This window comes from Streptomyces sp. NPDC101165 (genome assembly GCF_044768135.1).
Lineage (GTDB): Bacteria > Actinomycetota > Actinomycetes > Streptomycetales > Streptomycetaceae > Streptomyces.
On sequence record NZ_JBIWPG010000015.1, the window covers coordinates 181,222 to 237,431 of the forward strand.

At 71.1% G+C, this 56,210-nt stretch carries 50 protein-coding genes and 2 tRNA genes (1 of these 52 running past the window's edge); 23 read left to right on the forward strand and 29 right to left on the reverse strand.

All coding sequences use genetic code 11. The features are described from left to right. Positions 1–23: 23 nt before the first annotated feature. The 3 genes from ACIRVH_RS30260 to ACIRVH_RS30270 form a co-directional block, all read right to left on the reverse strand. Positions 24–407 (reverse strand): hypothetical protein, encoded by a 384-nt coding sequence (locus ACIRVH_RS30260; protein ID WP_403959570.1) that lies wholly within the window; start codon positions 405–407, stop codon positions 24–26. A gap of 184 nt (positions 408–591) precedes the next feature. Next, on the reverse strand, positions 592–2,811 hold the full coding sequence (locus ACIRVH_RS30265) for an MMPL family transporter (RefSeq protein WP_403959574.1): 2,220 nt from the start codon (positions 2,809–2,811) through the stop codon (positions 592–594). 142 nt (positions 2,812–2,953) lie between these two features. Beyond that, positions 2,954–3,559: a TetR/AcrR family transcriptional regulator gene (locus ACIRVH_RS30270; protein WP_403959577.1), complete on the reverse strand. Its 606-nt coding sequence runs from the start codon at positions 3,557–3,559 to the stop codon at positions 2,954–2,956. A 167-nt stretch (positions 3,560–3,726) separates the two neighbouring features. Here ACIRVH_RS30270 and ACIRVH_RS30275 point away from each other — a divergent pair, with 167 nt between their 5' ends. Next, positions 3,727–7,041 carry a S41 family peptidase gene (locus ACIRVH_RS30275; RefSeq protein WP_403959580.1) on the forward strand — a complete coding sequence of 1,105 codons (3,315 nt, stop codon included), beginning with the start codon at positions 3,727–3,729 and terminating at the stop codon, positions 7,039–7,041. Between the two features lie 65 nt (positions 7,042–7,106). Here ACIRVH_RS30275 and ACIRVH_RS30280 read toward each other — a convergent pair whose 3' ends face one another. The 4 genes from ACIRVH_RS30280 to ACIRVH_RS30295 all read right to left on the reverse strand — a co-directional run bounded on the left by ACIRVH_RS30280 (position 7,107) and on the right by ACIRVH_RS30295 (position 10,863). Next, positions 7,107–7,322, reverse strand: coding sequence for a hypothetical protein (locus tag ACIRVH_RS30280; protein ID WP_403959583.1), 216 nt, complete (start codon positions 7,320–7,322; stop codon positions 7,107–7,109). Positions 7,323–7,415: 93 nt separating this feature from the next. Continuing rightward, on the reverse strand, positions 7,416–8,300 hold the full coding sequence (locus tag ACIRVH_RS30285) for an SDR family oxidoreductase (RefSeq protein WP_403959585.1): 885 nt from the start codon (positions 8,298–8,300) through the stop codon (positions 7,416–7,418). Beyond that, complete coding sequence (locus ACIRVH_RS30290) at positions 8,297–9,253, reverse strand: alpha/beta fold hydrolase (protein ID WP_403959588.1); 957 nt, start codon at positions 9,251–9,253, stop codon at positions 8,297–8,299. Before ACIRVH_RS30290 ends, ACIRVH_RS30285 begins: the two co-directional genes overlap by 4 nt. Beyond that, positions 9,250–10,863 carry a flavin-containing monooxygenase gene (locus tag ACIRVH_RS30295; protein ID WP_403959591.1) on the reverse strand — a complete coding sequence of 538 codons (1,614 nt, stop codon included), beginning with the start codon at positions 10,861–10,863 and terminating at the stop codon, positions 9,250–9,252. Before ACIRVH_RS30295 ends, ACIRVH_RS30290 begins: the two co-directional genes overlap by 4 nt. A gap of 201 nt (positions 10,864–11,064) precedes the next feature. Here ACIRVH_RS30295 and ACIRVH_RS30300 point away from each other — a divergent pair, with 201 nt between their 5' ends. After that, complete coding sequence (locus ACIRVH_RS30300) at positions 11,065–11,685, forward strand: MerR family transcriptional regulator (RefSeq protein WP_403959782.1); 621 nt, start codon at positions 11,065–11,067, stop codon at positions 11,683–11,685. A gap of 9 nt (positions 11,686–11,694) precedes the next feature. Here the strand turns inward: ACIRVH_RS30300 and ACIRVH_RS30305 are convergent, their stop codons facing one another. Next, on the reverse strand, positions 11,695–12,498 hold the full coding sequence (locus tag ACIRVH_RS30305) for an exodeoxyribonuclease III (RefSeq protein WP_403959594.1): 804 nt from the start codon (positions 12,496–12,498) through the stop codon (positions 11,695–11,697). A 71-nt stretch (positions 12,499–12,569) separates the two neighbouring features. Here ACIRVH_RS30305 and ACIRVH_RS30310 point away from each other — a divergent pair, with 71 nt between their 5' ends. Continuing rightward, positions 12,570–13,046 (forward strand): GNAT family N-acetyltransferase, encoded by a 477-nt coding sequence (locus ACIRVH_RS30310; RefSeq protein ID WP_403959596.1) that lies wholly within the window; start codon positions 12,570–12,572, stop codon positions 13,044–13,046. Positions 13,047–13,095: 49 nt separating this feature from the next. On the opposite strand, the gene ACIRVH_RS30315 is transcribed toward ACIRVH_RS30310, so the two are convergent. The 7 genes from ACIRVH_RS30315 to galU all read right to left on the reverse strand — a co-directional run bounded on the left by ACIRVH_RS30315 (position 13,096) and on the right by galU (position 18,644). Continuing rightward, positions 13,096–13,169: transfer RNA gene (locus ACIRVH_RS30315), tRNA-Ala, on the reverse strand. A gap of 93 nt (positions 13,170–13,262) precedes the next feature. Further along, positions 13,263–14,486, reverse strand: a complete 1,224-nt coding sequence (gene glpR / locus ACIRVH_RS30320; RefSeq protein WP_403959599.1) for a gephyrin-like molybdotransferase receptor GlpR — start codon at positions 14,484–14,486, stop codon at positions 13,263–13,265. 185 nt (positions 14,487–14,671) lie between these two features. Then, positions 14,672–15,304, reverse strand: coding sequence for a GNAT family N-acetyltransferase (locus ACIRVH_RS30325; protein WP_403959602.1), 633 nt, complete (start codon positions 15,302–15,304; stop codon positions 14,672–14,674). 20 nt (positions 15,305–15,324) lie between these two features. Beyond that, positions 15,325–15,825, reverse strand: a complete 501-nt coding sequence (locus tag ACIRVH_RS30330) for a molybdenum cofactor biosynthesis protein B (protein WP_403959605.1) — start codon at positions 15,823–15,825, stop codon at positions 15,325–15,327. Beyond that, positions 15,822–16,334: a cyclic pyranopterin monophosphate synthase MoaC gene (gene moaC / locus ACIRVH_RS30335; RefSeq protein WP_403959608.1), complete on the reverse strand. Its 513-nt coding sequence runs from the start codon at positions 16,332–16,334 to the stop codon at positions 15,822–15,824. Before moaC ends, ACIRVH_RS30330 begins: the two co-directional genes overlap by 4 nt. Before the next feature lie 79 nt (positions 16,335–16,413). Beyond that, positions 16,414–17,736, reverse strand: a complete 1,323-nt coding sequence (gene glp / locus ACIRVH_RS30340) for a gephyrin-like molybdotransferase Glp (protein WP_403959611.1) — start codon at positions 17,734–17,736, stop codon at positions 16,414–16,416. Continuing rightward, positions 17,733–18,644: a UTP--glucose-1-phosphate uridylyltransferase GalU gene (gene galU / locus ACIRVH_RS30345; protein WP_403959613.1), complete on the reverse strand. Its 912-nt coding sequence runs from the start codon at positions 18,642–18,644 to the stop codon at positions 17,733–17,735. Before galU ends, glp begins: the two co-directional genes overlap by 4 nt. Positions 18,645–18,778: 134 nt before the next feature. On the opposite strand from galU, the gene ACIRVH_RS30350 reads away from it, so the two are divergent. Then, positions 18,779–19,360: a 5-formyltetrahydrofolate cyclo-ligase gene (locus ACIRVH_RS30350; protein ID WP_403959785.1), complete on the forward strand. Its 582-nt coding sequence runs from the start codon at positions 18,779–18,781 to the stop codon at positions 19,358–19,360. Between the two features lie 87 nt (positions 19,361–19,447). Here ACIRVH_RS30350 and ACIRVH_RS30355 read toward each other — a convergent pair whose 3' ends face one another. Next, positions 19,448–22,207 (reverse strand): penicillin acylase family protein, encoded by a 2,760-nt coding sequence (locus tag ACIRVH_RS30355; RefSeq protein ID WP_403959616.1) that lies wholly within the window; start codon positions 22,205–22,207, stop codon positions 19,448–19,450. 223 nt (positions 22,208–22,430) lie between these two features. On the opposite strand from ACIRVH_RS30355, the gene ACIRVH_RS30360 reads away from it, so the two are divergent. The 6 genes from ACIRVH_RS30360 to mscL all read left to right on the forward strand — a co-directional run bounded on the left by ACIRVH_RS30360 (position 22,431) and on the right by mscL (position 28,224). After that, entirely contained in the window at positions 22,431–23,981 is a 1,551-nt protein-coding gene (locus ACIRVH_RS30360) for a potassium/proton antiporter (protein ID WP_403959619.1), read from the forward strand. 280 nt (positions 23,982–24,261) lie between these two features. Next, a complete protein-coding gene (locus ACIRVH_RS30365) occupies positions 24,262–25,560 on the forward strand; it encodes an MFS transporter (RefSeq protein WP_403959622.1) in 1,299 nt (432 codons plus the stop codon). Positions 25,561–25,627: 67 nt separating this feature from the next. Beyond that, positions 25,628–25,954 carry an FmdB family zinc ribbon protein gene (locus tag ACIRVH_RS30370; RefSeq protein ID WP_403959625.1) on the forward strand — a complete coding sequence of 109 codons (327 nt, stop codon included), beginning with the start codon at positions 25,628–25,630 and terminating at the stop codon, positions 25,952–25,954. A 100-nt stretch (positions 25,955–26,054) separates the two neighbouring features. Then, entirely contained in the window at positions 26,055–26,888 is an 834-nt protein-coding gene (locus ACIRVH_RS30375; RefSeq protein WP_403959628.1) for an S-methyl-5'-thioadenosine phosphorylase, read from the forward strand. 166 nt (positions 26,889–27,054) lie between these two features. Next, positions 27,055–27,627, forward strand: coding sequence for a hypothetical protein (locus ACIRVH_RS30380; protein WP_403959631.1), 573 nt, complete (start codon positions 27,055–27,057; stop codon positions 27,625–27,627). Positions 27,628–27,765: 138 nt separating this feature from the next. Then, a complete protein-coding gene (gene mscL, locus ACIRVH_RS30385; RefSeq protein ID WP_391334338.1) occupies positions 27,766–28,224 on the forward strand; it encodes a large conductance mechanosensitive channel protein MscL in 459 nt (152 codons plus the stop codon). A 19-nt stretch (positions 28,225–28,243) separates the two neighbouring features. On the opposite strand, the gene ACIRVH_RS30390 is transcribed toward mscL, so the two are convergent. Beyond that, a complete protein-coding gene (locus ACIRVH_RS30390) occupies positions 28,244–28,420 on the reverse strand; it encodes a hypothetical protein (RefSeq protein WP_145876429.1) in 177 nt (58 codons plus the stop codon). 136 nt (positions 28,421–28,556) lie between these two features. On the opposite strand from ACIRVH_RS30390, the gene ACIRVH_RS30395 reads away from it, so the two are divergent. The 4 genes from ACIRVH_RS30395 (at position 28,557) to ACIRVH_RS30410 (ending at position 33,140) form a co-directional block, all read left to right on the forward strand. Further along, the gene (locus tag ACIRVH_RS30395) at positions 28,557–29,786 is read left to right on the forward strand and encodes a low temperature requirement protein A (RefSeq protein ID WP_403959634.1); all 1,230 of its coding nucleotides are present in this window, start codon (positions 28,557–28,559) and stop codon (positions 29,784–29,786) included. Between the two features lie 40 nt (positions 29,787–29,826). Further along, on the forward strand, positions 29,827–30,855 hold the full coding sequence (locus ACIRVH_RS30400) for a P1 family peptidase (RefSeq protein WP_403959637.1): 1,029 nt from the start codon (positions 29,827–29,829) through the stop codon (positions 30,853–30,855). A gap of 160 nt (positions 30,856–31,015) precedes the next feature. Then, entirely contained in the window at positions 31,016–32,236 is a 1,221-nt protein-coding gene (locus ACIRVH_RS30405; RefSeq protein ID WP_403959639.1) for an Ig-like domain-containing protein, read from the forward strand. A 157-nt stretch (positions 32,237–32,393) separates the two neighbouring features. Further along, complete coding sequence (locus ACIRVH_RS30410; RefSeq protein WP_403959642.1) at positions 32,394–33,140, forward strand: DUF6227 family protein; 747 nt, start codon at positions 32,394–32,396, stop codon at positions 33,138–33,140. Positions 33,141–33,171: 31 nt separating this feature from the next. On the opposite strand, the gene ACIRVH_RS30415 is transcribed toward ACIRVH_RS30410, so the two are convergent. The 5 genes from ACIRVH_RS30415 to ACIRVH_RS30435 form a co-directional block, all read right to left on the reverse strand. After that, positions 33,172–33,402 carry a hypothetical protein gene (locus tag ACIRVH_RS30415; protein WP_393471883.1) on the reverse strand — a complete coding sequence of 77 codons (231 nt, stop codon included), beginning with the start codon at positions 33,400–33,402 and terminating at the stop codon, positions 33,172–33,174. A gap of 113 nt (positions 33,403–33,515) precedes the next feature. Continuing rightward, positions 33,516–35,642 carry a fructose-specific PTS transporter subunit EIIC gene (locus ACIRVH_RS30420; protein WP_403959645.1) on the reverse strand — a complete coding sequence of 709 codons (2,127 nt, stop codon included), beginning with the start codon at positions 35,640–35,642 and terminating at the stop codon, positions 33,516–33,518. A gap of 256 nt (positions 35,643–35,898) precedes the next feature. Further along, complete coding sequence (gene pfkB, locus ACIRVH_RS30425; RefSeq protein WP_403959648.1) at positions 35,899–36,846, reverse strand: 1-phosphofructokinase; 948 nt, start codon at positions 36,844–36,846, stop codon at positions 35,899–35,901. Beyond that, positions 36,843–37,604, reverse strand: coding sequence for a DeoR/GlpR family DNA-binding transcription regulator (locus ACIRVH_RS30430; RefSeq protein WP_389176155.1), 762 nt, complete (start codon positions 37,602–37,604; stop codon positions 36,843–36,845). The genes pfkB and ACIRVH_RS30430 overlap by 4 nt, the downstream gene beginning before the upstream one ends. 172 nt (positions 37,605–37,776) lie before the next feature. Continuing rightward, on the reverse strand, positions 37,777–39,288 hold the full coding sequence (locus ACIRVH_RS30435) for an MFS transporter (protein WP_403959651.1): 1,512 nt from the start codon (positions 39,286–39,288) through the stop codon (positions 37,777–37,779). Positions 39,289–39,350: 62 nt separating this feature from the next. Here ACIRVH_RS30435 and ACIRVH_RS30440 point away from each other — a divergent pair, with 62 nt between their 5' ends. Continuing rightward, complete coding sequence (locus ACIRVH_RS30440) at positions 39,351–40,331, forward strand: helix-turn-helix transcriptional regulator (protein ID WP_403959654.1); 981 nt, start codon at positions 39,351–39,353, stop codon at positions 40,329–40,331. 22 nt (positions 40,332–40,353) lie between these two features. On the opposite strand, the gene ACIRVH_RS30445 is transcribed toward ACIRVH_RS30440, so the two are convergent. After that, positions 40,354–41,034, reverse strand: a complete 681-nt coding sequence (locus ACIRVH_RS30445; RefSeq protein WP_403959788.1) for a TetR/AcrR family transcriptional regulator — start codon at positions 41,032–41,034, stop codon at positions 40,354–40,356. Between the two features lie 565 nt (positions 41,035–41,599). Next, the gene (locus ACIRVH_RS30450; RefSeq protein WP_403959657.1) at positions 41,600–42,598 is read right to left on the reverse strand and encodes an RNA polymerase sigma factor RpoD/SigA; all 999 of its coding nucleotides are present in this window, start codon (positions 42,596–42,598) and stop codon (positions 41,600–41,602) included. 188 nt (positions 42,599–42,786) lie between these two features. Here ACIRVH_RS30450 and ACIRVH_RS30455 point away from each other — a divergent pair, with 188 nt between their 5' ends. Continuing rightward, positions 42,787–43,308, forward strand: coding sequence for a GNAT family N-acetyltransferase (locus tag ACIRVH_RS30455; protein WP_403959660.1), 522 nt, complete (start codon positions 42,787–42,789; stop codon positions 43,306–43,308). 3 nt (positions 43,309–43,311) lie between these two features. On the opposite strand, the gene ACIRVH_RS30460 is transcribed toward ACIRVH_RS30455, so the two are convergent. Further along, on the reverse strand, positions 43,312–44,100 hold the full coding sequence (locus ACIRVH_RS30460) for a dioxygenase (RefSeq protein ID WP_403959663.1): 789 nt from the start codon (positions 44,098–44,100) through the stop codon (positions 43,312–43,314). Positions 44,101–44,246: 146 nt separating this feature from the next. Between ACIRVH_RS30460 and ACIRVH_RS30465 the strand changes: the two genes are divergently transcribed. Continuing rightward, a complete protein-coding gene (locus ACIRVH_RS30465) occupies positions 44,247–44,756 on the forward strand; it encodes a MarR family winged helix-turn-helix transcriptional regulator (RefSeq protein WP_403959666.1) in 510 nt (169 codons plus the stop codon). A 16-nt stretch (positions 44,757–44,772) separates the two neighbouring features. On the opposite strand, the gene ACIRVH_RS30470 is transcribed toward ACIRVH_RS30465, so the two are convergent. Beyond that, the gene (locus ACIRVH_RS30470; protein WP_403959669.1) at positions 44,773–46,311 is read right to left on the reverse strand and encodes an MFS transporter; all 1,539 of its coding nucleotides are present in this window, start codon (positions 46,309–46,311) and stop codon (positions 44,773–44,775) included. Between the two features lie 145 nt (positions 46,312–46,456). Continuing rightward, positions 46,457–47,098: a TetR/AcrR family transcriptional regulator gene (locus tag ACIRVH_RS30475; protein ID WP_403959672.1), complete on the reverse strand. Its 642-nt coding sequence runs from the start codon at positions 47,096–47,098 to the stop codon at positions 46,457–46,459. A 294-nt stretch (positions 47,099–47,392) separates the two neighbouring features. On the opposite strand from ACIRVH_RS30475, the gene ACIRVH_RS30480 reads away from it, so the two are divergent. The 4 genes from ACIRVH_RS30480 (at position 47,393) to ACIRVH_RS30495 (ending at position 52,325) form a co-directional block, all read left to right on the forward strand. Then, a complete protein-coding gene (locus ACIRVH_RS30480; protein WP_403959675.1) occupies positions 47,393–48,670 on the forward strand; it encodes a M6 family metalloprotease domain-containing protein in 1,278 nt (425 codons plus the stop codon). Between the two features lie 80 nt (positions 48,671–48,750). Beyond that, positions 48,751–50,364: an IclR family transcriptional regulator C-terminal domain-containing protein gene (locus ACIRVH_RS30485; RefSeq protein ID WP_403959678.1), complete on the forward strand. Its 1,614-nt coding sequence runs from the start codon at positions 48,751–48,753 to the stop codon at positions 50,362–50,364. A gap of 160 nt (positions 50,365–50,524) precedes the next feature. Then, the gene (locus ACIRVH_RS30490; protein WP_403959681.1) at positions 50,525–52,165 is read left to right on the forward strand and encodes a glutamate--tRNA ligase; all 1,641 of its coding nucleotides are present in this window, start codon (positions 50,525–50,527) and stop codon (positions 52,163–52,165) included. Between the two features lie 87 nt (positions 52,166–52,252). Beyond that, positions 52,253–52,325, forward strand: a tRNA-Arg gene (locus ACIRVH_RS30495). A gap of 47 nt (positions 52,326–52,372) precedes the next feature. On the opposite strand, the gene xerC is transcribed toward ACIRVH_RS30495, so the two are convergent. Together xerC and ACIRVH_RS30505 are read right to left on the reverse strand one after the other, a co-directional pair. Beyond that, positions 52,373–53,977: a tyrosine recombinase XerC gene (xerC, locus tag ACIRVH_RS30500; RefSeq protein ID WP_403959684.1), complete on the reverse strand. Its 1,605-nt coding sequence runs from the start codon at positions 53,975–53,977 to the stop codon at positions 52,373–52,375. Continuing rightward, complete coding sequence (locus ACIRVH_RS30505) at positions 53,974–54,639, reverse strand: helix-turn-helix domain-containing protein (protein WP_403959687.1); 666 nt, start codon at positions 54,637–54,639, stop codon at positions 53,974–53,976. The genes xerC and ACIRVH_RS30505 overlap by 4 nt, the downstream gene beginning before the upstream one ends. Positions 54,640–54,750: 111 nt before the next feature. Between ACIRVH_RS30505 and ACIRVH_RS30510 the strand changes: the two genes are divergently transcribed. Together ACIRVH_RS30510 and ACIRVH_RS30515 are read left to right on the forward strand one after the other, a co-directional pair. Continuing rightward, entirely contained in the window at positions 54,751–54,981 is a 231-nt protein-coding gene (locus ACIRVH_RS30510) for a hypothetical protein (protein ID WP_403959690.1), read from the forward strand. 227 nt (positions 54,982–55,208) lie between these two features. Beyond that, a protein-coding gene (locus ACIRVH_RS30515; RefSeq protein WP_403959693.1) for a DUF3631 domain-containing protein crosses the window boundary here: on the forward strand, positions 55,209–56,210 show its 5' portion. It continues 282 nt past the right edge of the window; the window shows 1,002 of its 1,284 coding nt (coding positions 1–1,002); the start codon lies at positions 55,209–55,211; its stop codon lies beyond the right edge, outside the window.

Below are 56,210 nucleotides of genomic sequence, written 5' to 3' on the forward strand. Positions count from 1 at the left end.
ACGGGGTTTTCCGTGCGGCCGCGTCAGCCGACCCGGCCCCACGTCCACAGGGCCAGGGCCGTCGGCACCGGGAAGGCGAGGGCGCCCAGCAGGAGCAGGCGGGTGAGCGGGGCGAGGCGGCGGACGCCGGGGGCGAAGGCCAGCGCGAACAGGGCCGCAGCGGCGCCGACGACGGTCAGGACGTACGGGAGGGCGATGGCCCGGGTCTGAGCCCAGGACGCGCCGTCCGCCAGGCTCCACAGGGCCACCATGCCCACGAGGAACGTCAGCCAGCCGACCGAGGCGAGGGTGAGGATCCAGAGCAGGACGGCCAGCAGACCCACCGCGGTCTCGCCCCGGCGCTGCCGCGGTGCCGGGGGCGCCGGCTGCGCGGGGCCGTACAGGTTCGCGTACGTCTGGGGATTCACCGGCGGTTCCTTTCGTGCCTCTGCGGACGACCACGATCTTCCGCCGGGAGCCGCCGGTGCGGCATGGGCGCGGGTACTCAGTGGGTACTCATCCGCCCCGCGCCCCGCCTGAGTCACGGAAGAAGCCGGTGAGGGCGCCCCGTCCCCACGGATCCCTCACCGGCGGTCCTTCATCGGCGGTACGTCAGACGCGTACCAACTCCCTTTCCCCGTCGGGGTCGGAGTCCCTGCGCTCCTCGGCCGTGCGCAGGCCCTCGCCCTCGACGTCGACGTTGGGCAGGGCGCGGTCCAGCCACTTCGGCAGCCACCAGGCCTTCTTGCCGAGCAGTGCGAGCACCGCCGGGACGATGGCCATGCGGACGATGAACGCGTCGAAGAAGACGGCGACGGCGAGTCCGAAGCCGATCATCCTGACCATCGACTCGCTGGAGCCGATGAAGCCGGAGAAGACGGCGATCATGATGATCGCGGCGGCCGTGACGACCCGTGCGCCGTGCTTGAAGCCGGTCACGACGGCCTGGGCGGGCTTCTCCCCGTGGACGTACGCCTCCCGCATGCGGGTCACGAGGAACACCTCGTAGTCCATGGCGAGACCGAAGACCACGCCGACCATGAAGATCGGCATCATCGACATGACCGGGCCGGTCTCCTCGACGTTCATCAGGCCCGACAGCCAGCCCCACTGGAAGACCGCGACCACGGCGCCGAGGGCCGCCATCACGCTGAGCAGGAAGCCGAGGGCCGCCTTCAGCGGGACGAGGATCGAGCGGAAGACCACGATCAGCAGCAGGAAGGCCAGGCCGACCACGAGGGCGAGGTACGGCAGCAGGGCGTCGTTCAGCCGCTGCGAGACGTCGATGTTCATCGCCGTGGAGCCGGTGACCAGTACCTTCGCGTCGGTCGCGGAGGTGATGTCCGCGCCCTTGCCGCGGATGGCGTGCACCAGGTCCTCGGTGGTGGTCGAGGACGGCTTGGAGTCCGGGATGACGGTGATCGTCGCAGTGTCGCCGGCCTTGTTGGGCGCGGCCGGGGTGACCGTGACGACGTCCTTCAGACCCTTGATCTCGTCGCCGACCTTGGTGAAGGCCGCCTTCGGGTCGTCACTGCCCTTGGCGTCGACCACGACCATCAGCGGGCCGTTGAAGCCCGGTCCGAAGCCGTCGGACAGGAGGTCGTAGGCGCGGCGCTGGGTGGTGGAGACCGGCTGGGAGCCGTCGTCCGGCAGGCCCAGTTCGAGGGAGGCGGCCGGGACCGCCGCCGCGCCGAGGCCGATCACCCCGAGCAGCAGGACGGCGACCGGGCGCCGCACGACGAAACTCGCCCAGCGGGTGCCCATGTTGGGGCGGTCCGCCTGCTTGGGCTTGCGACCGCCGCCGAGCAGCTTACTCTTCTCGCCGGCCGGCTTGATCCGGCGGCCCGCGTAGCCGAGCAGCGCCGGGATCAGGGTGAGGGCGATGAGGACCGCGATGGCGACCGTGCCGGCGGCCGCGACACCCATCTTGGTCAGCATCGGGATGTTGACCACGGACAGGCCCACGAGGGCGATGACGACGGTCAGGCCGGCGAAGACCACCGCCGAGCCCGCCGTACCGACGGCCCGTCCGGCCGCCTCCTCGCGCTCGCGGCCCTCGGCCAGTTCGGAGCGGTAGCGGGAGACGATGAAGAGGGCGTAGTCGATGCCGACGGCGAGGCCGATCATCGACGCCAGGGTGGAGGTGGTCGTGCCCAGGTCCAGGGCGTTCGCGAGCGCGGTGATCGTGGAGACGCCGATGCCGACGCCGATGATCGCGGTCAGCAGCGGGAATCCGGCGGCGAGCAGCGAGCCGAAGGTGATGACGAGGACGACCGCGGCGACCGCGAGGCCGATGACCTCGCTGGAGCCGGTCTCGGGCGTCGTCTGCAGCGCGTCACCGCCGACCTCGACCGTGAGCCCGGCGTCCCGCGCGTCCTGCGCGGCCTCCTTCAGCGCGTCGCGCGAGGAGTCCTCCAGCTCCATGCCGGAGACCTTGTACTTCACGGAGGCGTAGGCGATGGTGCCGTCCTTGCTGACGGCGTGCCCGACGTACGGGTCGGCGACGGTGACGACCTCGGAGCCGCTCCGCAGCTCCTTCACCGTCTTCTTGACGGCCGCCTTGTTGTCGGCGTCCGTCATCTTCTCGCCGTGCGGCGCCTTGAAGACGACCCGGGCGGTCGCGCCGTCGGCGCTCATCCCGGGGAAGCGCTGTTCCAGCAGGTCGAAGGCCTTCTGGGCCTCCGTACCGGGGATCGAGAAGGAGGAGTTGCCGGCGGCCGGCGCGGAGGCGGCGCCCACCCCGGCGAGGGTGAGCAGCGCGACCCATATGAGGGCGACGAAGTGCCGTCGCCTGAAGGCGAGTCGGCCGATTCTGTAGAGGAACGTGGCCACGGGGGCGTACTCCCGGTCAGGTCGTGGGGTTCATCTGGGCAGGGGTGATCAGCCCGACGACGTGAGCGGTGACGTCAGGTGCTGGGCATGCTGGGGAGAGGGTTCAGCCGGTGGGCCCGGCCGAGGGGCTCGGCCGACGGATTCAGCCGGCGGTGACGCCGAGGGCGGGGAGCACCACGGCGTCGATGTACGAAATGAGGAAGTCCTGCGTCGGCGGCTTCTCGTCGATCATCGTGCGGGCGGCGAACCCACCGATCATCATGTGCATCACGAACTCGATCGCCGGGTTGTCCGCACGGACCTCGCCCCGGTCGATCGCCCGCTGCAGCACATCGCGGAACTGCGCCATCTCCGGCTCGATCAGATGGTCCCGGAACGCCCGCAGGAGGTCCGGGTTGCCATGGATCGCCATGGCCAGACCCCGCATCAGCGCGGAGTTCTGTTCCATCTCGCAGTCGTCCGAACGCATCGTCAGGGCGTGCAGGTCGCCCTTGAGCGACCCGGTGTCGATCTCTTCGAGACCGAAGCCGCCCGGCTTGTTGTGCCGCACCGCCTTCGCCACCAGCTCGGCCTTGCCGCCCCACTGGCGGTAGAGCGTCGCCTTGCTGGACCGGGTGCGGGCGGCCACGGCGTCCATGGTGAGGGCGTCGTAGCCGACTTCGCGGAGCAGTTCGAGCACGGCCTCGTACAACTCGGCCTCGCGTTCGGGCGTGATCCGACTGCGACGCGCTGCGGCGACTTCAGTCATGTCTCTCACCTTCCCGACGCGGTTGCCCGCTCCGAACGACACGGTTTCGTACGTGACGAATGTACCGCAGCAACAAGCGAAACGAAACAGTTTCGTACGTGTGCTGGGTCACGCGTGTCGGATTTCCATAAGTTGCTGGGCCTGCGCCGACGGAAAAGCATTGGGAGGTGAGCTATCTGCGCCTTCCCCACCTCAACGGCGACCTGCTGTGCTTCGTGGCCGAGGACGACCTGTGGCTGGCCCCCCTCGACTCCCCCGGCCGTGCCTGGCGGCTCACCGTGGACCGCACCAAGGCCGGCCATCCCCGCTTCTCCCCCGACGGCCGCCAGATCGCCTACACGAGCTGGCGCAGCCTCATGCCCGAGATCCATCTCGTCGGCGTCGACGGCGGACCCGCGCGGCAGCTGACCTACTGGGGCAGCGTCGACACCCAGGTCTGCGGCTGGACGCCGCCCGACGCGGACGGCCACAGCGACATCCTCGCCGTCGCCTCCCACAGCCAGCCCTTCTCCTACTACACCTGGGCCTACAAGGTGCCCACGGACGGCGACCCCGGCCGCAAACTGCCCTGGGGCCCGGTCGCCGACATCCAGGTCGCCGACATCGACGACGTGCACATGAGCCTGCTGCTCACCGGCACCCCACCGCACGAACCCGCCTCCTGGAAGCGGTACCGGGGCGGCGCCATGGGCCGGCTGTGGCTGCACGGACAGCGCCTGCTGGAGGGGATCGGCGGACATCTGGCCTCCCCCATGTTCGTCGGCGGCCGGATCGCCTTCCTCTCCGACCACGAGGGCGTCGGAAACCTCTACTCCTGTGCCTACGACGGCTCCGACCTGCGCCGGCACACCGACCACGACGCCTTCTACGCCCGCAACGCCGCCAGCGACGGCACCCGGGTGGTCTACCAGTGCGCGGGCGACCTCTGGCTGGTGGACGACCTCGCCCCGAACGCCGTACCGCACAAGCTCGACATCCGGCTGAGCGGCCCGCGCGCGGGCCGCCGCAGGTACCAGGTGCCGGCCGCCCAGCACGTGGACGGCATCTCCGTGGACGAGACCGGGCGGGCCAGCGCCGTCGTCGTGCGCGGCAGCCTGCACTGGCTCACGCACCGGGACGGCCCCGCGCGCACGATCACGGACACGCCCGGCGTGCGGGTCCGGCTGCCGGAGATGCTCGGCTCGACCGGGCAGGTGGCGTACGTGACGGACGCCGAGGGCGAGGACGCCATCGAGATCGCCCACCTCCCCCGCGCCAGCGGCGACCGCGCCCCGCGCCGCCTGGCCTCGGGCGAGCTGGGCCGGGTGCTGGAGATGGCGTCCGATCCGCTGGGCGAGCGGCTGGCGATCGCGTCGCACGACGGGCGGTTGCTGCTGATCGACGTGGCGGAGGGCGCGGAGGGGGCAGCGGGAGCAGCGGAGGTGGCGGCGGCCGACGGCGATGTCGCCGAGGGCTCGGACGGGCAGGTCGCCGAGCTGATCCGGTCCGTCAACGGGCCCGTCCGCGACCTCGCCTTCTCCCCGGACGGATCCTGGCTCGCCTGGTCGCAGCCGGGCATCGGCCGCTCGCTGCGGCAGATCAAGCTGGCCCGCATCAAGGACCGGCTCATCGTGGACGTCACCAACGGCCGCTTCGAGGACGAGAACCCCGTCTTCACCCGCGACGGCCGCTACCTCGCCTTCCTCTCCTGGCGCGGCTTCGACCCGGTGTACGACGTCCACACCGGCGACCTGTCCTTCCCGCTGGGCTGCCGCCCGTACCTGGTCCCGCTGTCCTCCGCCACCCCGTCCCCGTTCGCCCTGAACCCCGAGGGCCGGCCGGCGGCGGGCGGGCTCGACCCCGTCGAGGACGAGGAGACCGGCGAGGCCGGCACGGTCACCGTGGAGGTGGAGGGCCTGGAGAACCGGGTGACGCCGTTCCCGGTCATCGCGTCCAAGTACTCGGCGCTGCACCCGGTCGCGGGCGGCGGCCTGGTCTGGCTGCGCTGGCCCATCTCCGGCGCGCTCGGCGAGACCTTCGTCAACCCGGCCGACATCAGCGGACGGCCGACGCTGGAGTACTTCAACATCACCAAGGCGAAGAAGTCCGAACTCGTGGACCATCTCGACTGGTTCGCGGTGAGCGGGGACGGGACCCGGCTCGTGGTGGTCGACGAGGGGGATCTGCGGGCGGTGCCGTCGACCGAGTCGGGCGACAGCGACACGACCGTGTGGATCGACCTGCGCCGCATCCTGCACGAGGTCGACCCGGCCGCCGAATGGCGCCAGTCCTACGAGGAGGCCGGCCGGCTCATCCGCTCCTACTTCTGGGACCCGGGCATGAGCGGCATCGACTGGGACGCCGTGCTCGCCCAGTACCGGCCGCTCGTCGAACGGGTCGCCTCCCCCGACGAGTTCGCCGACCTGCTGCGCGAGGTCCTGGGCGAGCTGGGCACGTCGCACGCCTATGTCACCGCCGCCCGGCGCAACGAGGGCCCGCCCCACTACCAGCGCTGGCAGGGCCTGCTCGGCGCCAACTTCGTGCGCCGGGACGGAGGCTGGACGGTCAGGCGGATCCTGCCCGGCGAATCGTCCGACTCCAAGGCCCGCTCGCCGCTGGCCGGGACCGGCATCCAGGAGGGCGCCGTCCTGACCCACGTGGACGGCCGCCCGGTCGATCCGGTGGCGGGACCGTACCCGCTGCTCGCGGGCTCGGGCGGCACGACCGTGGAGCTGACCTTCGCCCCGGCGGAGGGCGAGGCAGGTGTGGCCCGGCGGGTGGCCGCCGTCCCGCTCGTCGACGAACGGCCGCTGCGCTACCAGGACTGGGTCACCAAGCGCCGGGAGGTCGTACGGGAGTTGAGCGGCGGCAAGTGCGGCTACCTGCACATCCCGGACATGGGCGGCTCCGGCTGGGCCCAGTTCAACCGGGACCTGCGCATGGAGGTGTCCCGGCCCGCGCTGATCGTGGACGTACGCGGCAACGCCGGCGGGCACATCAGCGAACTCGTCATCGAGAAGCTCACCCGGACGATCCTGGGCTGGGACCTGACCCGGAACGCGCAGCCGGTGTCGTACACCTCGAACGCGCCCCGGGGCCCGGTGGTGGCCCTGGCGGACGAGGCGACCTCCTCCGACGGCGACATGATCACCGCCGCCTTCAAACTCCTGAAACTCGGACCGGTCGTGGGGCAGCGCACCTGGGGCGGAGTCGTCGGCATGACCGGCCGGCACCGCCTCGGCGACGGCACGGTGATCACGGTCCCGATGAACGCCGCCTGGTTCGACGCCTACGGCTGGTCCGTGGAGAACCACGGCGTCGCCCCCGACCTGGAGATCCTGCGCACCCCGCTGGACTGGGCCGAGGGCCGGCACGCCCAGCTCGACGACGCCGTGCAGCTGGCCGTGGAGCTGCTGGACACCAACCCCGCGGCGGTTCCCCCGGACTACAGCGACGTACCGGACCGGTCGAGGCCGAAGCTGCCGCCCCGGACCGGGCCCTGACGACGAGGCGGGGTGCCCGGCGATCACCGGGCACCCCGCCTCAGGGGTGAAGTCGAGGGTGACGACTAGGCGTCGTAGTCCTGGTCGAGCCGGTCCCTCATCTCCTGGTCCGTGTCCGGGATGTGGCGCTCGGACTGCTGGCCACGCTGCTGCTGGCCGCGCTGCGGCTGCTGACCGCGCTGCTGCTGGCCGCGCTGCGGCTGGCCCTGCTGCGGCTGGCCCTGCTGGCCGGCCTTCTCCTTGCCCTGACCGATCTTGTTGGACTTGTCCTTCATACCCATGTGGGTTCACTCCCGTGGTGGGTGTGGGTGGGGGGCGGCCCCTCGGAGGGGCCTCGACCAGATTCACACGGGTGGACACGGAACGCATGTCGATCAGTTACGGTGCGTAGTCCTCGCCTCTTCGTCAGCCGCGCCACCTGCGCCGACGAGCCCGGAACGCATCCCCTGCAAACGGGGCGCGAACCGCCGCATCTCGCGCTGGCCGACGGTGCCGATGAGCGCCGGCAGATACCCGCGCACGCCCTGCATGCCGCGCAGCCACCACTGGCCGTACACGTGCGCCGAGCGCCGCTCGATACCGGCGACGATCCGGTCCACCGCCGGGCCCAGCGGGTACGTCTTGTTCGACGGCCACGGCAGCCGCTGCCTCAGCTCCCGCATGACGTCGTCCTGGTCGGCCCCGCGCACCATGTCGGTGTCGGTCCAGGACAGGTACCCGACGCCGACGCGCACGCCCTGGTAGCCGACCTCGGCGCGCAGACTGTGCGCGTACGCCTCCACGCCCGACTTGGAGGCGCAGTACGCCGTCATCATCGGCGCCGGGGTCATCGCGGCGAGCGAGGCGATCTGCAGCAGGTAGCCGCGGCTCTCGGTGAGCACCGGCAGGAAGGCCCGGGCCGTCACCGCCGAACCGATCAGGTTCACCTCGATCACGCGCCGCCAGGCCTGCGGATCGGAGTCGGCGAAGGGCCCGCCGGTCGCCACACCGGCGTTGGCCACGACGATGTCGACCTTGCCGAACCGGTCCTTGGCCTCCTGCGCCACCCGGCTCATCGTCTCGTGGTCGGTGACGTCGGCGTACCAGTGCGCACTGTCGCTGTGCAGCCGCTCGGAGACCTCCTTGAGCGCCTCCTCCTCCAGTCCGACGAGCGCCACCTTGGCACCGCGCGCGGACAGCTTGCGCGCGAGCAACTCGCCGACGCCGCGCGCCGCTCCCGTGACGACGGCGACCTGCCCTTCGAGGCTGACCCTGCTCATGCGCCCTCCTTGATCTGCTGCGCGGGGGTGGGGTGGGACTCGGGGGCGTTCCCCGTGACGTACGTGGTGACGAGTTCCCGGATCTTGCCGGTCATCAACTCCGGGGCCTCGATCGGGGTCATGTGGCCGACGCCGGGGAGTTCGGTGAGGCCGATGCACCGGGGCAGCGCGGCCGCCAGCGCGCGGGCGTGCACGGGAGGCGTCAGCCGGTCGGATGCGCCGTGCACCACCTCGGTGGGCACGTGCAACTCCCGTACGCCGTGGTCGAGGTCGAGCGCCGCGAGTACGGCGGCCCAGGCGTGGCGCACGGCGCGCGGGCAGGCGTGCACGATCCGCGCGCACGCCTCCACCATGTGCGGGGCGGAACCGGCGCCCATGGTGGCGTACTTGAGGATGCGCTTCGCGACGGGCGTGACCGGGCCGAGAGGGGCGCGCGAACCGAGAATGTGCCCGGTGATCCAGGTGCGCACCCGCCCGGCGCGCAGCGGCACCACCCGCGACTCCGCGACCAGCCGCGAACTGCCGGTGCTGCACAGCAGTACGGCGGCGGCGTGTGCGCGGAAACGGGGGCGCGCGGAGGCAGCCATGACCGTCATCCCGCCCATGGAGTGGCCGACGACCACGGCCTTCTCCCCGGGCTCCAGCGTCTGTGCGAGCACCGCTTCGAGGTCGTCCGCCAGCACGTCGGTGGTGCACGCGGGGCTCGCGGGACTGCGCCCGTGCCCCCGCTGGTCGTACGCGATCACCCGGTGGTCGGCCGCCAACTCCCGTATCTGCGCCGCCCAGAACGCGGTCGAGCAGGTCCAGCCGTGGGAGAGGACGACGGGGGGCGCGTCCTCGGGTCCGTGGATCTCGACGTGCAGGCGTGCGCCGTCGGCGGAGACCACGGTGAGGGTGCGGGCGGGGGCGGGCGGGGCGTAGGGGCCGGAGGTCACGGAGGTCAGACGGCTCATGCGGCGGCCTCGCTCTTCTTCTCGGCCTTCTTGGGGGCCTTCTTCTCGGCGGGCGCCACCTTCGGCTGCTCCTGGGCCTTCGGCGTCTCTTCGGCCTTCGGCTTCTCCTCGGCCTTCCGGATCACCTCGTACTCCGCCAGGTCCACCCGCCGGGTCGCGCGCCGGAACTCGGACGTCGTACCGGGCCAGATGGTGGTGTTGCGGCCGCTCGCGTCGAGGTACCAGCTGGTGCAGCCGCCGGTGTTCCACACGGTCCGCTTCATGCGCTCCTGGACCTTGTGGTTCCAGTCGTCGACGGCCGCGGGCCGGGCGTCGAGGGCGGTGCGCCCTCCCCCAGTGCCTTGAGGGCCTGGGGGGACCCCCAGGACGTCGAGCTGACGCAGATAGTCGGCCATGTAGTTCAGCTGGGACTCGATCATGAGGATCATGGAGGAGTTCCCGAGCCCGGTGTTGGGCCCGATGATCGTCATCCAGTTCGGGAACCCGGCGGCCGAGGCGCCGCGCAGCGCCTGCATGCCGTTCTTCCAGGACTCCGCGAGCGTGCCGCCCGCCGCGCCGACCACGCGCTCGGCGATGGGCATGTCCGTGACGTGGAAGCCCGTACCGAAGATGATCACGTCGACCTCGGCCTCGGTGCCGTCGGCGGCGATCACGGTCGACCCTCGGATCTCGGTGAGCCCGCTCGCGACGACGTCCACATTCGGCCGGGCGAGCGCCGGGTAGTACTCGCTGGACAGCAGGATCCGCTTGCAGCCGATGCGGTAGTCCGGGGTGAGCTTGGCGCGCAGGGCCGGGTCCTTGATGGCGCGGGCCATGTTGCGCTTGGCGAGCTGCTCGACCAGGCCGAGTTCGTCGGGATGCTTGGTGAACGCCTGCACCTGCAGCTCCCGGAGCCCCCACAGCAGCCCGCGCCGCAGCCGGGTGGTGAAGGGCAGCGCCCGGTGCAGCCGGCGCTCGGCGCCGCTGATGGCGCGGTCCACGCGGGGCATCACCCAGGGCGGGGTGCGCTGGAAGAGGGTGAGCCGGCCCACCTGGCGCTGGATGGCGGGCACGATCTGGATGGCGGAGGCGCCGGTGCCGACCATGGCGACGCGCTTGCCGCGCAGGTCGTGGTCGTGGTCCCAGCGGGCCGAGTGGAACACCTTGCCCGGGAAGGAGTCGAGCCCCGGGATCTGTGGGATCTTCGGGTCGGACAGCGGCCCGGTGGCGGAGACGACGACGTCGGCGGTCAGCGTCCCCCGGGCCGTCTCGATCTCCCAGCACAGCCGCTCGCCGTCCCAGGTCATCAGCTTCACCTCGGAGCCGAAGCGGATGTGCGGGCGCAGCCCGAAGACGTCGGTGACGTGCTCCAGGTAGGCGCGGATGTGCTGCTGTCCGGAGAAGGTGCGCGGCCAGTCCGGGTTGGGCGCGAAGGAGAAGGAGTACAGGTGGGAGGGGACGTCGCAGGCGCACCCGGGGTAGCTGTTGTCCCGCCAGGTGCCGCCGACGCTGTCGGCCCGCTCCAGGACGACGAAGTCGGTGATCCCCTCGCGGCGCAGCCGCACCGCGGCTCCCAGTCCGCCGAACCCGGACCCGATCACCGCCACTCGTACATGCTCGTGCTCGGCCATCCCGAAGCCTCCACGCATCGCCTTGGACTCTGCCAGTGAACACTGGCGCAATGGGACTGTAGAGCAGCTCCGTACCGAGCGGTAGGGGGCGGAGAAAGGAAAGTTACCGGCGGTACAACATAGGCTTCGGACGTGGCAGACGACGGCGAACGCAAGGACGAGCAGGGCAGCGGCAAGGTCGGCGCACCGCGCGAGTACCGCATGGAGGAGCTGGCCCGCCTGGCCGGCATCACCGTGCGCACGCTGCGCTTCTACCGCGAGCGCAAGCTGATCCGGCCACCCCGCCGCGAGGGCCGTATCGCCTGGTACGACGACCACCACCTGGCCCGCCTGCGCACGATCTCGGCACTGCTGGAGCGCGGTCACACCCTCAACGGCATCGCGGAACTCGCGGAGGCCCTCGACCAGGGCCGCGACGTCGCCGACCTGCTCGGCGTCGGCACCCCCACCGAGGAGGAGCCGGTCCACCTCACCCCCGAGGAACTCGCCGCCCGCTTCGAGGGCGAGGTCACCCCCGAGAACCTCGCCGCCGCCATGGATCTGGGCTATCTCGGCACCGACGGCGACGAGATCGTCCACATCAGCCGCCGCCTGCTGGACGTCTCCTCGGCCCTGGTCCGCGAGGGCATACCCCTCGCGGAGGTGCTGGCGGCGGGAAAACGCGTCCGCGAACACGCCGACGCCCTCGCCGAACTCTTCCGCGACCTGATCCTGCGCCACGCCCCCGAGGAGGACCTGCACCGCCTGCGCCCACTCGCCCGGAGCGTCGTGGAGGCGGAACTGTCCCTTGCCCTGGACCGGCGGCTCAACAAGCGGGGCTGAGCGGCGCTCCTACAGGTCGTACACGACCGTCACCGGCGCATGGTCGGACCACCGCTCGGCGTGCGTGGCCGCGCGCTCCACGAGCCCCTTGACCGCCTTGGCCGCGAGCCCCGGGGTGGCCACGTGGTGGTCGATGCGCCATCCCGAGTCGTTGTCAAAAGCCCGCCCACGGTACGACCACCAGGTGTACGGTCCCTCGACGTCGGGGTGCAGGGCGCGTACGACGTCGACGTAGCCGCCGTCCTCCGCGGCGAGGACCCGGCCGAGCCACTCCCGCTCCTCGGGCAGGAAGCCCGAGTTCTTGGTGTTGCCGCGCCAGTTCTTGAGGTCGGTCTGCTGGTGGGCGATGTTCCAGTCGCCGCAGACGACCACCTGGCGCCCGTCGGCGGCGGCCCGCTCGCGCAGCTCCTTGAGGTGGACGAGGAACTCGCCCATGAAGCGGACCTTCTCGTCCTGGCGCTCGGTGCCGACCTCACCGGAGGGCAGGTAGAGCGAGGCGACGGTCACACCGGGCAGGTCGGCCTCGACGTAGCGCCCGCTGCCGTCGAACTCGGCCGACCCGAAGCCGACCCGGACACGGTCGGGCTCGCGCCGCGTGTACAGGGAGACGCCCGCGCGCCCCTTGGCGGCCGCCGGGGCGTGCACGACGTGCCAGCCGTCGGGCTGCCGGACCTCCTCCGGCAGCTGGTGCGGTTCGGCGCGCACCTCCTGCAGGCAGACGACATCCGCGGAGGCCTGGGCGAGCCACTCCACGAAGCCCTTCTTGGCGGCGGCCCGCAGCCCGTTCACGTTCACCGAGGTCACAGTCAGCACCAGGGCACGATACCGGCACACTGGTCGTGGTCCGCGCTTCCCACCCTCTGCATAGAAGTACGATACTTAGCATGAATATACGTCGTGTTCGTTTCGATCATCCCGACGCCGTCAAGCTCAACGACGAGGTCCAGGCCGAGTACCACGTGCGCTACGGCGACGGCGGCGACGCCACGGTCCTCGACACCGCCGACTTCGCCCCGCCCCGGGGCGCGTACCTGATCGCCTACGACGAGCACGACCGCCCGTTGGCCACCGGCGGCTGGCGCAGCCAGGACCTCAACGAGGAGGGCAACGAGGACGGCGACGCCGAGCTCAAGCGCATGTTCGTCGTCGACGCGATGCGCGGGCGGGGTCTCGCCCGCCGCATCCTCTCCGCCCTGGAGGAGGACGCCCGCGCGGCCGGCCGCGTCCGCATGGTCCTGGAGACCGGCACCAAGCAGCCGGAGGCCATCGCCCTGTACACCTCGAGCGGTTACGAGCCCTGCGCCAAGTTCGGCTACTACCGCCACTACGAGGAGAGCCTCTGCTACGCGAAGCAGCTGTAGACGCGATGAAGCCCCGGTCGGCTACTGCCGACCGGGGCTTCATGATGCGTGGACCTGAGGGGATTTGAACCCCTGGCCCCCTCGATGCGAACGAGGTGCGCTACCGGACTGCGCCACAGGCCCTTGCAACGAGTGAAACTCTAGCATCCCCGTCGGGGTGCTTGGAAATCCGTTCCCTGACTGGTCAGAGGCGGGCTTCCGGCTGCGTGACGGCGGTCACTCGTTGGCCGCGCGCGGCCGGTCCCCGTCCTCGTACTGGTCGAAGAGGGGGGTGCGTCCGCGCTCGCGCGAGCGGCGGGCGGAGGCCGCGCGGCGGGCGTCGCTCCGGCCGTCCGCCGACTTGTCCTCGGACTCGAGTGCCGCCTCGCCCTCCTCGGCCTCCGGCGCGCGACTCGCCTCCTGCTCCGGCACGACGGAGCTGGAACGCGCCGAACTCCATGTGTCGGGCGCCCCCAGGTCCACGTCGGAGGTGGCCCGCGGCGCGACCGGCGCGGTCACGTACGTCGGCAGGGGCACCGGCACCGGGTCCCAGCTGTCCCCGTGCCCGGGCCGCCGCTGGCGCTCCCGCTGCTGCTGGTCGACCCACTCGGCGTGGTCGGTCTGCTCCACGAGGGCGCGGCGGTCCGCGGCGAGCGCGGAGAGGCCGGTGTCGGTCTCGGTCTCTGGTCCCTCGTCCGGTTCGTCGGCGACGGGGCCCGTGTCGAGGGGCGCCCGCCGGCGCGGCTGGCGTTCGCGCAGCCGCTGGGCCGCGACCTCGGCGCGCCGGCGGTCCATCTGGTAGGCGAACCGGCGGTGCTCCTGGGAGCGCAGGTAGGCGATGTACGCGCTGAGCATGACGGCGGGTACGGCGGGCGCCCACAGGAAGGCGAGGCCTCCGACGGCGGCGACGATCGCGCCGAGCGTGAAGGCGACGAAGAGCATCACGGTGGTGCGTCGACGGCGCGCCAGCACCTTCGAGCGCCGGGCGCGCGCCGCGGACGCCTGTGCCGAGGGCGCGCGCCGCGCGGCCGGCACTCGCTTCTGCGCGGACGCGGAGGCGGAGGCGCCGGGCGAGTGATGCGCGGACGCGGAGGGGGACTTGGGTGCCGGGATGACGGGCTGGTCGCGTACCGGTTCCGTCCGCCCGGGCACCTCCGCCCCGGCCTCCGCGCGCGCCTGACGGCGGGTCGGAGGCATGGCGAAGGCCCGGACGTCCACCGAGTCGGTGGCGGCGTCCGGATCACTGGCGTCCGGCTCCCCCTCCTGGGCGGAGCGCGCCCGCAGGTCCCTGGCGTACCGACGCTCCATCCCCGCCCGTCCGGACAGCAGCCGGATGGCGGTGCTGAAGCGTTCCGTCGGACGGGCCTCGTTCAGCTCGTCCTGCCTACGGAGCCACATCGGCACCAAGTAGGCGGCCCAGGCCCCGACAATGACTGCGTAGATGAGGCCGCTGCTGCTCACGCCTCACACGGTAGAGGGGTTTGCGTGAGGCCATCCGCCAATTGGGCCGGTGTGTCGCACGATCTGGCTGATATTTCCAGCTTTTTTTGCGACCGATGCGATCAGCGGACCGTCCGAGCCGCCCAATTCAATGCACCGAGACGGTCATCGGCCGATCAATTTCGAACACGTATTCAATTTCGGGCCTAGGCGGGATTCCCGGGGGTGTTCTCCTGCGTGTGCCGCGTCTGCTGAGAGCGTGCCCGCTGCCAGCGCCCGAGCAACCCCTCCGGCACTTCTTCCGCCGTGAGCGCGAAGACGAGGTGGTCGCGCCAGGCTCCGTCGATGTGCAGATAACGCGGCCGCAGCCCCTCCTCGCGGAATCCGAGTTTCTCCACGACCCGGCGGCTGGGCCGGTTCTCGGGGCGAATGCAGACCTCGATGCGGTGCAGCCCGACGGTGCGGAAACAGTGGTCCACCACGAGCGCGACGGCCGTCGGCATCACCCCGTGCCCGGCCACCGCCTCGTCCACCCAGTAGCCGACGTGGCCCGAGCACATCGATCCCCAGGTGATCCCGGCGACCGTCAACTGCCCGACGAGCTGCCCCTGGTACTCGATGACGAACGGCAGCATCCGGCCCGCGTGGGCCTCGGACCGCAGATGCCGGACCATCTGGCGGTAGGTCGGCCGGTGCGTGATCGGCCCGCTCGGCGTGGGCGGCGGGATGGTCGCCTCCCAGGGGCGCAGCCAGTCCCTGTTGCGCCGGTTCACCTCACGCCAGGCCCGCTGGTCGCGCAGCTTTATCGGCCGGAGGACGACGTCTCCGTCCGCCAGCACGACGGGCCAGGAAGGGCTGTTCAGCTCGCACCCCCACTACTGGGTCTCGGGTGGTCGCCGCCGCGGATCTGGTCGACGGCGTGGACCAGCAGCGGCTCCAGGACGGCGAGGCCGTCCCGCACGCCGCCGGTGGAGCCCGGCAGATTGACGATCAGGGTCCGCCCGGCCACCCCGGCCAGGCCCCGGGACAGCGCCGCGGTCGGCACCTTCTGCCGTCCGAACGCCCGGATGGCCTCCAGGATGCCCGGCACCTCGTAGTCGATCACCGCGCGGGTCGCCTCGGGCGTGCGGTCGGTGGGCGAGACACCGGTGCCGCCGGTGGTGACGACGACGTCGTACCCGGCGTCGGCACCGGCGCGCAGGGCCGCCTCCACCGGGTCCCCGTCCGGGACGACCCGAGGGCCGTCGACCTCGAAGCCGAAGCCCCGCAGGCCGTCGGCGATCAGGGGGCCGCCCTTGTCCTCGTAGACCCCCGCGGCAGCCCGGTTGGAGGCGGTGACCACCAGCGCTCGGTACGTCATGACCGGCTCCAGTCGCCCGACTTGCCGCCCGTCTTCTCCTCCACCCGCACGTCCGTGATGACCGCTCCCTTGTCGACCGCCTTGACCATGTCGATCACGGTGAGCGCGGCGACCGTCACCGCGGTGAGGGCCTCCATCTCGACGCCCGTGCGGTCCGTCGTCTTCACGGTGGCCAGGATCTCCACGGCGTCGTCCGCGACCGACAGATCCAGTTTCACACCGGACACCGACAACGGGTGGCACAGCGGGATCAGGTCCGGGGTGCGCTTGGCGCCCATGATGCCCGCGATGCGCGCGGTCGCCAGGGCGTCCCCCTTGGGCACCCCCTCACCGCGCAGCAGCTCGACCACCCGCGGTGACACCAGGACCCGGCCGCTGGCGCGGGCGGTGCGCGCGGTCACGTCCTTCCCGGACACGTCGACCATGCGGGCCGCGCCCGCGTCGTCGATGTGGGTCAGTCGGTCCTGCACAGGGCGTCCGGGGGTCTCCCCCCGGGAAGGCACAGTCATGGTGTGTGGCGCTCCCGGTCAGGGCCCGTCGCAGTGCGGTGCACGGGCCTGTTGTGCGCGACACGGTACCGCCCGCTCGTCAGCCGAGCAGCACGACCTCCACGTCCGTACCGGGCTCGGCGGACTCCACGTCCTCGGGGACGACGATCAGGGCGTCGGCCTGCGCCAGCGCCGCGATCAGGTGGGAGCCCGAGCCGCCCACGGGGGTCACCTCGCCGTCGGCGTACTTGCCGCGCAGGAACTGCCGGCGCCCCTTGGGGGAGCCGAGCGCCTTGTCCGCCTTGAGGGTGGCCCGGGTGCGGGGCCGGTGGACGTCCTCGAGGCCCATCAGGGTGCGGATCGCGGGGCGGACGAACAGTTCGAAGGAGACGTACGACGACACGGGGTTGCCGGGCAGGGCCAGCAGGGGCGTGTGGTCGCGGCCGATGGAGCCGAAGCCCTGGGGCTTGCCGGGCTGCATGGCGATCTTGCGGAAGTCGATGCCGCCGCCCGCCTCGTCCTCGTCGCCGACGTGCGACAGCGCTTCCTTGACGACGTCGTACGCCCCGACGCTCACCCCGCCCGTGGTCACCAGCAGGTCGGCGCGGATGAGCTGGTCCTCGATGGTGGAGCGGAGGATGTCGGCGTCGTCGGCGACGGCGCCCACCCGGTAGGCGATGGCGCCCGCGTCACGGGCGGCCGCGGTGAGGGCGAAGCTGTTGGAGTCGTAGATCTGGCCGTTGCCCAGATCCTCGCCGGGCTGGACGAGTTCGCTGCCCGTGGACACGACGACCACGCGCGGGCGCGGGCGCACCCGAACCGTGCCCCGGCCGATCGCGGCGAGCAGCGCGATCTGCGGCGGGCCGAGGATCGTCCCGGCTTCCAGGGCCAGGTCTCCGGCCTTCACGTCGCTGCCCCTGGCGCGCACGTGCGCGCGTGCCTCCGCGGAGCGGTGCACGCGCACCTGCCCCTCGGCGCCCTCGGGGGCCAGGCTGCGGGCCCGCATCCCGCTCACGGGGCCCTCGCCGAGCCCGCCGTCGGTCCACTCGACGGGGACGACGGCCTCGGCGCCGGGCGGCAGCGGGGCGCCGGTCATGATGCGGGCGGCCTGGCCGGGCCCGACCCGGATCAGGTCGGCCGAGCCTGCCGCGACGTCCCCGACGACCTCGAGGACGGCCGGGAACTCCTCGGTGGCACCGGCCACGTCCGCGACCCGCACCGCGTACCCGTCCATGGAGCTGTTGTCGAACGGTGGCAGGGAGACCGGCACCGTGATGTCGTCGACCAGGACGCAGCCCTGGGCGTCGAGCAGCTGCAGCTCGATGGGTTCGAGGGGACGGACGGTGGTGAGGATGTCCTCCAGGTGCTCGTCCACCGACCAGAGGTGGTCCGGGCCGGCGGGGCTGGTCGCGGCGTTGCTCAACGTTGCTGCATCTCCTCGGCTACGAAACTGCGAAGCCAGGTCCGGAACTCCGGGCCCAGGTCTTCACGTTCGCACGCCAGTCTGACAATGGCACGCAGGTAGTCGCCACGGTCGCCGGTGTCATAGCGGCGGCCCTCGAAGACGACGCCGTGCACGGGGCCGCCGACCTTCTCGTCCTGGGCCAGCTGCTGGAGGGCGTCGGTCAGTTGGATCTCGCCGCCGCGACCGGGCTCGGTCTTGCGGAGTATGTCGAAGATGTGCGGGTCGAGGACGTAGCGGCCGATGATCGCGTAGTTCGACGGGGCGTCCGCCGGGTCCGGCTTCTCGACCATCCCGGTCACCTTGACCACGTCGCCCTCTGAGGTGGCCTCGACGGCCGCGCAGCCGTAGAGGTGGATCTGCTCGGGCGCGACCTCCATGAGCGCGATCACGCTGCCGCCGTGCTGCTCCTGGACCTCGATCATGCGCTGGAGCAGCGGGTCGCGCGGGTCGATCAGGTCGTCACCGAGGAGGACCGCGAAGGGCTCGTGTCCGACGTGCGGCGCGGCGCACAGGACGGCGTGGCCGAGGCCCCTGGGGTCGCCCTGGCGCACGTAGTGCATGGTGGCCAGGTCGCTGGACTCCTGGACCTTCGCGAGCCGCTCGGCGTCGCCCTTCTTCTCGAGCGCCGACTCCAGCTCGTAGTTGCGGTCGAAGTGGTCCTCCAGCGGACGCTTGTTGCGTCCGGTGATCATGAGGACGTCGTCGAGCCCCGCCGACACGGCCTCCTCGACCACGTACTGGATCGCCGGCTTGTCCACGACCGGCAGCATCTCCTTGGGAGTGGCCTTGGTGGCCGGCAGGAACCGGGTACCGAGGCCCGCTGCGGGAATGACAGCCTTGCTGATCCTGGGGTGCGACTGAGTCATGTCCGCAACCTTATCCGGTGCCTTTGGTAAGGAATCTGCGGCTCCGGTTAATTGGCCCTCATATGAGCGCATTAAGAAGGGTGCAAGAACGACCAGTGGTACACGACGGACGTATGAGCGAGCCTGACAAGCGAATGTTGCGACGGGAGTTCCTCGCGGTGAGGAACAGGTTGCCGGAGGATGTCGTACGGGAGGCGGGCGACACGCTGGCCGAGCGCGCCCTTGAACTGCCCGAACTGGCGCGTGCGCGCACGGTGGCGGCGTACGTCTCCGTCGGGAGCGAGCCCGGCACGCTCGCCCTGCTGGACGCGCTGCGCGCGCGGGGCGTGCGCGTCCTGCTCCCGGCGCTCCTGCCCGACAACGACCTGGACTGGGGCGAGTACGCCGGTCCGGGCTCCCTCGCGCGGATCCAACATGGCGGAAAAATGGCCCTGTTCGAGCCCTTCGGCGAGCGCCTCGGCCCGGACGCCGTGATCGCGGCGGACGTCGTTCTGCTGCCCGGGCTCGCGGTGGACGCGCGCGGGATGCGCCTGGGGCGCGGCGGAGGGTCGTACGACCGGGTGCTCGCACGTCTGGAGCGGGCGGGCGCGCGCCCCGCGCTCGTGGTGCTCCTGTACGACACGGAAGTCGTCGCACGCGTCCCGGAGGAGGCGCACGATCAGCCGGTGCACGCGGTGGTGACGCCGTCGGGTGTGCGCCGTTTCACGGGCGCCTGACCGGGCGAGGCCCTGGTCCGCATACGGGACGGGCCCCCTCCACGCGTGCGTGGAGGGGGCCCGTCCCGTCGGTCTGCCGTCAGCTGATCACGGCTTGAGGACCAGTGCGTCGCTCGTGCTCGCGTCGACCGCCTTGTCCGAGAACGACCAGGGCAGCAGCTCGCCCTTGACCCACTTGCCGGTCTGGTCGGTGTAGTGGGCGCTGTAGGCGTGTCCGGAGGCTCCGGTCAGGTTGATCCACTTGGACTTGTCGAGGTCCTTGAGGTTGACGACCATGCGCATCGACGGCACCCAGACGACGCCGTAGCCGCCGGCGGCGTTCCAGCCGGTCGCGTTGACGGTGGCCTCGCCGCCGCTGAGCTTCCAGGGACCGCGGTTGAGGACGTACTGGAGGAACTCGGGGCCCTCGGTGCCGAGCGTCTGGTTCTTCAGGAACAGGCGGTGCAGCCGGCCCCAGCTCCAGGTGTCGATGTCCTTGCCGAGCTTGGCGGTCAGCTCCCAGCGGGCGTCGATCATGGCGCGGGCGAACAGCTGGTCGCGGTTGTTCGCCTCCGGGCGGGTGCCCGACTTGGGCGTCTTCCACCAGTCGCTGTCCGGCTTGTCCATCAGCGTGCGCACGACCTCGAACCAGCGGTCGCCGCCGTCCGGCTGCGCCTGGTCGGCGTCGCGCTGGCCGCACTCGCGGACCTTCGTGTCGTCGTCCACCGGGCCGGTGCTGTCGATCTTGTCGACCCACAGGCACTGGCCCTTGACGCGCAGCTCCTTGGGGAGCTTGTTGCCGAAGGCGAGCTTGAGGATGTTGCGCCACACGGAGTTGAAGTAGGCGGCCGCCGCGGAGTCGGCGTCCTGGGTGTAGTCCCAGCCCTCCAGCAGCTTCTGCGCCTCCCGGACGTTCTTGTCGTCGAGGTTGATCTTCAGCAGCTTGGGCACCAGCAGCTTGGCGATCTCGCTGCTGTTGTCCAGCTGCATCTGGCGCATGTCGTCGGTGGAGATCTTGCCCGTGCCCTTGATCTTGGACTCGATCAGGTCGGTGATGCGCTGGCTGCGGGCGCCGTAGCCCCAGTCGGTGGTGAGCGTGTACGGGTACTTGTCCTTGTCGACCACGGCCTGGTTGGCGGTGACGATGTAGCCCCGCTCGGGGTCGTACTCGTAGGGCAGCTCGTTCTGCTTGATGAAGCCGGTCCAGCGGTACTTCGAGTCCCAGCCCGGCGCCGGGATGGAGCCGTCGTCCACCGAGGAGCGGGTGGGGATCCTGCCGGGCAGGGTGTAGCCGATGTGGTTGTCCGTGCTGGCGTAGACCAGGTTCTGCGAGGGCACGTCGAACAGGGCGGCGGCGGAGCGGAAGTCGCTCCAGCTGGCTGCCTTGTCGAGGGCGAACACGGCGTCCATGGAGGTGCCCGGGTCGAGCGCCGTCCACCTCAGGGCGATGCCGTAGCCGTCACCGCGGTCGGGCGCGGCCGTGTTGACGGCGGCCTTCCTGCCGACCTGGACGAGTTCGTCGTCACGGTCGGACAGCAGCGGCATCCCGTCGGCGGTCTGGCGTACGACGATGGCCTTGGACTTGCCGCCGGCGACCTTGATGGTCTCCTCGCGGCTCTTGAAGGGCCGGACCTTGCCGTCGTACAGGTAGCCGTTGCCGCTGACCTTCTCCAGGTACAGGTCGGTGACGTCGACCCCGGAGTTGGTCATGCCCCAGGCGATGTCCGCGTTGTGGCCGATTATCACGCCGGGCATGCCGGCGAAGGTGTAGCCGGTGACGTCGTACTGGCACTTGCTGGAGACGGTGCGGCAGTGCAGGCCCATCTGGTACCAGACGGACGGCAGCGACGCCGACAGGTGCGGGTCGTTGGCGAGCAGCGGCTTGCCGGTGATGGTGTACTTCCCGGCGACGACCCAGGAGTTGGAGCCGATGCCCTGGCCGTTCACGCCGACCGCGGTGGGCACATTGTCCAGGACCTTGTAGAGGCCCGCCAGCTGGCTCGTGACGGCCGAACCGGCCGTGGCCGAGGTGGCGGAGCCGGTCGCGCCGGTCGTGCCCTGGGAGCCGCTCGTGGCACCGCCCCGCCGGAAGGCCTTGGCCACGTCGCTGTACTGGCCCTCCTGGACGACCGGCTTGTTGCGGCTGTAGGGGTACTCGGGGTACAGGTCCTCGATCTGCTGCGGGCCGAGACGGCTGGTCATCAGGGCGCGGTCGATCTCGTCCTGCATGTTGCCGCGCAGGTCCCAGGCCATCGCCTTCAGCCAGGAGACCGAGTCGACCGGGGTCCACTTCTGCGGCCTGTAGTCGTTGGTGAAGCCCAGAGCCGCGTACTCCAGGGAGATGTCCTCGCCGTCCTTGCCCTGGAGGTAGGCGTTGACGCCCTTGGCGTAGGCGTCGAGGTACTTCTTCGTGGAGGCCGACAGCTTGGTGTCGTACTCCTCCTTGGCGATCCGGTCCCAGCCGAGGGTGCGCAGGAACTCGTCGTTCTTGACCTGCCCCTTGCCGAACATCTCCGACAGGCGCCCGGAGGTCATGTGCCGGCGCACGTCCATCTCGTAGAACCGGTCCTGCGCCTGGACGAAGCCCTGCGCCATGAAGAGGTCCTCGTCGGACGAGGCGTAGATCTGCGGGATGCCGTTCCCGTCCCGCTTGACGTCGACGGGCCCCGACAGACCCTGGAGCGTGATCGATCCCGTGGTCTGCGGGAAGGAGGCGCGGACGGTGCTGATCGACCAGTAAGCCCCGTAGGCGACGCCTCCGATGAGGGCCAGGACGAGCACCAGCACGATAAGTCGCGCTTTGCGCCCCTTCTTCCTGCCGGACTTGCCGGGCTTGTCACCCGTTGTGGCGGTGGTGTTGGGGGGCATCGCTGTCCTTGCTGTCCTAACGCGAGCGGCAGGTCGGGCTGTGACTTTGAATGAGCGCTGGAGCAACCATAGGCGCAGGGCCCCGAGCCGCTTGACGCGGAGTCGGGAACCGGCGCGCACGGACGTTCGATCTTGCCCTGGCGAGTGTCAAGAAAGCGTCAAGAGTTAGGTAAGGTAACGAAGTACTTGGGTGCGGTGCGCCGCAGCCTCGGGTCTTGTGTACGTGAGCTCGCGCGCTCCCCGCGCGAGCCAAGGAAGGGAACCGCCGCTGACTGTCCACCACCTCGACCAGCTCCTGCTCGTCTGCTCCCTGGTCCTCCTGATCGCCGTCGCGGCCGTCCGGATCTCCTCACGCAGCGGGCTCCCCAGCCTGCTCGTCTACCTGGGGATCGGCGTCCTCATGGGTCAGGACGGCATCGGGAACATCCACTTCAACAACGCCGAGATGACCCAGGTCATCGGGTACGCGGCCCTGGTCGTGATCCTCGCCGAGGGCGGTCTGGGCACGAAGTGGAAGGAGATCCGGCCGGTCCTGGGGTCCGCGTCCATGCTGGCGCTGGTGGGGGTCGCGATCAGCGTCGGCGCGACCGCGGCGGGCGCGCACTATCTGGTCGGGCTGGACTGGCGGCAGGCGCTCATCATCGGCGCGGTGGTCTCCTCGACGGACGCCGCGGCGGTCTTCTCGGTCCTGCGCAGGATCCCCCTCCCCGCGCGCGTGGCGGGCACGCTGGAGGCGGAGTCCGGCTTCAACGACGCCCCGGTGGTCATCCTGGTCGTCGCCTTCTCCACGGCCGGCCCGGTCGAGCACTGGTACGTCCTGGTGGGCGAGATAGCGCTGGAACTGGCCATCGGCGCGGCCGTGGGTCTCACGGTGGGCTGGCTCGGGGCCTGGACCCTCAAGCGCGTCGCCCTGCCCGCCTCCGGCCTCTACCCGATCGCCGTGCTGGCGATCGCCGTCACGGCCTACGCCGCCGGCGCACTGGATCACGGCAGCGGCTTCCTCGCCGTCTACCTGGCGTCGATGATGCTCGGCAACGCCAAGCTCCCGCACTGGCCCGCCACGCGCGGCTTCGCCGAGGGGCTCGGCTGGATCGCCCAGATCGGCATGTTCGTCCTGCTCGGCCTGCTCGTCACCCCGCACGAGCTGGGCGACGACATCTGGCCGGCCCTCGTCATCGGGCTCGCGCTGACCATGGTGGCCCGCCCGCTGAGCGTCGTGCTCAGCCTGGCCCCGTTCCGGGTGCCGTGGCCGGAGCAGGCGCTGATGTCCTGGGCGGGACTGCGCGGCGCCGTGCCCATCATCCTGGCGACGATCCCCATGGTGAACGGCGTCGCGGGCAGCCAGCGGATCTTCAACATCGTCTTCGTGCTGGTCGTCGTCTACACCCTCGTCCAGGGGCCGACCCTGCCCTGGCTGGCAGGCAGGCTGCGCCTGGGCGAGCCCGGCGAGGCGTCCGACCTCGGCATCGAGTCGGCACCCCTGGAGCGGCTGCGCGGGCATCTGCTGTCCGTCTCGATCCCCGAGGGCTCCCGGATGCACGGCGTCGAGGTCAACGAGCTGCGGCTGCCGCCCGGCGCCGCCGTCACCCTCGTCGTCCGGGACGGAAAATCGTTTGTTCCGCTGCCCACGACGGTGCTGCGGCACGGGGACGAACTCCTCGTCGTCGCCACCGACCCCGTGCGCGACGCGGCGGAACGGCGCCTGCGTGCGGTCGCCCACGGCGGCAAGCTGGCCGGCTGGCTGGGCACGGACGGGGCGGGCAGCTCGCGTTAAGGGGGCGTTTCGTACGGTTCACACCTCCGGTAATCACAGGTGACCGCACGGCGTGGTGCTCATTTTCACAGGTGGGCGCGGCAGTGCCCCCTGTACGATGAAGGCGCACCCTGATCGAACCAACTCTGCCTGACGCAGAGCTGGCGCGACCGTATGGCGGCCGGGCCACCCCCACCCACAGTGGGCGCCGGTATCTACCGCAGTTTGCGCAAGAGGACAGCTCTCGGCGCCCGGGCCCGCAACGGGGCCCGCGCTACCAGGCGGCAGAAAGGCACGGGCCGTGGGATCCACGGTCACCACCACCGCACCGGAGACGACCTCGCCGGCCTCTTCCCGCCCGGGATACGGACAGCTGCTGCGCACCCGCGGCGCCTGGACGTTCCTGCTCCCCGGCTTCGCGGCGCGCCAGCCGTTCGCGATGCTCACCATCTCCATCGTGCTGCTCGTGCAGCACACCACCGGCTCGTACGGCGCCGCAGGCGCCGCCGCGGCCGCCACCGGTGTCTCCATGGCGCTGTTCGCGCCGTACAGCGGCCGCCTCGCCGACCGTTACGGGCAGCGCACCGTCCTGATCCCAGGTGTCCTGGTGCACACGCTGTCGGGCCTGACCCTGACGGCGCTCGCGCTGGCACACGCGCCCCTGTGGGCGCTGTTCGTGGCGGCCGTGCCGACCGGCGCCTCGGTCCCGCAGGTCGGCCCCATGGTGCGTGCGCGCTGGGGCGTGAAGCTCCAGGGCTCGCCCCTGATGACCACCGCGGCGGCCTTCGAGTCCGTCACGGACGAGCTGACCTTCGTCTTCGGGCCCCTGCTGGCGACCGCGCTGTGCACCGCCGTCACCCCGTCCGCGGGCCTGGTGACCGAGGCCGCGCTGACGCTCGTCGGCGGTCTGTTGTTCGCCGCGCAGAAGAGCACACAGCCGTCGGTGTCCGGCGAGAGCGGGCACGCGCGCGTGCAGCACGCCTCCGCCCTGCGCGTCCCGGGCGTCCGGGTGCTGGTGGTGACCTTCCTGGGCATCGGGTCGGTCTTCGGCGGCATGCAGGTGTCGCTGGCGGCGTTCACCGAGTCGATCGGCGAGCCCGGCCTCAACGGTGTCCTCTACGGCACCTTCGCCGCAGGCAACATGCTCTCCGGCATCGTCTGCGGCGCGATCGCCTGGAAGGCCGCCCCGCAGCGCCGCCTGGTCCTCGGCTACGCCGCGCTCGCGCTGGCCGCGTCCGCGCTGTGGACGGCGCACTCGGTGCTGCTGCTGGCCGGTCTCGGCCTGCTGGTCGGCATGTGCATCGCACCGGCCCTGATCACCGGCTACACGCTGGTCGAGAGCCTGGTGCCGGCCGAGGCCCGCACCGAGGCCTTCACCTGGCTGACCGGCGCCGTCGCACTCGGTCAGGCGGCCGCCGTCACGGTCGCCGGACAGCTGGAGGACCGCCTGTGGGGCGGTGCCGGTTTCCTGGTGCCGATGGCCGGTACCGTGCTCGCGCTGGCCACCCTGGTCACCCTGCGTTCGCGGCTGGCCCCCCGGTCCCAGACCCGCACGATCGCACGTGGCGTCGGTCACCGCGTACCGGTGACGGTGGACTGATCCCCGGGAATACGTCACTATGGACCGTCGTTAGCACTCATTGAGTGAGAGTGCCAGGAGGAAGACAGTGCCGACCTACCAGTACCAGTGCACCGAGTGCGGCGAGGGCCTCGAGGCGGTTCAGAAGTTCACCGATGACGCCCTGACCGAGTGCCCCAACTGCGGTGGCCGCCTGAAGAAGGTGTTCTCCGCGGTCGGCATCGTCTTCAAGGGCTCCGGCTTCTACCGCAACGACTCTCGCGGCTCCACGTCGAGCAGCAGCCCGGCGACGAAGTCGTCCAGCTCCTCGTCGTCCGACTCGAAGTCGTCCTCGTCGGCGTCCTCGACGTCCTCTTCGACGTCGTCTTCGCCCTCGTCCTCGTCGGGTTCCTCGAGCAGCAGCTCCGCGGCCTGAGATCTCACTCCCCGGGCCCTGCCGTCGCGTGACGGCAGGGCCCCAGGTGTACCCGGGCACCGGCTCCCCCGCCTTTTCGCAGCCAGCTAGTGTGCTCGTCATGGCGAACGCAGAGATCGGTGTAATCGGCGGGTCGGGCTTCTACTCGTTCCTCGACGACGTGACCGAGGTCCAGGTGGACACCCCCTACGGGCAGCCCAGCGACTCCCTCTTCCTCGGCGAGATCGCCGGCCGGCGGGTCGCCTTCCTGCCCCGGCACGGCCGCGGCCACCACCTGCCACCGCACCGCATCAACTACCGCGCCAACCTCTGGGCCCTGCGTTCGGTCGGGGTCCGGCAGGTCCTCGGCCCGTGCGCGGTCGGCGGGCTGCGCCCCGAGTACGGCCCGGGCACCTTGCTCGTACCGGACCAGCTGGTGGACCGTACGAAGGCCAGGGTGCAGACGTACTTCGACGGGCTGCCGCTGCCCGACGGCACGGTGCCCAACGTGGTGCACGTGTCCATGGCCGACCCCTACTGCCCCGCCGGACGGGCCGCCGCGCTGAAGGCGGCGCGCGGACAGGGCTGGGAACCGGTGGACGGCGGCACGCTGGTCGTGGTCGAGGGGCCGCGCTTCTCGACCCGGGCCGAATCGTTGTGGCATCAGGCGCAGGGCTGGTCGGTGGTGGGCATGACCGGCCACCCCGAGGCGGCGCTCGCCCGTGAGCTGGAGCTCTGCTACGCGTCGCTGACCCTGGTCACCGACCTGGACGCCGGCGCCGAGACCGGCGAGGGGGTCTCCCACGAGGAGGTGCTGCAGGTGTTCGCGGCCAACGTGGACCGGTTGCGCGGCGTGCTGTTCGACGCGGTGGCGGCGCTGCCGGAGACCGGAGCGCGGGACTGTCTCTGCAAGAACGCGCTCGGCGGGATGGACCCGGGCTTCGAGCTGCCGTAGCGGGAGGGACGGGGCGACGCGGGAGACGGGGCGAGCGGAAGTCCCCGTTCGGGTGGGTGAGTTGTCCACAACCCCTCAGTAGTCCACCGGCTCCGGCGGGCTTCGGCGCGAGGCGTCATCGTGGCAGGGCAAGCCGAAATCCCTCGTCGCAGGCGGTGATCCCCCCATGCCCTTGACCTCGTCGTCCCCCAGTCCGGCCGCGCCTCCCCTCCGCCTCCCGCGGCCCCTCGGCACCGACGCCCCGGCGACCTGCGAGGTCCCGCACTTCGCCCCGGTGCGCGTGCGCGGCGGGCGGTATCAGCTGCAACGGCTCGTACGGCGTCGCAGGCGGGCTCTCGCGGCCGGCCTCGCCGTGACCGCGGCCGCGCTCGTGGCGGCGGGGCCGCGGACGGCGTCGGAATCCCACCGCGCCGAGCAGGTCCGCGGGCACCCGGCCACGGAGCCCGCACGACGGCACGGAGCGGTGGACATGGTGACGGCGCCGGTGCGGATCTCGGACGCCGCCACCGTCCGGCTGCTCCGGCCCGGCGACCGCGTCGACGTCATCGCGGCCGAGGACCCGTCGGCCGGAGGCGGCGCCCGGGTGCTCGCGCGGGGTGTGCGGGTGACGAGGGTGCCGGAGCCGCTGGAGGGTGCGTCCGAGAGCGGGGCGCTGGTCGTGCTGTCGGTGCCGCGCACCGCGGCGGCGCGGCTCGTGGGCGCGAGCGCGACCGCACGGCTGGCGGTGACGCTGTGCTGAGTCACCTCGGCGGATGTCTCTGCGACCCGCCGTCACGTCGTTCGGTCGAGCTACGGAATTGGACACAATGGCCGCACGGTGCCGTAGGTTGCGGAGCGTTTCGTTCCACACCCTGCGCACGCGAGGAGAGTCCCCGAGGTGAACGCGAAGAAGGAACCGAGCATCTGGCAGGGCTTCAAGGCCTTCCTGATGCGCGGCAACGTCGTCGATCTGGCAGTCGCGGTGGTCATCGGCGCCGCTTTCACCAACATCGTCAACTCGGTGGTGAAGGGGCTCATCAACCCGCTGGTGGGCGCCATCGGCACGCAGAACCTGGACCACTACAGCTCGTGCCTGAGCAGCAGTTGCAAGGGCGACCAGGGCATCCGGCTGATGTGGGGCTCGGTCCTCGGCGCGACGCTGAGCTTCGTGATCACCGCGGCCGTCGTGTACTTCCTGATGGTCCTGCCGATGGCGAAGTACCTGGCCCGGGTGGAGGCCCGCCGGAAGGCGAGGGAGGGCACGCACGAGATCATCGAGGTGACCGAGCTGGAGGTCCTCAAGGAGATCCGCGACGCGCTGGTCGCCCAGCGCGGGTCGGGGCACGACGAGCGCTAGCGGCGCTCCCGCGGGCGGCTCAGAGGTGGTGGGGCGGCTTCTCGTCGAGGAAGCGCTTGAGGTCGGCGGCGCTGTCGCCGTCCGGGCGCTCGCCCCACCCGCGGTCGGTGTCGTCCGAGGACTGCTGGCTCAGCGGGTCGTCGAAGATCAGCGCGGGCTTCGGGTCGCGCGACTCGGGTTCGGGGGCGGTGCTCATGTCCCCAGGGTACGGCCCCGGCCCGGGCGGCCCTGCGACGCCTCTGACCTGGCGGTTTCTCCGAGACTTCGGGCCCCGGCAGGATTGTGAATCCCTTCACAAGATTTTGTCGCGGTTTTCTGCTGTCCTGGGAGGCATGACGTCCAGTTCCGCTCCGGCGCCCGCCTCGGGTGCGCACAAGTCCCAGGGGCCCCTGCGGCGGCTCACCGCGCGTAGGCGCGACGAGGCGCACCGGGTCTCCTCCCCGCTGGAGCTCTTCTTCGACCTGTGTTTCGTGGTGGCCATCGCACAGGCGGGCGTGCAACTCGTGCACGCCGTGGCCGGGGGGCACGCGGGCAACGGGATCCTGAACTACGCGATGGTGTTCTTCGCCATCTGGTGGGCCTGGATGAACTTCACCTGGTTCGCCTCGGCGTACGACAACGACGACGCGCTCTACCGGGTGGTCACCCTGGTCCAGATCGCCGGTGTGCTGGTACTGGCGGCGGGCGTCTCCCGGGCGTTCGAGCACCACGACTACCTGGTCGTCTGGCTCGGCTACGCGATCATGCGGCTGGCGATGGTCGCGCAGTGGCTGAGAGCGGCGCGATCGGCCGAGGGGCCGGAGCGGACCGCGGCGCTCAGATACGCGTGCGGTGTGCTGTTGTGCCAGGTCGGCTGGCTGGGGCTGATCCTGCTGCCAGAGCCGGCCCGGCTCTGGGTGTTCCTGGTGATGGTGGTCGCGGAGCTGTCCGTGCCGGTCTACGCGGAGAGGGCCCGTGTCACGTCCTGGCATCCGCACCACATCGCCGAACGGTACGGCCTGTTCACGATCATCGTGCTCGGCGAGACGATCGCCGCGGCCACGGTCGCCGTGAAGTCGGCGCTGGACGAGCACGACGCGCTGGGCGAGCTGCTGCCGATCGCGGCGGGCGGCCTGCTGATCGTCTTCGCCGCGTGGTGGATCTACTTCGTGGTGCCCATCCACGGTCACCTGCGCTCCAGCAGGCAGGCGTTCCTCTGGGGCTACGGCCACTACCTGATCTTCGCCTCGGCCGCGGCGATCGGCGCCGGCCTGGCGGTGGAGCAGGCGGTCGGCAAGGCGCACATCTCGACACTGTCCGCCTCGGCGGCCGTGACCCTGCCGACGGCGCTGTACCTGCTGACCGTGTGGGCGCTGCACTCGCGGCATTTCAAGGTCGGCATCAGCCAGCAGCTGGTGCTTCCGGTCACGGCGCTGCTGGTCGTCTGCTGCACCTTCCTGGGCGAGTGGGCGGTGCTCGCCGCGGGGCTCGTGTCCGCGGCCGCGGTGGTGGTCGGGGTCACGCTCACGACGCGCATGGTCGCCCGCGAACGGCGCGCGAACGCGACGGCACGGGCCGCCTGAACCCCGCGGACGCGTTCTGGCGCTGGGCCAGACTGACCGCATGACAGTTGACGCATTGACGGATGTCGACGGGCTGCGAGTGGGACACGCCACCCGCGCCGGGGACGGCCGGCTCACCGGCACCACGGTCGTCCTCGCGCCCGAGGGCGGCGCCGTCGCCGCCGTGGACGTGCGCGGGGGCGGTCCCGGCACCAAGGAGACCGACGCCCTCGATCCGCGCAACGTGGTGCAGAAGGTCGAAGCCGTCGTGCTGACCGGAGGCAGCGCCTACGGGCTCGACGCGGCGTCCGGGGTGATGGCCTGGCTCGAGGAGCAGGGGCGTGGGGTGCGGGTCGGGCCGGACCCGGGGCATGTCGTGCCGGTGGTGCCCGCCGCGTGCGTCTTCGATCTGGGGCGCGGCGGGGACTTCCGCGCCCGGCCGGACGCGGCGACGGGGCGCGCGGCGGTGGAGGCGGCCGCGGCGAGCACGCAGGGCGCGGCCGTGCACGAGGGGTGTGTGGGCGCCGGTACGGGCGCCGTGGCGGGGCAGCTCAAGGGCGGGGTGGGCACCGCGAGTGCGGTGCTGGACTCGGGGGTCACGGTGGCCGCGCTGGTGGTGGTGAACGCGGCGGGGTCGGTCCTGGACCCGGATACGGGCGTCCTGTACGGGGAGTTGTTCCAGGGACGCGTGCGGTACCCGGAGGAGCACGTGCACGAGGCCGCGCGTCGGCGTCTCGCCGAGGTGGCCTCGAAGAACGCGCCGCCGCCGCTGAACACGACGCTCGCGGTGGTCGCGACCGACGCGGACCTCACCAAGGCGCAGGCGCAGAAGATGGCGGGCACGGCGCACGACGGCATCGCACGCGCCGTGCGGCCGGTGCACCTGCTGCACGACGGCGACACGGTGTTCGCGCTGTCGACCGGTACCCGCACGCTCGACAGCGCGAGCCCGTTGGCGCTCAATGACGTCCTCGCGGCCGGCGCCGACGTCGTGACGCGCGCGATCGTGCGGGCCGTGCGCGCCGCCGGCTCGGTCGACGGGCCGGGTGGAGTGTGGCCGTCGTACGGGGAGTTGTACGGGAAGCGTTGAGCCCCGGCGGCCGTCGGGCCGCGGGTTGAGCCATGGATTGTCGCGGTTCTGTCACGTGATGACGTCAACGGGCTCCGGAGGGAACCTCCCCCCGGGCCCGGGCCCTCTTTCATCACGCACTGGAACGGATCACGCACATCACACGAACATGGAGCAGCCCGTGACAACGCCGGACATTGCAGCGCGGCGCGTACTGGGGGCCTGTGCCGCCTTGGTGGTCGGCGCCCTGACCCTGACCGCCTGCGGTGGCAGCGCCAACGCCTCGAACGACGACGGCAAGGGCGGCAAGGACTCGCCGAAGACGTCGACGGCGAAGGTCGTGATCTCGGCCAAGGACGGTTCGACCGGCGCGTCGATCAACGCGACCGGCGTGAAGGCCAGCGGTGGCAAGCTGACGGACGTGAAGATGACCGTGGCCGGGTCGGGGCAGGCGGTGCAGGGGGCGATATCGGCGGACGGCAGCAGCTGGAAGCCGAAGGGGCAGTTGGAGCGCGGCACGAAGTACGAGATCGACGCGACCGCGAAGGACGCGAGCGGGCGTACGGCGGCGGCCAACTCCATCTTCACCACCGTCAGCTCGGCCAACAGCTTCATCGGCACCTACACGCCGGACGACGGCTCGACGGTCGGTGTGGGCATGCCGGTGTCGTTCACCTTCGACAAGGCCATCACCGACAAGAAGGCCGTGCAGTCGCACATCACGGTCAACACCAGCAGCGGTCAGCAGGTCGTCGGGCACTGGTTCGGGAACCAGCGGCTCGACTTCCGGCCGCAGGAGTACTGGAAGGCCGGCTCCAAGGTCACGATGAAGCTCGACCTGGACGGGGTGCAGGGCGCGAGCGGCGTCTACGGCGTGCAGAAGAAGACGGTGTCCTTCACGATCGGGCGCTCGCAGGTCTCCACGGTCGACGTCAACACGCAGACCATGACGGTGGTGCGGGACGGCAAGACGCTCAAGTCGGTGCCGATCTCCGCGGGCAGCCCGCAGCACACCACGTACAACGGGCAGATGGTGATCTCCGAGAAGTTCGTGCAGACCCGTATGAACGGCTCGACGGTCGGCTTCGGCGGGGAGTACGACATCTCCGACGTGCCGCACGCGATGCGTCTGACGTCGTCCGGCACGTTCATCCACGGCAACTACTGGTACAACCAGGGCAACCCGCCGTTCGGCCGGGAGGGCACCAGCCACGGCTGCGTCGGTCTGGCGGACGTGCAGGGCGCGCAGGGCGACACGACGGCCAAGTGGTTCTACGACAACTCGCTCATCGGTGACGTCGTGATCGTGAAGAACTCCCCGGACAAGACGGTGGCCCCGGACAACGGTCTCAACGGCTGGAACATGTCATGGAGCGCCTGGACTGCCGGAAACGCCGCCTGACCGGCAGGTTCTGACGGTTCGTGAGGCCGCGCGGGAACTTCTCGCGCGGCCTTCGCGTTTTCCCGTCATACGTTTTCTCGGTTCCCGGACATGATGTCCGACCGAGGGGCTACGGTATGCACCCACAAGGTGACATGCAGCAACGCCGGGAGAAGCCTTGAGCGTTCCGTACGAGACGGCAGCGTACGAACCAGCCGAGTCGCCCGAGTCTCCGGAGGAGCATCTCGAGCGACTCCTCGGCCGTGCCCTGAACTCCTTCGAGCTGCCCGACGAGGTGTTACGGCGGCTCGACTGCGCCCTGGCGCACGACAGTTCCCTGCACTCCGCCCACCACAGCGCGGGACTGCACCGCGAGACGTACCGGCACACCTGGCTGCTCGCGGACGGCTCGGCGGTGACCCTGTGGGAGCTGGTCCACAACACCGTGCCGGGCGGCGACGCCCAGCACGAGGTGTACGTCGACGAGGAGGAGCTGCACACGGCCACCGCCCGGCTCGCGCTGCCGCCGGACACTCCGGACTTCGAGCTGCCGGTGCTGATGCAGCTGTCGGCGATCCCCGAGCCCCGGCACGTGTACGCCCCGGACGACTCGGCGGACCACGCGCGCCGGCTGCTGCGGCGCGCGGAGAACCCCGACCGTCCGGACGCGGAGACGGCGGCGCTGCTGGCGACGGCGGCCGCGCATCAGATCACCCAGGCGTTCGGGCGGCCCGGCCGGATCGGCCGCGCGGGCCTGAGCTTCGCGCTGTACGAGCACGCGTTCCTGCTGCCGGACGGCCGGGAGGTCTCCCTGTGGGAGGTCGAACACACGGCGACGCCCGACGGGCGGCACATGTGCGAGGTCTACACGTCGGAGGACGCGGCCCGGGACGCCATGGAACGGCGCGCGGCGCGGCAGGCCTAGAACCTGGCAGCGGCCTCGGTGCCCGCTTCCGTCAGCGGCTTCCGAGTCGTCGTACCAGGCCCGCGAAGGCGTCCTGTTCCGCCGCGCTCAGTTCGACGTACTCCTGCGGCGGAGGGCCGAAGCGCTGGTGCGGGAAGGCCGCCAGAACGGCCTCGACGCGGGCGCGGCGCATGATGCGCGTCACCGCGACGGCCCAGACGACGCCCGCCAGGGTGAGGACGGTCACGCCGATCACTTGAAGAGTCGAGACTTGCTCAGGCATGCCGTCCAGTAGACACCACGGTCCGGGACTTTGGTCCCGGACCGTGACGTATCTCGCAGGTGGCGTGAACAACCCACAGCTCACCAAAGGGACAAGAGGTAAGCGGTACCCCGTCAGGCGGCGACGGGCTGCTTCGCCTCCTTCGACGCCGTGGCCGAGTTCGCGGCGGGGTCCGTGGGCGTGGTCTCCGGGGCCTGCTTGCGCATGCCCTTGAGGAGGACGACCAGGGCCGCGCTGACACACACGCCGACCGCGATGGCGATCAGGTAGAGGAACGGGTTGCCGATCAGCGGGACCACGAAGATGCCGCCGTGCGGGGCGCGCAGGGTGGCGCCGAAGCCCATCGACAGGGCGCCGGTGATCGCGCCGCCCACCATGGCGGAGGGGATGACCCGCAGCGGGTCCGCCGCGGCGAACGGGATCGCACCCTCGGAGATGAAGGAGGCGCCCAGCACCCAGGCGGCCTTGCCGTTCTCGCGCTCGGTCTGGGTGAAGAGCTTGCCGCGGACCGTCGTGGCCAGGGCCATCGCCAGCGGCGGGACCATGCCGGCCGCCATCACCGCGGCCATGATCTTCATCGCGGAGTCGCTCGGGCTGGCGACCGCGATGCCCGCCGTGGCGAAGGTGTAGGCCACCTTGTTGACCGGGCCGCCCAGGTCGAAGCACATCATCAGGCCGAGCAGGGCGCCGAGCAGGATGGCGTTGGTGCCGGTGAGGCCGCCCAGCCAGTCGGTCAGGCCCCTCTGGGCGGCCGCGATGGGCTTGCCGATCACGACGAACATCAGGAACCCGACGATCGCCGAGGAGATCAGCGGGATCACCACCACCGGCATGATGCCGCGCAACGCCGCCGGGATGTCGATCTTCTGGATCGCCATCACCACGCCACCGGCGATCAGACCGGCCGCCAGACCGCCGAGGAAGCCCGCGTTGATGGTGAGGGCGATCGAGCCGCCGACGAAGCCGGGGACGAGACCGGGGCGGTCCGCCATGCCGTAGGCGATGTAGCCGGCCAGGACCGGGACGAGGAAGCCGAAGGACACCACGCCGATCTGGAAGAGCAGCGCGCCCCAGCTGCCCGTCTGGGTCCACACGAAGTGGTCCATGACCGACGGTGCCTTGTTGACCTTCCAGCCGCCGATCGCGAAGCCGAGGGCGATGAGCAGACCGCCGGCCGCGACGAACGGGACCATGTAGCTGACGCCGGACATCAGCCACTTGCGGAGCTTGGTGCCGTAGCCCTCGGTGGAGTCGCCCGCGCGCTCGACCGGCGTCCCCGCAGCGGCGCCCGCGGTGACCTCGCCGCGCTCGGCCTTGCCGCGCACCTCGGAGATCAGCTCGGCGGGGCGGTTGATGCCCGCCTTCACGCCGACGTCGACCGTCGGCTTGCCCGCGAAGCGGTCCTTGTCGCGTACGGGGACGTCGTGCGCGAAGATCACGCCGTCCGCCGCCGCGATCACCGCCGGTTCGAGCCGGGTGAAGCCGGCCGAGCCCTGTGTCTCGACGACGACCTCGACGCCCGCCTCGTGGCCCGCCTTCTCCAGGGACTCGGCCGCCATGTAGGTGTGGGCGATGCCGGTCGGGCAGGAGGTGACGGCGATGATGCGGAAGGGGCGTCCGCCCGTTCCCGTGGCGCCCGGCGCCGGGGCGGAGCCGCTCTCGGTGGCCGCACCCGGCGCCGGGGCCGTGCTGCCCGCTGCGGCGCCGGCGGAGGCCGCCACCGGCGTCGCAGCGGAGTCTTCGGAGGCGTCCTCGGACGCCTGTGCACCGGCGGACGCGCTGCCCGCGGTCGCCGGTGCCTCTTCCCCGCGGATCAGCGTCGCCGCCGTGCCCGCGTCGCCCGCCGACCGCAGCGCGTCCGTGAACTCGGTGTTCATCAGCTGCCGGGCCAGGGCGGAGAGGATCGTCAGGTGGGCGTCGTCGGCGCCGGCCGGGGCCGCGATCAGGAAGATCAGGTCGGCGGGACCGTCCGGGGCGCCGAAGTCGATGCCGGCGGCGCTGCGGCCGAAGGCGAGCGTCGGCTCGGTGACATGGGCGCTGCGGCAGTGCGGGATGCCGATGCCGCCGTCGAGGCCGGTCGGCATCTGGGCCTCTCGGGCGGCCACGTCGGCGAGGAAGCCCTCCAGGTCGGTCACCCGGCCCTGGGCCACCATGCGCTCGGCGAGGGCGCGCGCCGCCGCTTCCTTGGTATCGGCGGACAGGTCGAGGTCGACCAGGTCCGCGGTGATCATGTCGCTCATCGCGGGCTCCTATGCACGCGTATCGCCCGGGGAGTGGGGTGGGCGGAGGTGGGGACGGAGGTGCTGTGGGGGGAGGCGGCGGGGCAGACGGGAGTCTGACGACAGGGCCCCGGGGTGGCAGGGCGGATCGGGACGTCCGGCCGGCCCGCTGAGGCGGTGGGTAACGGGGAGCCCCACCGTTTCAGGGCCGGTGGCCGGAGCGGCGCCGATGCCGGGGTCGGCGTGACCGGCATGGCCGTACGGGGCTTGCGGACGTTCATGACACCGGCTCCGTCAGTTCGCGGTCGACCGGGATCTCGGCCGTGACCGTCACCGCGGCCGGGTCCAGGTCGGCAGGGGTCGGCATCACGCTGCCGGGGAGCCGGACGGCGGCGGCGCCGTGGGCGACGGCGGAGGCGAGGGCCTCCGGGCCGCGGCCGCCGGCGATCAGGAAGCCGGCGAGGGAGGAGTCGCCGGCGCCCACATTGCTGCGTACGGCGTCCACGTGCGCGCTGCCGAACCAGGCGCCCGTGGCGTCCACGAGCAGCTGCCCGTCGGCGCCCAGGCTCGCGAGCACGGCGCGTGCGCCCATCTGGCGCAGCTCCTCGGCCGCCTTCACCGCGTCGCCCACCGTCGCCAGGGGGCGTCCGACGGCTTCCGCCAGCTCCTCGGAGTTCGGCTTCACCACGTCGGGCCGGGCGCGCAGCGCCTCCAGGAGCGCGCGCCCCGAGGTGTCGAGCGCGATGCGCGCGCCGCCGGCGTGCGCCCGCGTGACGACGTCCGCGTACCAGGAGGGTGCGAGACCCCGGGGCAGGCTTCCGCAGCACGCGATCCAGTCCGCGTCGCGGGACTGCTCGCGGACGGTGTCCAGGAGCAGCTCCTGTTCGGCCGGGGACAGTTCGGGGCCCGGCGCGTTGATCTTCGTGAGCACCCCGTCCGCCTCCGCGAGCGCGATGTTCGAGCGGGTGGCTCCGGCGACCGGGACCGGTGCGACCTCGATGCCCTGTGCGTCGAGCAGATCGGCGACGAGCGCACCCGGCGCACCGCCCAGGGGCAGTACGGCGACCGTGCGCCGTCCGGCGGCCGCGACGGCGCGCGAGACGTTCACGCCCTTGCCGCCGGGGTCCATGCGCTCGGTCTCGGCCCGGATGACCTCGCCGCGCTTCAGCTTCTGGACCTCGTAGGTGCGGTCCAGGGACGGGTTGGGGGTGACGGTGAGGATCATGCGCGCACTACTTCCGTGCCGCCGCGCTCGATCACGGCGGCGTCTTCGGGGCTCAGCCCGCTGTCGGTGATCAGCAGGTCCACGTCGCTCAGGTCGCCGAAGCGGGCGAAGTGCTCCTGGCCGTGCTTGGAGGAGTCGGCGAGGAGGACGACCCGGCGGGCGGCTGCGACGGCCGCGCGCTTGACCGCGGCCTCGGCGAGGTCGGGCGTGGTCAGACCGTGCTCGGCGGAGAAGCCGTTGGCGGCGACGAACAGGACGTCGGCGCGGATCTCGCCGTACGCGCGCAGCGCCCAGGCGTCCACGGCGGCGCGGGTGCGGTGCCGGACGCGCCCTCCGACCAGGTGGAGCTGGATGCCCGGGTGGTCGGCGAGGCGGGCAGCGATCGGCAGGCTGTGCGTGACGACGGTGAGGGAGGCCTCCAGCGGGATGGCCGCGGCCATCCGCGCCACCGTCGTACCCGCGTCGAGGACCATCGTGCCCTCGACGGGCAGCTCGGCGAGGGCCGCCTTGGCGATGCGGTCCTTCTCGTCGGCGGCGGTGGACTCGCGTTCGGCGAGGTCCGGCTCGAAGTCGAGGCGGCCGACCGGGATGGCACCGCCGTGCACCCGGCGGACGAGGCCCGCGCGGTCGAGGGCCTTCAGATCCCGGCGGATCGTCTCCGCCGTGACCTGGAACTCCTCGGCCAGCGACAGCACGTCCACCCGGCCGCCGTCACGGGCGATCCGGAGGATCTCCTGCTGCCGCTCCGGTGCGTACATGTCCGTTCGCCTCCGACTCATGCCCGAACGTGTGGTTTCACCGCGAGACTACGCCCCGACTTCCGGGAAGTAAACAGGTTCGGGCCACAATCGGGCATGAACGGACTTCCGGCTCTGTCCGGGCAGCAGAAAGGCCCGGTACCTGGTCGGTACCGGGCCCCCTCCTGCCTGGTCAGGACACCAGCTCGGGTTCCTTCTCCACCGCCGGAGCGTCGGACGCGCCCTCCACGTGCTGCGCCGGACGCTTCGGCAGAGCGGACATCAGCAGGAAGATCACGCCCATCACGCCGGCCACCCACCACAGCGCGTGCTGGAAGCCGTGGACGAAGGCCGGGCCCACCTCGGCGCGCGTCAGCCGGTCGCCGATCACGCCGAAGAACACCACCGAGACCAGCCCGAGGCCGAGCGCGTTGCCCATCTGCTGCACGGTGTTGATCAGGCCGGACGCGGAACCGGCGTGCTCGCGCGGCACCTCCGAGAGCACCGCGTCCGTCAGCGGGGCCACGATCAGGCCCATGCCGGCGCCCATCACGACCAGCGGGAGGGCCATCTGCCAGGAGGCGATGCCGAGGCCGTAGCGGTGCGACTCCCAGATGTAGATGAGGACGCCCGCGGCCATCACCAGAGCGCCCGCCTGGAGCACCTTGCGGCCGAAGCGCGGGACCAGCTTCTGTACGGACATGCCGGCCGCCGTCGAGACCGCGAGCGAGAACGGCACGCCCGTCAGGCCGGCCCGCAGCGGGCTCCAGCCCAGTCCGACCTGCATGTACAGCGTCCAGACCAGGAAGAAGATGCCGAGCGCGACACCGAAGACGGTCTGCACGGCGATGCCCGCGGCGAAGCTCTTCACGCGGAACAGCGACAGCTCGATCAGCGGGGAACCGTCCTGGGCCGCCTTGCGCCGCTCGTACGCCACCAGCGCCGCGAAGACGCCGAACGCGCCGGCCATCGAGACGTACCCCCACAGCGGCCAGCCCAGCTCGCGGCCGCGGGTGAGCGGGTAGAGCAGCATCAGCAGGCCCAGGGTCACCAGGGCGACGCCGACGAGGTCCAGCTTCAGCGCCTTCGGGGCGCGGGACTCGCTGATGTAGCGGCGGCCGAGGAGGAAGGCGACGACACCCACGGGGAGGTTGATCAGGAAGATCGGGCGCCACTCCAGCCCGAACAGGTTCCACTCCGTCAGCAGGGCGCCGAGCAGCGGGCCGGAGACCGCGCCCAGGCCGACGATCGCGCCGAAGAGGCCGAAGACCTTGCCGCGCTCGTGGGCGGGGAAGGTGGCGTGCACGATCGACAGGACCTGCGGGACCATCATCGCCGCCATGCCGCCCTGCAGGATGCGGGAGGCCACCAGCATCTCCGGGTTCGCGGCGAAGCCGCACAGGGCCGAGGCCAGGGTGAAGCCGCCGATGCCGATGAGGAACAGCCGGCGGCGGCCGTGGATGTCGCCGAGGCGGCCGCCGGTGATCAGGCCGGCGGCGAAGGCCAGGGCGTAGCCCGCGGTTATCCACTGGATCTGGCTGAAGGAGGCGCCCTCGTCGTGCTGGATCGAGGGGATCGCGATGTTGACGATCGTGACGTCGACGAGGTCCATGAAGGCCGCTGCCATCACGATCGCGAGCGCGAACCACCGGCGGCGGTCGCCCGGGCTCTGCTGCGCGCTGAGGGTCTGTTCCGTGGAGGTCATGCGTACAAGCTAGGACCGCATTAGGTCAGATCGTGTCCTAGTTGTGCGGCATTCTCGAACACATGACGACGGACACTCCGGCTCGGCTCCTCCAGATGCTCTCCCTCCTCCAGACCCCGCGCGAGTGGCCCGGCGGTGAGCTGGCCGACCGGCTCGGGGTGTCCCGCCGTACCGTGCGGCGGGACATCGACCGGCTGCGGGAGCTGGGCTATCCCGTGCAGGCCACGAAGGGTGCCGACGGCGGGTACCGGCTGGTCGCGGGAAAGGCCATGCCGCCGCTGGTGCTCGACGACGAGGAGGCGGTGGCGATCGCGGTCGGACTGCGGGCCGGGGCCGGACACGCGGTGGAGGGGGTGGAGGAGGCGTCGGTGCGGGCGCTGGCGAAGCTGGAGCAGGTGCTGCCGTCGCGGCTGCGGCACCGGGTCTCGACGCTTCAGGCCGCGACGACGGCGCTCACCAGTGGGGACGGGGCGAGCATCGCGCCCGAGACGCTGACCGTGATGGCGTCGACGGTGGCCGGGCACGAGCGGCTGCGGTTCGCCTACCGGGACAAGGACGGCAGCGAGTCGCGGCGGCTGACCGAGCCGCATCGGCTGGTGTCCACCGGGCGGCGGTGGTACCTCGTCGCGTACGACCTCGGGCGCGAGGACTGGCGGACGTTCCGGGTGGACCGAGTGGGGGAGCCGTTCGCCACCGGCGTGCGGTTCGCTCCGCGGGAGTTGCCGATGGGGAGTGCGGCGGAGTACCTGCGGCGGTCCATTCAGCGGCGGCCCGATACGGGGACGTACGAGTTCGAGGTGAGGTTCGCCGGGTCCGTGGAAGAGGTGTCGTCGCGGGTGCCCGGGTGGGTCGGGGTACCGGAGGCGGACGGGGAGGGCTGGTGCGTGGTGCGGGGCAGCAGCGGGGATCCGGTGGAGTGGCTGGCGGTGCGGTTGGCGATGGTCGGGTGTGAGTTCACGGTCCGGAAGCCGACCGAACTTGCACTGTGTGTACGGGAGTTGGGTGAGCGGTTGAGCCGGGCGGGGGGAGCCGGGGCAGCCTAGGCGGGCACTCAAGAGGTGTTGGCTACGCCTCGCCCCACTCGAACTCCCCCACCGCCTCAAGGTTTTGGAGGGCCAGAGCTGCTGGGCCGGTGGGGCCGGCGGGTGGGGACGTCGTGGTGGACCACGATTCGACGGCCACACGGACCGCCGCGCCGGCCACCGCCGCCGCGAAGTGGAGGTGCGGGGGGATCGGGGTCGGGCGGGCAACGTTGTCGCCGGGCTCGGGAGCAACGTTGTCGCCGGACTCCGGAGCAACGATGTCCCCGGACTCGGGGTCAGCGGAAACCGCCTGCCCTCGGGACACCGACGAACGCTCCGCCAGAATCTCCGCGAGCGTCTTCTCCGAGGACTGGCAGACCTCCGCCCAGACCTTGCGCAGGGCGGGACTCGCGTCGGCCAGCCGGATCAGGGTGCGGACCCATTCCCAGGACGACGCCGAGACGCCGACGCCCGGGGTGAGGGTCTGGTGGACCGCATGGCGCAGGGCCTCGGGGACGGTGAGAGCCGGCGGGGCCTCACGGACCGCCTGCGTCCAGCGCTGGGCACCCGCCGCGTAGAGAGGGGCCACCGCCTCCTCCTTCGAGGCGAAGTAGCGGTAGAACGTGCGCGGGGCGATGCCCGCCGCCTGGGCGATGTCCTCCGCGCGGGTGGCACGCAGCCCTTGGCGGACGAAGAGGGCGGCCGCCGCACGGGCGATCTCCATGCGGGTCTCCGCCTTGCGGCGCTCGGTGAGGGACGCCGAGGCGGGGGCGGAGGCGGAAAAAGGCTGGTGCGCGGTGTTGCCGGTGGTGCTGGGGGTGCTCACCTCGGCAGGCTATGCCGATGTGGCAGAATCTGCCATCCGGCGGTGCCACCCCGGGGTTCAGGTACGGGGTGGCCCGCCGATCCAGCATGTGCGCGCCGCCGGCCTTCGGTGAGCCCCCCTCTCCCACCTCCCCCCCGCAGCAAGAAGCCGGGCCCCGGCGCCTGGGGGGGGTAGGCGCCGAAGCCCGGCCTGGGAAGGTCCCGGCGCCGGGGGGGGGATAGCGGCGGGACGTGGCTCACATGTCGAGTAGGAACTGACGACCAGGACCTACGACGTGCTCGTCATGGCAGGTGTGGGGTGTCTGCGAAAGGCGGGAGTGCGGGCCCCTGGGGTCCAACTCCTGGGCCCTGAAGGGTTGTTCCCTCGGGCCCCGGGGTTGAAGCGATGGGACCACGCCATGTTTGCGCCGTCTTTCGCCACCGGGCGTACGCCCGGTTTCGTCATGGGCTGCACTCCCCGTCCGTCATGCCGCCGCGTCGAAACCGGTGCTGTGGGCCAGCTTCTTCAGTTCGAGCAGCGCGTGCTTCTCGATCTGGCGGATGCGCTCGCGGGTCAGGCCGTGCTCCTTGCCGACCTCGGTCAGGGTGCGCTCGCGGCCGTCCTCGATGCCGTACCGCATCTTGATGATGGAGGCCGTGCGCTGGTCCAGGCGGCCGATCAGGTCGTCCAGCTCCTCGCTGCGCAGCAGCGTCAGCACCGACTGCTCCGGCGACACCGCCGAGGTGTCCTCCAGGAGGTCGCCGAACTGGGTCTCGCCCTCGTCGTCCACGGACATGTTGAGGGAGACCGGGTCACGGGACCAGTCGAGCACGTCGGTCACGCGCTCCGGCGTCGAGCCCAGCTCCGCGGCGATCTCCGCGGGCTCCGGGTCGCGCCCGTGCTCGCGGTTGAACTCGCGCTGCACGCGGCGGATACGGCCCAGCTCCTCCACCAGGTGGACGGGGAGCCGGATCGTGCGGGACTGGTCGGCGATGGAGCGGGTGATGGCCTGACGGATCCACCAGGTGGCGTACGTCGAGAACTTGAAGCCCTTGCGGTAGTCGAACTTCTCGACGGCGCGCACCAGACCGGCGTTGCCCTCCTGGACCAGGTCGAGGAGAGGCAGGCCGCTGCGCGGGTAGCGTCGGGCCACCGCCACGACCAGGCGGAGGTTGGAGCGGATGAAGACGTCCTTGGCCCGCTCGCCCGCGGCGACCAGGGTCTCCAACTCCTCGCGGGAGGCGTCCGTCTGTGACTCCTCCTCGCCGTCGAGGACCTGCCGCGCGAAGACACCCGCCTCGATGGTCTGGGACAGCTCGACTTCCTTGGCGGCGTCGAGCAGCGGCGTACGCGCGATCTCGTCGAGATACATACCGACCAGATCGCGATCGGCGATCTCGCCGCCATGGGCGCGAACACTGCTTGCCGAGTCGGCCGTCTCGCCGGTGGCGGACTGACGACGGGCGACGGCACGGGTTGCCATGCGTGCTCCCTTGCGATGGTGGGCGGGCGGTGGTCCTTAAGGGATGCTCAGCACTCCAGGAACTCCTGGGACTCTCCACGAGTGCCCGGCATCCGAAGGAAACAACGACTGGAATCCGGACAGAATTCCCAACCCGCCCCTCAATTTTTCTGATCTTGCAGTACCCTGTCCGACCACAGGGAGGCCAGATGTCGTCGGCACATGCAGAAGTGCAGGTCAGGCCGGGAGTCGAGAGCGACCTCGAAGCCCTCACGGACATCTACAACCACTACGTACGCGAGACGCCCATCACGTTCGACACCGTGATCTTCACGCCGGAAGAGCGCCGCCCTTGGCTGCTCTCCCACCCGGAAGACGGGCCGTACCGCCTGATGGTTGCCACGGACGGACGAACTCGCCGGATTCTGGGGTACGCCACATCCAGCCCTTACCGGGTGAAGCCCGCGTACGCGACATCCGTGGAGACTTCGGTGTACGTCGCTCCGGACGCCGGCCGCCGCGGGATCGGCACTCTGCTCTACGACACTCTCTTCAAGACACTGGCCGGCGAGGACATCCACCGCGCCTACGCCGGCATCGCCCAGCCCAACGAGGCCTCCGAGCGGCTGCACACACGCTTCGGTTTCCGGTACGTCGGCACCTACCGGGAGGTCGGGCGCAAGTTCGGCCGCTACTGGGACGTGGCCTGGTACGAGAAGGATCTCGGCTAGCCCTTATCCGAACTGCACCGACCGCTTCGCCATTCCCATCCAGAACCCGTCGATCACCGACTTCTGGGCGGCCGGCTCCCCGCCCGCCTCCGCCGCGCCCATGGTGACGAAGAGCGGGGCGAAGTGCTCGGTGCGCGGGTGGGCGTGGCGGCCGGCCGGAGCCTTGTGGAGGAAGTCCAGCAGCCCGTCCCAGTCACGGGTCTCCAGGGCCCGCCGGCCCCAGTCGTCGAACTCGGAGGACCAGCTCGGCACGCCGCCGCCCGTGTGGCGCAGGGCGGCCAGGTTGTGGGTGAAGAAGCCGGAGCCGACGATCAGCACGCCCTCGTCGCGCAGCGGGGCGAGCTTGCGGCCGATGTCCATCAGACGCCGGGGGTCGAGCGTGGGCAGGGAGACCTGCAGGACGGGAATGTCGGCGGCCGGGAACATCTCGACGAGGGGGACGTAGGCACCGTGGTCGAGGCCGCGGTCCGGGATGTCCTGGACGGGGGTGCCGGGGGCGCGCAGCAGTTTGCGGACGGATTCGGCGAGTTCGGGCGCGCCGGGGGCGGCGTACCGGACCCGGTAGTAGTGCTCGGGGAAGCCCCAGAAGTCGTAGACGAGCGGGACGGTCTCGGTCGCACCGAGGGCGAGGGGGGCCTCCTCCCAGTGCGCGGAGACCATGAGGATCGCCTTGGGGCGCGGCAGGTCCGCGGACCAGGCGGCGAGCTGGCCGGGCCAGATCGGGTCGTCGGCGAGCGGCGGGGCGCCGTGGCTGAGATACAGGGCGGGCATGCGCTCCTGAGTGGCGGACATGACGGCGGCTCCCCATGCTTCGGTCCGGTACTGCGGTTGCTGCTGCCCGGCTGCTGCGGGCCAGATGTTTTAACTCTCAAGCTCTCGCCGACAGAGTACGCCCAACTTGTTCAAGTTTCAAGGAGATGCGCCGTACAGTGGGATACATGAACACGGCAACGGACTCCGCCGGCCGGCACCGCTGGCTCACCGACGAGGAGCAGCGCGTCTGGCGCGCCTATCTGCACGCCACCACCCTGCTGGAGGACCACCTCGACCGGCAGCTGCAGCGTGACGCGGGCATGCCGCACATTTACTACGGCCTGCTCGTCGGTCTCGCCGAGGCGCCGCGTCGCCGGCTGCGGATGACCGAGCTGGCGATGAGGGCGAAGATCACCCGCTCCCGGCTGTCGCACGCCATCGCGCGCCTGGAGAAGAACGGGTGGGTCCGCCGCGAGGACTGCCCCTCCGACAAGCGCGGCCAGTTCGCCGTGCTCACCGACGAGGGCGCCGAGGTGCTGCGCCGGACCGCGCCGGGCCATGTGACCGCCGTACGGCAGGCGCTGTTCGAGCGGCTGACCCCGCAACAGCAGAAGACCCTCGGCGAGATCATGGAGATCGTCGCCGAGGGCCTTCAGCCCAACGAAGCGGGTGCGGACCTGCCCTGGCTCCGCTGAACCACGGTCCCGGGGGTCAGTGGGCGACCACCGGCACCGGCACCTCGTCCGCGGCGCCCTCGCCGGAGGCCACCGTGGTGGCACCCGGGCGGCCGGCGTTGACGAAGGTGAAGGCGATCAGCGAGGCGAGGCCCAGGATGCCGACGGCGAACCAGATCGCCGCGCTGTAGCCGTGCACCATGCCCTGCAGCTGGACCAGCTGCTGCTGCGGCTTGGAGGCCGCACCGGCGATGTGGTCCTTGACGTACGACGTCGTCGCGGAGGCGGCGATCGTGTTCAGCAGGGCGGTGCCGATCGCGCCGCCCACCTGCTGCGAGGTGTTGACCATCGCCGAGGCGACACCGGCGTCCCGGGGTTCGACACCCGAGGTGGCCAGGGACATGGCCGGCATGAACGCCGTACCCATACCGAGGCCGAGCAGCAGCATCGCGGGCAGCAGCAGGGTGGTGTACGAGGAGCCGACCTCCAGCTGGGTCAGCAGCAGCATGCCGAGACCGGCGACCAGGAAGCCGGGACCCATCAGGAAGCGGGCCGGGACCCTGATCATCAGGCGGGTGCCGATCTGGGTGGAGCCGGTGATCATGCCCGCGATCATCGGCAGGAACGCGAAACCGGTCTTGACCGGCGAGTAGCCCTTCACGACCTGCAGGTAGTAGGTCAGGAAGAGGAACAGGCCGAACATGCCGATGATCGCGAGGCCCAGGGAGAGGTAGATCCCGCCGCGGTTGCGGTCGGTGACCACGCGCAGCGGCAGCAGCGGAGCCTTGACCCTGGACTCGACCAGCGCGAAGGCGATCAGCAGCACCGCGGACGCGACGAACATCGAGACAGTCACGGCGTCGCTCCAGCCGTCGGACTCGGCGCGGGTGAAGCCGTAGACGAGGGCGACGAGGCCGAGCGTGGACAGGATCACGCCGGGGATGTCGAGCGGGGAGCGGTTGCGGCCGCCCTCCGGCTCACGGATGACGAAGTTGGCGCCGAGCGCGGCGACCACGGCGAACGGGACGTTCACGAAGAAGGTCCAGCGCCAGTCCAGGTACTCGGTGAGGAAGCCGCCGAGGATCAGACCGACGGCGCCACCGCCACCGGCGATCGCACCGTAGATGCCGAACGCCTTGGCGCGCTCCTTGGCGTCCGTGAACATCACGGCGAGCAGGGACAGCGCGGCCGGCGCGAGCAGGGCGCCGAAGACACCCTGGAGCGCACGGGCGCCGAACATCATCGCGCCGGAGGTGGCGACACCGCCGAGCACGGAGGCGGCGGCGAAGCCGGTCAGGCCGAGGACGAAGGCGCGCTTGCGGCCCCACAGGTCGGCGATGCGGCCACCGAAGAGCAGCAGACCACCGAAGGCGAGGGCGTAGGCGGTGACGACCCACTGCCGGTTGCCGTCGGATATGCCGAGGTCCTGCTGGGCGGAGGGCAGGGCGATGTTCACGATGGTGGCGTCGAGGACGACCATCAGCTGGGCGAGCGCGATGAAGACGAGCGCTTTCCAGCGGTTGGCGTCACCGCTCGGTGCGGCGGCGCGGGGAGCCTTGAGGGCTGTTTCGGACATGGGGGTACCCACTTCGGGACTTCGTGACGGAAAGAACGATCAGAAAGCGGAAGGCTGTCGGGCGTGCTGGAGGGGCCGGCTCGTCGTCGCTGACGCCCGGGGTGCTGGTGTGTGGGAGACCGCCGGCGCGGCCGGAACTAATCGCTCAGCACCGGCGCAGCTCCTTGATGGTCACGGCCGTCCCCGGCAGGGCCGAGCGGGCGGGGGCCCGCAACCCGTCCAGGAACAGCTGCAGATGGCGGTGGACGAAGCGGTCGCTGCTCAGGCAGTCGGTGCCGGCCGGTGGCCGGCTGAGCTGGGCCGCGACGATCATCAGGTCGCCGACGCCCACGTCGGCGCGGAGCTGGCCCGCCTCCTTGGCCCGGCCCATGACCTCCTCGATCAGCTGCTCGACCCGTTCCCGGGACGCCACCAGATCGGGGTGCTCCTTGTCGAAGGTGCTGGAGACCATCGGGCACAGGGCGCTGATCCGCTCGTCGGCGGCGGCGTGCACAAAGCGCTCCAGGGCGGCGAAGGCGTCCCCGGTCTCCGCGAGGGCCTGCTCGGCCGCTTCGGCCGTACGGTCCATGACGGAGCAGACGACCTCGCGGACGAGGGCGTCACGGTCCGGGAAGTTGCGGTACAGGGTGGCGTTGCCGACGCCGGCCCGGCGGGCGATCTCGTCCAGCGGCACGTCCGCGCCGTGCTCGACGAACATCTCCCGGGCGGCGGTGACGATCCGCTCCCGGTTGCGCAGGGCGTCGGCGCGGGGCCGGGACACCTTGCGGGTCGGGGTTGCGGTCTGCACGGCGTACTCCCTGAGTCGTTGACGGTGATCCGAGTCTGCGGGGCGATCCGGGGAAGGACTCCCCGTTTCGCTCGGACACAGGTCTAAACGGGGAGAGGTTCCCCGGTTATTTCCCGTCCCCGGAAAGAATTCCTGTGACCTGAACCACACGTGCCGGGCGCGGTTCCCACCCGCTCGCGCGGGGATTTCGCACGATCGGTCTCCTCCAGCGCGCGCCCCCCACCCCGTCGACACAGGGTGAGCGCAAGGGTGCAGCCGGCGACCGGCGGCTGCCGTGGAGCGGAAGGTCCATGCATGCAGCCGCACTCGCCCCGCCGCCGCATACGCCCGCGCCGCGTGGCCGCACTCGTCGCGGTGACCGTCCTGACCCTCGCGGTCAGCACCTCGGCCGGGACCGGACATCTGACGGCGCCCAACACCGCAGGCCCGATAGGCCTGGCCCGCTCCACCGCCCTCTCGCCGTGCCTGATCCACAGCGGCCCGGACGTCCAGATGACGGAGGGCGTGCCCACCCCGACCGGATACTCCCGCTCCACCGGCACGGTCCACGCCCTGACCCTGATGGTCGACTTCTCCGACGCGCCCGGGCAGGGCAGCGCGCTCGACCGCTTCCACGAGTTCTTCCCGCAGACCCAGGAGTGGTTCCGCACGGCGTCGTACGGCCGGCTCGACTACCACCCCGAGACCCCGATCACGTCCTGGCTGCGGATGCCGAAGCCCTTCAAGGAGTACGGCATAGAGCGCGGCGCGCCCTTCGACCCCGGCTACCGGCAGCTGGTCCAGGACATCGTGGCCACCGCCGATCCCGAGGTGGACTTCCGCTCGTACGACCTGCTCAACGTGCTGATCACCCCGAACGCCGGCCCCTCCGCGCTGGACACCGTGCTGTCCGTGACCTTCGCCGGCAACGCCGACGCCCCGGTCGCCGACGGCGTCCCCATAGCCAACGCGTCCTTCGTCTACTCCCGCCAGGACGACGGCTCCGGCTCCTACTCCCGCACCGGCTACCGCGTCCTGCCGCACGAGAACGGCCACACCTTCGGGCTGCCCGACCTCTACACCCAGGAGGGCGGGGGCACGGTCGGCCACTGGGACATCATGAGCGAGGACTGGGGGGCCAACAACGACCTGCTCGGCTGGCACAAGTGGAAGCTGGGCTGGCTGGACGGCAACCAGGTCGGCTGCGCGGCCGTCCCGGGCATCGTCGAGTACACGCTGACGCCGCTGTACAAGGAGGGCGGCGGAAAGCTGGTCCTCGTACCGGTCGACGCGCGGACCACGTACGCGCTGGAGCTGCGCGCGCCGGGCGGCAACGACGAGGCGGTGTGCAAACCGGGCATCCTCGTCTACAAGGTCGACGCCACCGTGGACACCGGACGCGGCCCGGTCAGCGTCTACGACGCCCACCGCGGCAGCGGCGGCTGCACCCGCAGCCCCAACGTTCAGGCGGAACTCTCCGACGCCCCCTTCACCACCGGCGAGTCCTTCAAGGACCCACGCCACGGCATCACGATCGAGGTGCTCGGGGCGGACGCCTCCGGGAACTTCAAGGTGCGGATCACCCGGAGCTAGCGGGACCGGGGCGGAGGCGGGCCGGCCGCCGCGCGGGCGGGTTTACCGTAGGCGTGCCTGGAGTCCGTATCGGAGAGTTGATGCCCGCGAACACCGCACTGGATGCCGAGGTCCGCGCCGGGGTGCCGGCCGAGGCGGTCGCGCCGTTGATCCGCGGGATCGCCGTGCTGCGGCGGCTGACCGAGGCGGGCGGCACGCTGAGCCCGAGCGCGCTGGAGCGGGCCACCGGGCTCGCCCGGTCCACGGTCGACCGGATCACCGCCACCCTGGCCCGCATGGGATACGTCCGCCTCGACGGCCGGGACGTCGTCCTCGCCCCCCGCGTGATGGAGCTGGGCAACGCCTACCTGGCCGCCCTGCGCCTGCCCGCCCTGCTCGACGTGCGCGCGGACGCCCTCGCCGACGAGCTGGACGAGTCGGTGTCGCTCGCGGTCGCCGACCTGGACGGCATCCGCTTCATCCACCAGGCCACCCGCCGCCGCGCGATGTCCGTGAGCTTTCGCATCGGCGACCTGCTGCCGGCCGAACGCACCGCGCCCGGACCGCTGTTCGCGGCCGGCTGGACGCACACGGACTGGCAGCGGTGGCGGACCCGGCGGGCCGAGGACCCCGAGGACGCCTCCTTCCCCGCCGTACCGCCCCGGCCGGCATCCGCCGCAGACGACTTCGAACGGCGGGCGGAACGGGCCCGCCGGGACGGCTGGGCGCTGGACGACCAGCTGATCGAACCGGGCCTGGTCGCGGTGTCCGTACCGGTACGCGAGCCGGACACCGGCCGGGTGGCGTGCGTGGCGAGCGTGGTCAGCCACACCAGCCGCCACTCGGCGGCCGACCTGCGCACCTCCCTGCTCCCCCGGCTGCGTACGGCGGTGGCGGCGATGGAGGCCGACCTGCGCGAGGCGCCACGGCCGCAGCCCGGCCCGCCGCCCTCGGGCCTGGCGACCTGGACGACGGCGTCCAAGCACGAGCTGGGCCGGGAGTTCGTCGAGTCCCTGGCCCGGGGCCTGACCGTACTGACCGCGTTCGGTGCGGACCGCTCCGCGCTGCCGCTGACCGAGGTGGCACGGGCGACCGGCCTGGCCCGCGCCACGGCCCGGCGGGCGCTGATCACGTACGAGCACCTGGGCCTGGTGGCCGCGGGCCCCGACCGCGCCTTCACCCTCACGCCCCGCGTCCTGGACCTGGGCTTCCCGCCACTGTCCCGCACCACGCTCCCCCGCCTCGCCGAGCCCCATCTGCGGGCCCTCACCGACCGGTTGCACGAGCCGACGGCACTGGCGGTCCTGGTGCCGGGCACGGAGCCGGAGATCCAGTACACGGCCGGGGCGAGCGCGAGCCGGGTACTGACCGTGGACATCGCGGTGGGCGCACGACTGCCGGCCGCGGCGACCTCCCTGGGCCGCGTCCTCCTCGCGGACGGCGCCGAACCCCTGCCCCCCGCTCTCGCCGAGGTCCGCGCGCAGGGCTACGCCCTCGTCGACGAGGAGCTGGAGTCGGGCCTGCGGTCGATGGCCGTACCGGTACGGGACCGCACGGGCCGGGCGGTCGCCGCGGTGAACGTGGCCACCCATCCGGCCCGCCGCACCCTAGAGGAGTGCGTCGACGACCTCCTCCCCGCCCTCCGCGCGACCGCCGACCGGATCCAGACGGACCTGCACACCGCGTCCCGCTTCACGCGGGTCCCGCCCGCCTGAGCGACAGCCGGCCGCCCCCTCGGCCGGCATCCGCCCCGCCGAGGCCGAGCAGCCCGTTGATAGCCTGAACAAACGCCCTTCCACGCCCCGTCTCCGTCCCTTCTACGCCCCTTTCCACGCCCTTTCCACGTCCCTTCTAGGTCGGAAACCGAGACCCTCCATGCTCGACGCCAGCACCATCGACGCACTGTTCCCCGCGGACCTTCCGGAGCCCGCGCACTGGGAGCAGCGCTACCCGGCCCGCGAACTGCCCGCCGGCGCGCAGGTCACACGGCTGGCGCCGTCGCCGACCGGCTTCGTCCACATCGGCGGGATCTACGCGGGCCTGATCAACCAGGCCGTCGCGCACCGCACCGGTGGCACGTACCTGCTCCGCATCGAGGACACCGACCAGTCGCGCCAAGTCGAGGGCGCCGTCGAGCAGTTCAACCGGGCCTTCGACTACTTCGCCCTGCCCGCCGACAACGCCACGGCCGTCGGTGACTACGGCCCCTACCTCCAGTCGGCACGCCAGGAGATCTACCTCAGCTACGTGCGTGAGCTGCTGCGGACGGGACAGGCCTACCTCTGCTTCGCGACCCAGGAGGAGCTGGCCGACGCCCGGCAGCGCCAGGAGGACGCCAAGGTGCCGACGGGCTACTACGGCGACTGGGCGATCTGGCGCGACGCCGACTCCGACGAGGTCGCGGCCAAGCTCGCCGAGGGCGCGCCCTACGTGGTGCGTTTCCGCTCGCCCGCCCTGCGCGGTGCGCGCCTGTCCTTCACGGACGCCATCCGCGGCCGCCTGGAGCACGAGGACAACCGCAACGACGTGGTGATCCTCAAGTCCTCCGACAGCGCACTGCGGTTGCCCACCTACCACTTCGCGCACGTCGTGGACGACCACCTGATGCGGGTCAACCTCGTCATCAGGGGCGAGGAGTGGATCTCCTCCGTTCCCGTGCACCTCCAGCTCTTCGAGGCGCTCGGCTTCGAACCGCCCGTGTACGCGCACATCGCGCCGCTGATGAAGCAGATCAAGGGTGGCAAGCGGAAGCTCTCCAAGCGCAAGGACCCCGAGTCGACGGTCGACTTCTATCTCGGCGAGGGCTACCCGGCCGAGCCGGTGCTCTACTACCTCCGCGGCCTCGCGAACGGCCGCCTGGCCGAACTGCCGCTCGCCCAGGCGCTGCAGGAGCCCATCAGGCTCGAGGACTGCGGGGTGGCGGGTCCGCTGGTCGACCTGGTGAAGCTGGAGGGCATCAGCGCGGACCACATCGCCACCCTGAGCAGCGGGCAGATCCTCGCCGCCGTGCGCGAGTGGGCGCTGTCCCACGACCCCGACCTCGTGCCGGTGCTGGACGCCGAGCAGGCGCTCGCGCAGGCGGCCGTGGACGTGGAGCGCGTGGGCGTGGACAACCCCCGCAAGGATCTCCGCAAGTGGTCGGACTTCCGCGACGCCTACGGCTTCTTCTTCCCGCAGCTGTTCACCCTCGTCGCCGCCGGGGACGAGCGCCTCGGCGGCCTCGACGAGGACCTGGTCCGCGCCTTCGCGCAGGACTTCGCGGCGCAGTACGCGGAACTGGACGATCCCCAGGCCTGGTTCGACCAGATCCGGACCCTCGCCACCCAGCACGGCTTCGCCCCCTCGCCCAAGGAGTACAAGAAGAACCCGGACGCCTACCCCGGCTCGATCCGCGAGGCCTCCCAGCTGATCCGGGTGGCCCTGACCGGCTCGACCCGCAGCCCGGACCTCTTCGCCGTGGCCCGCACGCTGGGCCGCGACGAGGTACTCCGCCGCGTGTCCGCACTGACCGCGTAGCCCTCCCCCACGGCCCCCACCCGCCGACCTCAGCAAACGCTCGAACCCCCCGCGGCGGCAGCCGCTACACTGTCGGTGCAGATCCTCGCCTTCGTAGCTCAGGGGATAGAGCACCGCTCTCCTAAAGCGGGTGTCGCAGGTTCGAATCCTGCCGGGGGCACAACGCATTAGCGCTCTGACCTGGGGTTTCTCCCCCAGGTGGGCGCCTTATTCGGCCTCGGACCTCTCGTCCGGGGCCGTTTGCGTGAGCGGTGCGTGAGCGGACGGGGCGCCAGACCCCAATATCTCTCCGGATGGATCAGCACCATCCAGCACGCGCTGCGCGCGCGGCACGAGCCGGGCTGCGGCCTCGGCGATCGCCAGGTCCGCCTCGGGCAGCAGGCTTGTGTAGGTGTCGGCCGTGATGGTGATCGAGGAGTGGCCGAGCATCTCCTGGATGTCCTTCAAGTCGGCCCCGGCCGCGTGGGCCAGAGTCGCGGCCCCGTGGCGCAGGTCATGGAGCCGGACGGGCGGAAGACCGATCTCCTCGTACAGCTCAACGAAGCGCCTGGTGACGTTGGCGGGGTGGAGCATCTCGCCGTTCTCCCTGGTGAAGACGCGGCCGGTCTCCACCCAGGCGCTCGCCCATTCCTCACGGTCCCTGTCCTGCTGAGCACGGTGCCGCTTGAGGGCCTGGACCGTGTCCGAGTCGAGCGCGATGGTGCGCGCGCCGGCATCGGTCTTGGGGTCGTCCTCGTACACCTCCCAACCGTCGACGACGAGTTGTTTGGCGACGGTGATGAGACCGGCGTCCAAGTGGGTGTCGGTCCACTTCTGTCCGCATGCCTCACCGCGCCGCAGCCCGCGGAAGGCAATCAGGTGGAACAGCGCGTACAGGCGGTCCTCCGCGATGTGATCAAGGAAGAGGCCGGTGTGCTCCGGCGTCCAGACCATCACCGGCGACGGCTTCTCGCCGGTGCGCTCCCAGTGGAGGATGCGCTCGTCCGTCCACACCAGCGCCTTGGGCCGCTTGCCCGCTTCCAACTCGACGTGGACCGCCGGGTTGAAGGTGATCAACTGCTGGGCGATCGCGGCGTTCAGCGCGGCCCGCAGCGTGGAGCGGACACGTTGGCGCGTGGCCGGACCGACGATGCGTCGGTAGGGCTCCATCTCAGCGATGGCCGCCTTCATCACCTTGCGACGGGCACGGTACTCGCGGCCCTTCCAGGGGATCTGGGCAAGGTCCTCGAACGCCTTGCGCCGCGCGGCGTTGCACTCGGCGATCTCGACGTTGGCCTCAGCTATGGCCTCGAACATCTCCGACAGGTGGGTGACCCGAAGACGGTCGAGCCGCAGGTGCCCGATCCGCGGTTTGAGGTGCACTCGGATGTTGCTCTCGTCGCGGCTGATGGCGCTCTGTCGACCCTTCTTGCCTGCCAGCCAGATGTCCAACCACTCGCCGACCGTGAGTCCGTTCGTCAGGTCCAAGCCGTGACTGAGGCGCCTGCGGGTCGCCTCGATGTCCGGCAGCGGTGCCTTCTCCTCGGCCACCTTCTCCAGCAACTCGGCGATCTGGGTCAGGCCCTCGGCGTCGTCCGCGTCGGCGAGGCCGAGAAGCGAGCGGACATGGTCGAGGTCGCCCTGAGCAGCCTTGAGGGAGTCGTAGCCGGCGCGACTGAAAGAGCGGCGCGTGCCGTCGGCGCGGGGCGGAAGCTCCTGGCGTATGGAGTAGGAGCCGTGCTTGCGGCTGGTGAGCTTGGGGCACTTCTTGCCGAGCGGCTTTCCGGTGTACGGGTCCCGGCAGTAGCAGCGACGGTGGGTGGAGCCCTTCAAATGCGTTCCTCCGATGTGGTGTTGGGTTTGGGTTCAGGTGGGTCGACGTCGCCCAGGGCTGGCGGCAGGTCGGGCGGGGTGGCCCCTTCATCGCGAATGTCCCGACGGAGGTGGCGGAGGCTGTACTTGGCGGAGATGGCCTGGTCGGCGTACTCGGTCCGCTTGCGCTCGGCTTCTTCCTGCTGAGCGCGGCTGGTCGCCGTCTTGGCCGCGAACCGTGCCCGCTCTTCCTCTTCGAGCGCGGCGAGGGCAGTGCGTACGAGGCTGGCGTGAAGCTCGAAATCGGGGACCAGGCCGGCGTCGTAGTCGGGCACGTCCTGTTCACCCGTGAAGCGCCGCAGGGCGTCCCAGGTGGGCACGAGGTCCTGGAACGGGAGCTCCTGGGTCTGCTCGACGTATCCGACCGGGAAGATCAGGCAGACCGGGTACGTCCCCAGGGCGGCGGCCAGGACCATGACGTCCACCAGCGGCAGGTTGGCCCGGCGGCCGGACTCCATGTTGGCGATCACATTGCGCGGGATGAGATGTCCGAGTCGCTCGCACTGGTCCGCCAGATCCTGCGCGCTCCACCCCATCTCCTTCCTTCTCCTCCGGACTTCGCCGGCCACGTTGGCCTTGATCCGATCCGCCCACTCCGGGAAGTCGTCTTCTTCAGCATCCACACCGCGTTGTGTCATGCAGACACATTAGCTTGGGCATCCTGGTTAGTAGGCGCCTGGAGACGAACGCGATCGCCGCGTTCGCCGATGGCTGCACTGGAAGGGGCGCACTGCATGCGCGAAGACGCGACGTCCGGACGGCCGAAGGGGATGAGCCGCGAGGAGCTGCTCACCCTCCCCGTGGCCGTTGACCTGGACACAGGCAATCGAGCCCTGGGACTCGGACGGAGCAAGGGGTACGAGCTGGCGAAGCGGGGCCAGTACCCGTGCAGGGTGCTGCGACTCGGCAATGCCTATCGGGTAGTGACCGCGGATCTGCTGGATCTGCTCGGCCTCGCAGCGTGACGAGGCGGCAACATAGCAGACGGTTCTGCGCTGAGCTGACACAGAAACGCTGGACTGTGGCCGGGCGTGGACGTACTGTCCGTGGTCCCTCGCCCCGGCCAAGGAAGCAAGAGAGCCCCCGGCGCGCCAACGCCGGAGGCTCGGCACACTCCACTGCCCGCATTCCAACGAACCACCTGCGTGACACCGGGCCTGCATGCCCGAAGTCACCGGATAGGAGCTGCCCTGTGCAACCTACGACACCCGAGCCGCATTCCGCACCGGCCGAAGCCGTATGGCCGACGGTCGCGGTGCCTGGTCGGCCCGGCCACGAGACCCCCGAAGCCGCGTCAGCGGCTGACGACAGGGCACCTGACCCGATACCGACCGTTCCCTCCGAGGCAGCGGTGCCGGATCCAGAGCCGACGCACGGCTCCGCGCTGCTGGACGAACTGCGCGCTCAGATAGCCAAGTTCGTGATCCTGCCCTCCGAGCAGGCGCTGGACGCCGTCACGCTCTGGGTGGCGGCCACCCACCTGCAGCCCGCCTGGCAACACGCCCCACGTATGGCGGTGGTCGGGCCGGCGAAGCGGTGCGGCAAGTCACGACTCCTGGACGTGCTCACTGAGACGGTCCACGAGCCGATGCTCACCATCAACACCACGCCCGCAGCGGTTTTCCGGTCGATCACCGACGAACCGCCCACCCTGCTGGTGGACGAGGCGGACACCATCTTCGGCACCCCGAAGATGGCGGAGAAGAACGAGGAGATGCGCGGCCTGCTCAACGCCGGTCACCAGCGCAACCGGTACGTCACCCGTGTCGTCGGCAACGACCACACGCCCCACAAGTTCGCCACCTTCGCCATGGCTGCCCTAGCCGGGATCGGCGACCTGCCCGACACGATCATGGACCGGTCCGTGGTCGTCCGCATGCGCCGCAGGGCCGAGGGAGAGAGCGTCAAGCCCTTCCGGTCCCGCCGCGACACCCCAGCCCTTCACGACCTGCGCGACCGCATCGCCGCATGGGCCAGGCCGCTCCTCGATGAGGCCGCTGAACTGGAGCCGGTGATGCCGGTCGAGGACCGTGCCGCCGACACCTGGGAACCTCTGGTGATCGTCGCCGACCTTGCGGCAGGATCGTGGCCCCGCCTCGCCCGAGCGGCCTGCGCGCAGATGGTCGCAGCCGAAGCGGCAGCCGAGGAAGATCACCCCAGCGGAGCGCGGATCCTGGCTGACATCCGCCGCATC

What these genes read in the sequence shown, in the direction of transcription:
- ACIRVH_RS30395 (WP_403959634.1), top strand. Translation starts at nt 28,557, where the DNA reads ATGACGTCCAGTTCCGCTCCGGCGCCCGCCTCGGGTGCGCACAAGTCC.
- ACIRVH_RS30460 (WP_403959663.1), bottom strand. Translation starts at nt 44,100, where the DNA reads ATGTCCGCCACTCAGGAGCGCATGCCCGCCCTGTATCTCAGCCACGGC.
- ACIRVH_RS30310 (WP_403959596.1), top strand. Translation starts at nt 12,570, where the DNA reads ATGAATATACGTCGTGTTCGTTTCGATCATCCCGACGCCGTCAAGCTC.
- ACIRVH_RS30280 (WP_403959583.1), bottom strand. Translation starts at nt 7,322, where the DNA reads ATGGGTATGAAGGACAAGTCCAACAAGATCGGTCAGGGCAAGGAGAAG.
- ACIRVH_RS30330 (WP_403959605.1), bottom strand. Translation starts at nt 15,825, where the DNA reads ATGACGTACCGAGCGCTGGTGGTCACCGCCTCCAACCGGGCTGCCGCG.
- ACIRVH_RS30465 (WP_403959666.1), top strand. Translation starts at nt 44,247, where the DNA reads ATGAACACGGCAACGGACTCCGCCGGCCGGCACCGCTGGCTCACCGAC.
- ACIRVH_RS30375 (WP_403959628.1), top strand. Translation starts at nt 26,055, where the DNA reads ATGGCGAACGCAGAGATCGGTGTAATCGGCGGGTCGGGCTTCTACTCG.
- ACIRVH_RS30355 (WP_403959616.1), bottom strand. Translation starts at nt 22,207, where the DNA reads ATGCCCCCCAACACCACCGCCACAACGGGTGACAAGCCCGGCAAGTCC.
- ACIRVH_RS30285 (WP_403959585.1), bottom strand. Translation starts at nt 8,300, where the DNA reads ATGAGCAGGGTCAGCCTCGAAGGGCAGGTCGCCGTCGTCACGGGAGCG.
- ACIRVH_RS30420 (WP_403959645.1), bottom strand. Translation starts at nt 35,642, where the DNA reads ATGAGCGACATGATCACCGCGGACCTGGTCGACCTCGACCTGTCCGCC.
- ACIRVH_RS30490 (WP_403959681.1), top strand. Translation starts at nt 50,525, where the DNA reads ATGCTCGACGCCAGCACCATCGACGCACTGTTCCCCGCGGACCTTCCG.
- pfkB (WP_403959648.1), bottom strand. Translation starts at nt 36,846, where the DNA reads ATGATCCTCACCGTCACCCCCAACCCGTCCCTGGACCGCACCTACGAG.
- moaC (WP_403959608.1), bottom strand. Translation starts at nt 16,334, where the DNA reads ATGACTGTGCCTTCCCGGGGGGAGACCCCCGGACGCCCTGTGCAGGAC.
- ACIRVH_RS30455 (WP_403959660.1), top strand. Translation starts at nt 42,787, where the DNA reads ATGTCGTCGGCACATGCAGAAGTGCAGGTCAGGCCGGGAGTCGAGAGC.
- ACIRVH_RS30270 (WP_403959577.1), bottom strand. Translation starts at nt 3,559, where the DNA reads ATGACTGAAGTCGCCGCAGCGCGTCGCAGTCGGATCACGCCCGAACGC.
- ACIRVH_RS30440 (WP_403959654.1), top strand. Translation starts at nt 39,351, where the DNA reads ATGACGACGGACACTCCGGCTCGGCTCCTCCAGATGCTCTCCCTCCTC.
- ACIRVH_RS30295 (WP_403959591.1), bottom strand. Translation starts at nt 10,863, where the DNA reads ATGGCCGAGCACGAGCATGTACGAGTGGCGGTGATCGGGTCCGGGTTC.
- ACIRVH_RS30445 (WP_403959788.1), bottom strand. Translation starts at nt 41,034, where the DNA reads ATGGAGATCGCCCGTGCGGCGGCCGCCCTCTTCGTCCGCCAAGGGCTG.
- ACIRVH_RS30485 (WP_403959678.1), top strand. Translation starts at nt 48,751, where the DNA reads ATGCCCGCGAACACCGCACTGGATGCCGAGGTCCGCGCCGGGGTGCCG.
- ACIRVH_RS30470 (WP_403959669.1), bottom strand. Translation starts at nt 46,311, where the DNA reads ATGTCCGAAACAGCCCTCAAGGCTCCCCGCGCCGCCGCACCGAGCGGT.
- galU (WP_403959613.1), bottom strand. Translation starts at nt 18,644, where the DNA reads ATGACTCAGTCGCACCCCAGGATCAGCAAGGCTGTCATTCCCGCAGCG.
- ACIRVH_RS30510 (WP_403959690.1), top strand. Translation starts at nt 54,751, where the DNA reads ATGCGCGAAGACGCGACGTCCGGACGGCCGAAGGGGATGAGCCGCGAG.
- ACIRVH_RS30480 (WP_403959675.1), top strand. Translation starts at nt 47,393, where the DNA reads ATGCAGCCGCACTCGCCCCGCCGCCGCATACGCCCGCGCCGCGTGGCC.
- ACIRVH_RS30435 (WP_403959651.1), bottom strand. Translation starts at nt 39,288, where the DNA reads ATGACCTCCACGGAACAGACCCTCAGCGCGCAGCAGAGCCCGGGCGAC.
- ACIRVH_RS30300 (WP_403959782.1), top strand. Translation starts at nt 11,065, where the DNA reads ATGGAGGAGCTGGCCCGCCTGGCCGGCATCACCGTGCGCACGCTGCGC.
- ACIRVH_RS30415 (WP_393471883.1), bottom strand. Translation starts at nt 33,402, where the DNA reads ATGCCTGAGCAAGTCTCGACTCTTCAAGTGATCGGCGTGACCGTCCTC.
- ACIRVH_RS30350 (WP_403959785.1), top strand. Translation starts at nt 18,779, where the DNA reads ATGTTGCGACGGGAGTTCCTCGCGGTGAGGAACAGGTTGCCGGAGGAT.
- ACIRVH_RS30430 (WP_389176155.1), bottom strand. Translation starts at nt 37,604, where the DNA reads ATGTACGCACCGGAGCGGCAGCAGGAGATCCTCCGGATCGCCCGTGAC.
- ACIRVH_RS30290 (WP_403959588.1), bottom strand. Translation starts at nt 9,253, where the DNA reads ATGAGCCGTCTGACCTCCGTGACCTCCGGCCCCTACGCCCCGCCCGCC.
- ACIRVH_RS30400 (WP_403959637.1), top strand. Translation starts at nt 29,827, where the DNA reads ATGACAGTTGACGCATTGACGGATGTCGACGGGCTGCGAGTGGGACAC.
- ACIRVH_RS30450 (WP_403959657.1), bottom strand. Translation starts at nt 42,598, where the DNA reads ATGGCAACCCGTGCCGTCGCCCGTCGTCAGTCCGCCACCGGCGAGACG.
- ACIRVH_RS30390 (WP_145876429.1), bottom strand. Translation starts at nt 28,420, where the DNA reads ATGAGCACCGCCCCCGAACCCGAGTCGCGCGACCCGAAGCCCGCGCTG.
- ACIRVH_RS30380 (WP_403959631.1), top strand. Translation starts at nt 27,055, where the DNA reads ATGCCCTTGACCTCGTCGTCCCCCAGTCCGGCCGCGCCTCCCCTCCGC.